53 protein-coding genes, 3 tRNA genes and 1 rRNA gene (2 of these 57 only partly in view) are annotated in these 57,671 nt (G+C 31.6%); 36 read left to right on the plus strand and 21 right to left on the minus strand.

Translation table 11 applies throughout. From position 1 onward, the window contains the following. The 3 genes from GQR92_RS04675 to GQR92_RS04685 form a co-directional block, all read right to left on the minus strand. Window positions 1-656, minus strand: a 16S ribosomal RNA gene (locus tag GQR92_RS04675) (it extends 862 nt beyond the left edge of the window). Window positions 657-2,117: 1,461 nt separating this feature from the next. Next, a complete protein-coding gene (locus tag GQR92_RS04680; RefSeq protein ID WP_158838029.1) occupies window positions 2,118-5,096 on the minus strand; it encodes a DEAD/DEAH box helicase in 2,979 nt (992 codons plus the stop codon). Window positions 5,097-5,278: 182 nt separating this feature from the next. Continuing rightward, window positions 5,279-5,572, minus strand: coding sequence for an Arm DNA-binding domain-containing protein (locus GQR92_RS04685; RefSeq protein ID WP_158838030.1), 294 nt, complete (start codon window positions 5,570-5,572; stop codon window positions 5,279-5,281). 101 nt (window positions 5,573-5,673) lie between these two features. Between GQR92_RS04685 and GQR92_RS04690 the strand changes: the two genes are divergently transcribed. The 9 genes from GQR92_RS04690 to GQR92_RS04725 all read left to right on the plus strand — a co-directional run bounded on the left by GQR92_RS04690 (window position 5,674) and on the right by GQR92_RS04725 (window position 11,003). Further along, a complete protein-coding gene (locus tag GQR92_RS04690) occupies window positions 5,674-6,003 on the plus strand; it encodes a YegP family protein (RefSeq protein WP_158838031.1) in 330 nt (109 codons plus the stop codon). 152 nt (window positions 6,004-6,155) lie between these two features. Further along, complete coding sequence (locus GQR92_RS04695) at window positions 6,156-6,500, plus strand: ISAon1 family transposase N-terminal region protein (protein WP_158838032.1); 345 nt, start codon at window positions 6,156-6,158, stop codon at window positions 6,498-6,500. A 404-nt stretch (window positions 6,501-6,904) separates the two neighbouring features. Next, complete coding sequence (locus GQR92_RS04700) at window positions 6,905-7,255, plus strand: ISAon1 family transposase N-terminal region protein (protein ID WP_158838033.1); 351 nt, start codon at window positions 6,905-6,907, stop codon at window positions 7,253-7,255. Continuing rightward, window positions 7,242-8,156, plus strand: a complete 915-nt coding sequence (locus tag GQR92_RS04705) for an ISAon1 family transposase (RefSeq protein ID WP_441339140.1) — start codon at window positions 7,242-7,244, stop codon at window positions 8,154-8,156. Before GQR92_RS04700 ends, GQR92_RS04705 begins: the two co-directional genes overlap by 14 nt. Before the next feature lie 147 nt (window positions 8,157-8,303). Next, the gene (locus GQR92_RS04710; protein ID WP_158838034.1) at window positions 8,304-8,681 is read left to right on the plus strand and encodes an ISAon1 family transposase N-terminal region protein; all 378 of its coding nucleotides are present in this window, start codon (window positions 8,304-8,306) and stop codon (window positions 8,679-8,681) included. 104 nt (window positions 8,682-8,785) lie between these two features. Next, window positions 8,786-8,947 (plus strand): hypothetical protein, encoded by a 162-nt coding sequence (locus GQR92_RS18145; protein ID WP_368074169.1) that lies wholly within the window; start codon window positions 8,786-8,788, stop codon window positions 8,945-8,947. 35 nt (window positions 8,948-8,982) lie between these two features. Beyond that, complete coding sequence (locus GQR92_RS04715; RefSeq protein WP_368074156.1) at window positions 8,983-9,636, plus strand: ISAon1 family transposase; 654 nt, start codon at window positions 8,983-8,985, stop codon at window positions 9,634-9,636. 40 nt (window positions 9,637-9,676) lie between these two features. Beyond that, window positions 9,677-10,027, plus strand: coding sequence for an ISAon1 family transposase N-terminal region protein (locus GQR92_RS04720; RefSeq protein ID WP_158838035.1), 351 nt, complete (start codon window positions 9,677-9,679; stop codon window positions 10,025-10,027). Continuing rightward, complete coding sequence (locus GQR92_RS04725; RefSeq protein ID WP_158841983.1) at window positions 10,014-11,003, plus strand: ISAon1 family transposase; 990 nt, start codon at window positions 10,014-10,016, stop codon at window positions 11,001-11,003. Before GQR92_RS04720 ends, GQR92_RS04725 begins: the two co-directional genes overlap by 14 nt. A 228-nt stretch (window positions 11,004-11,231) precedes the next feature. On the opposite strand, the gene GQR92_RS04730 is transcribed toward GQR92_RS04725, so the two are convergent. From GQR92_RS04730 to GQR92_RS04745, 4 genes are all read right to left on the minus strand, one after another. Further along, a tRNA-Arg gene (locus GQR92_RS04730) sits at window positions 11,232-11,305 on the minus strand. Window positions 11,306-11,335: 30 nt separating this feature from the next. Then, a tRNA-Pro gene (locus GQR92_RS04735) sits at window positions 11,336-11,410 on the minus strand. A gap of 15 nt (window positions 11,411-11,425) precedes the next feature. Continuing rightward, a tRNA-Ser gene (locus tag GQR92_RS04740) sits at window positions 11,426-11,507 on the minus strand. Between the two features lie 104 nt (window positions 11,508-11,611). Further along, entirely contained in the window at window positions 11,612-13,675 is a 2,064-nt protein-coding gene (locus GQR92_RS04745; RefSeq protein ID WP_158838036.1) for an HD family phosphohydrolase, read from the minus strand. A 134-nt stretch (window positions 13,676-13,809) separates the two neighbouring features. Between GQR92_RS04745 and GQR92_RS04750 the strand changes: the two genes are divergently transcribed. Continuing rightward, window positions 13,810-14,985, plus strand: coding sequence for an acetyl-CoA C-acyltransferase (locus GQR92_RS04750; RefSeq protein ID WP_158838037.1), 1,176 nt, complete (start codon window positions 13,810-13,812; stop codon window positions 14,983-14,985). Between the two features lie 34 nt (window positions 14,986-15,019). Next, window positions 15,020-15,790 carry a C40 family peptidase gene (locus GQR92_RS04755; RefSeq protein ID WP_158838038.1) on the plus strand — a complete coding sequence of 257 codons (771 nt, stop codon included), beginning with the start codon at window positions 15,020-15,022 and terminating at the stop codon, window positions 15,788-15,790. A 77-nt stretch (window positions 15,791-15,867) separates the two neighbouring features. Here the strand turns inward: GQR92_RS04755 and GQR92_RS04760 are convergent, their stop codons facing one another. Both GQR92_RS04760 and gyrA read right to left on the minus strand, forming a co-directional pair. Next, entirely contained in the window at window positions 15,868-17,112 is a 1,245-nt protein-coding gene (locus tag GQR92_RS04760; RefSeq protein WP_158838039.1) for a tetratricopeptide repeat protein, read from the minus strand. A gap of 22 nt (window positions 17,113-17,134) precedes the next feature. Further along, the gene (gene gyrA, locus GQR92_RS04765; protein WP_158838040.1) at window positions 17,135-19,654 is read right to left on the minus strand and encodes a DNA gyrase subunit A; all 2,520 of its coding nucleotides are present in this window, start codon (window positions 19,652-19,654) and stop codon (window positions 17,135-17,137) included. Between the two features lie 274 nt (window positions 19,655-19,928). Here gyrA and GQR92_RS04770 point away from each other — a divergent pair, with 274 nt between their 5' ends. After that, window positions 19,929-22,493: an ATP-dependent Clp protease ATP-binding subunit gene (locus tag GQR92_RS04770; protein WP_158838041.1), complete on the plus strand. Its 2,565-nt coding sequence runs from the start codon at window positions 19,929-19,931 to the stop codon at window positions 22,491-22,493. Between the two features lie 66 nt (window positions 22,494-22,559). On the opposite strand, the gene GQR92_RS04775 is transcribed toward GQR92_RS04770, so the two are convergent. Next, window positions 22,560-22,802, minus strand: a complete 243-nt coding sequence (locus GQR92_RS04775; protein WP_158838042.1) for a hypothetical protein — start codon at window positions 22,800-22,802, stop codon at window positions 22,560-22,562. A 334-nt stretch (window positions 22,803-23,136) separates the two neighbouring features. Here GQR92_RS04775 and GQR92_RS04780 point away from each other — a divergent pair, with 334 nt between their 5' ends. Then, window positions 23,137-23,859: an NYN domain-containing protein gene (locus GQR92_RS04780; RefSeq protein WP_158838043.1), complete on the plus strand. Its 723-nt coding sequence runs from the start codon at window positions 23,137-23,139 to the stop codon at window positions 23,857-23,859. Window positions 23,860-24,056: 197 nt separating this feature from the next. Further along, on the plus strand, window positions 24,057-25,085 hold the full coding sequence (locus tag GQR92_RS04785; protein ID WP_158838044.1) for a TlpA family protein disulfide reductase: 1,029 nt from the start codon (window positions 24,057-24,059) through the stop codon (window positions 25,083-25,085). Between the two features lie 77 nt (window positions 25,086-25,162). On the opposite strand, the gene GQR92_RS04790 is transcribed toward GQR92_RS04785, so the two are convergent. From GQR92_RS04790 to GQR92_RS04820, 7 genes are all read right to left on the minus strand, one after another. Next, window positions 25,163-26,116, minus strand: coding sequence for an acetyl-CoA carboxylase carboxyltransferase subunit alpha (locus tag GQR92_RS04790; protein ID WP_158838045.1), 954 nt, complete (start codon window positions 26,114-26,116; stop codon window positions 25,163-25,165). 74 nt (window positions 26,117-26,190) lie between these two features. Further along, on the minus strand, window positions 26,191-27,105 hold the full coding sequence (locus tag GQR92_RS04795) for a DMT family transporter (RefSeq protein WP_158838046.1): 915 nt from the start codon (window positions 27,103-27,105) through the stop codon (window positions 26,191-26,193). After that, the gene (locus GQR92_RS04800) at window positions 27,092-28,183 is read right to left on the minus strand and encodes an LptF/LptG family permease (protein ID WP_199269181.1); all 1,092 of its coding nucleotides are present in this window, start codon (window positions 28,181-28,183) and stop codon (window positions 27,092-27,094) included. The genes GQR92_RS04795 and GQR92_RS04800 overlap by 14 nt, the downstream gene beginning before the upstream one ends. Window positions 28,184-28,256: 73 nt before the next feature. Further along, window positions 28,257-29,387 carry a tRNA guanosine(34) transglycosylase Tgt gene (tgt, locus tag GQR92_RS04805; protein WP_158838047.1) on the minus strand — a complete coding sequence of 377 codons (1,131 nt, stop codon included), beginning with the start codon at window positions 29,385-29,387 and terminating at the stop codon, window positions 28,257-28,259. A gap of 300 nt (window positions 29,388-29,687) precedes the next feature. Then, a complete protein-coding gene (gene rluF, locus GQR92_RS04810; RefSeq protein WP_158838048.1) occupies window positions 29,688-30,578 on the minus strand; it encodes a 23S rRNA pseudouridine(2604) synthase RluF in 891 nt (296 codons plus the stop codon). 68 nt (window positions 30,579-30,646) lie between these two features. After that, window positions 30,647-31,891: a hypothetical protein gene (locus GQR92_RS04815; protein WP_158838049.1), complete on the minus strand. Its 1,245-nt coding sequence runs from the start codon at window positions 31,889-31,891 to the stop codon at window positions 30,647-30,649. Window position 31,892: 1 nt separating this feature from the next. Further along, window positions 31,893-33,215 (minus strand): DUF4270 family protein, encoded by a 1,323-nt coding sequence (locus tag GQR92_RS04820; protein ID WP_158838050.1) that lies wholly within the window; start codon window positions 33,213-33,215, stop codon window positions 31,893-31,895. A gap of 229 nt (window positions 33,216-33,444) precedes the next feature. Between GQR92_RS04820 and GQR92_RS04825 the strand changes: the two genes are divergently transcribed. From GQR92_RS04825 to GQR92_RS04835, 3 genes are all read left to right on the plus strand, one after another. Next, a complete protein-coding gene (locus GQR92_RS04825; protein ID WP_233270009.1) occupies window positions 33,445-34,473 on the plus strand; it encodes a Kelch repeat-containing protein in 1,029 nt (342 codons plus the stop codon). 163 nt (window positions 34,474-34,636) lie between these two features. Continuing rightward, on the plus strand, window positions 34,637-35,671 hold the full coding sequence (locus GQR92_RS04830) for a sensor histidine kinase (protein WP_158838051.1): 1,035 nt from the start codon (window positions 34,637-34,639) through the stop codon (window positions 35,669-35,671). A gap of 3 nt (window positions 35,672-35,674) precedes the next feature. After that, the gene (locus GQR92_RS04835; protein WP_158838052.1) at window positions 35,675-36,385 is read left to right on the plus strand and encodes a LytR/AlgR family response regulator transcription factor; all 711 of its coding nucleotides are present in this window, start codon (window positions 35,675-35,677) and stop codon (window positions 36,383-36,385) included. Window position 36,386: 1 nt separating this feature from the next. Here the strand turns inward: GQR92_RS04835 and GQR92_RS04840 are convergent, their stop codons facing one another. Continuing rightward, window positions 36,387-36,989, minus strand: coding sequence for an alpha-ketoglutarate-dependent dioxygenase AlkB family protein (locus GQR92_RS04840; protein WP_158838053.1), 603 nt, complete (start codon window positions 36,987-36,989; stop codon window positions 36,387-36,389). Window positions 36,990-37,048: 59 nt separating this feature from the next. On the opposite strand from GQR92_RS04840, the gene GQR92_RS04845 reads away from it, so the two are divergent. The 5 genes from GQR92_RS04845 (at window position 37,049) to GQR92_RS04865 (ending at window position 41,475) form a co-directional block, all read left to right on the plus strand. Next, on the plus strand, window positions 37,049-37,924 hold the full coding sequence (locus GQR92_RS04845) for a sugar phosphate nucleotidyltransferase (protein WP_158838054.1): 876 nt from the start codon (window positions 37,049-37,051) through the stop codon (window positions 37,922-37,924). A 104-nt stretch (window positions 37,925-38,028) separates the two neighbouring features. Beyond that, complete coding sequence (gene uvrB, locus GQR92_RS04850) at window positions 38,029-40,017, plus strand: excinuclease ABC subunit UvrB (protein WP_158838055.1); 1,989 nt, start codon at window positions 38,029-38,031, stop codon at window positions 40,015-40,017. Between the two features lie 165 nt (window positions 40,018-40,182). Next, the gene (locus GQR92_RS04855) at window positions 40,183-40,458 is read left to right on the plus strand and encodes a Bor family protein (RefSeq protein ID WP_233270011.1); all 276 of its coding nucleotides are present in this window, start codon (window positions 40,183-40,185) and stop codon (window positions 40,456-40,458) included. Window positions 40,459-40,516: 58 nt separating this feature from the next. Next, window positions 40,517-40,720, plus strand: a complete 204-nt coding sequence (locus tag GQR92_RS04860; RefSeq protein ID WP_158838056.1) for a hypothetical protein — start codon at window positions 40,517-40,519, stop codon at window positions 40,718-40,720. A gap of 215 nt (window positions 40,721-40,935) precedes the next feature. Beyond that, window positions 40,936-41,475, plus strand: a complete 540-nt coding sequence (locus tag GQR92_RS04865) for a peptide-methionine (S)-S-oxide reductase (protein ID WP_158838057.1) — start codon at window positions 40,936-40,938, stop codon at window positions 41,473-41,475. A 57-nt stretch (window positions 41,476-41,532) separates the two neighbouring features. On the opposite strand, the gene GQR92_RS04870 is transcribed toward GQR92_RS04865, so the two are convergent. Both GQR92_RS04870 and GQR92_RS04875 read right to left on the minus strand, forming a co-directional pair. Continuing rightward, entirely contained in the window at window positions 41,533-42,438 is a 906-nt protein-coding gene (locus GQR92_RS04870; RefSeq protein ID WP_158838058.1) for an EamA family transporter, read from the minus strand. Window positions 42,439-42,470: 32 nt separating this feature from the next. Continuing rightward, complete coding sequence (locus GQR92_RS04875; RefSeq protein WP_158838059.1) at window positions 42,471-42,785, minus strand: winged helix-turn-helix transcriptional regulator; 315 nt, start codon at window positions 42,783-42,785, stop codon at window positions 42,471-42,473. Between the two features lie 141 nt (window positions 42,786-42,926). On the opposite strand from GQR92_RS04875, the gene GQR92_RS04880 reads away from it, so the two are divergent. After that, on the plus strand, window positions 42,927-43,925 hold the full coding sequence (locus GQR92_RS04880) for a YhdH/YhfP family quinone oxidoreductase (protein ID WP_158838060.1): 999 nt from the start codon (window positions 42,927-42,929) through the stop codon (window positions 43,923-43,925). Window positions 43,926-44,042: 117 nt separating this feature from the next. On the opposite strand, the gene GQR92_RS04885 is transcribed toward GQR92_RS04880, so the two are convergent. After that, window positions 44,043-44,906, minus strand: coding sequence for a hypothetical protein (locus GQR92_RS04885; protein WP_158838061.1), 864 nt, complete (start codon window positions 44,904-44,906; stop codon window positions 44,043-44,045). 157 nt (window positions 44,907-45,063) lie between these two features. On the opposite strand from GQR92_RS04885, the gene GQR92_RS04890 reads away from it, so the two are divergent. The 13 genes from GQR92_RS04890 to GQR92_RS04950 form a co-directional block, all read left to right on the plus strand. After that, window positions 45,064-45,396 (plus strand): ArsR/SmtB family transcription factor, encoded by a 333-nt coding sequence (locus GQR92_RS04890; RefSeq protein WP_068449881.1) that lies wholly within the window; start codon window positions 45,064-45,066, stop codon window positions 45,394-45,396. A 50-nt stretch (window positions 45,397-45,446) separates the two neighbouring features. Then, window positions 45,447-45,914 carry a DUF6428 family protein gene (locus GQR92_RS04895; protein WP_158838062.1) on the plus strand — a complete coding sequence of 156 codons (468 nt, stop codon included), beginning with the start codon at window positions 45,447-45,449 and terminating at the stop codon, window positions 45,912-45,914. Between the two features lie 162 nt (window positions 45,915-46,076). Next, entirely contained in the window at window positions 46,077-46,709 is a 633-nt protein-coding gene (locus tag GQR92_RS04900) for an arsenate-mycothiol transferase ArsC (RefSeq protein ID WP_158838063.1), read from the plus strand. Between the two features lie 2 nt (window positions 46,710-46,711). Further along, on the plus strand, window positions 46,712-47,752 hold the full coding sequence (gene arsB, locus GQR92_RS04905) for an ACR3 family arsenite efflux transporter (protein ID WP_158838064.1): 1,041 nt from the start codon (window positions 46,712-46,714) through the stop codon (window positions 47,750-47,752). Between the two features lie 64 nt (window positions 47,753-47,816). Further along, window positions 47,817-49,280, plus strand: a complete 1,464-nt coding sequence (locus GQR92_RS04910) for a potassium/proton antiporter (RefSeq protein WP_158838065.1) — start codon at window positions 47,817-47,819, stop codon at window positions 49,278-49,280. Between the two features lie 450 nt (window positions 49,281-49,730). Beyond that, window positions 49,731-49,973 carry a hypothetical protein gene (locus GQR92_RS04915; protein ID WP_158838066.1) on the plus strand — a complete coding sequence of 81 codons (243 nt, stop codon included), beginning with the start codon at window positions 49,731-49,733 and terminating at the stop codon, window positions 49,971-49,973. Continuing rightward, complete coding sequence (locus GQR92_RS04920; protein ID WP_158838067.1) at window positions 49,964-50,281, plus strand: type II toxin-antitoxin system RelE/ParE family toxin; 318 nt, start codon at window positions 49,964-49,966, stop codon at window positions 50,279-50,281. The genes GQR92_RS04915 and GQR92_RS04920 overlap by 10 nt, the downstream gene beginning before the upstream one ends. Before the next feature lie 185 nt (window positions 50,282-50,466). Continuing rightward, window positions 50,467-50,775, plus strand: coding sequence for a DUF6660 family protein (locus tag GQR92_RS04925; RefSeq protein WP_158838068.1), 309 nt, complete (start codon window positions 50,467-50,469; stop codon window positions 50,773-50,775). A 114-nt stretch (window positions 50,776-50,889) separates the two neighbouring features. After that, window positions 50,890-55,224: a CusA/CzcA family heavy metal efflux RND transporter gene (locus GQR92_RS04930; protein ID WP_158838069.1), complete on the plus strand. Its 4,335-nt coding sequence runs from the start codon at window positions 50,890-50,892 to the stop codon at window positions 55,222-55,224. A 4-nt stretch (window positions 55,225-55,228) separates the two neighbouring features. Beyond that, window positions 55,229-56,428, plus strand: a complete 1,200-nt coding sequence (locus tag GQR92_RS04935; protein ID WP_158838070.1) for an efflux RND transporter periplasmic adaptor subunit — start codon at window positions 55,229-55,231, stop codon at window positions 56,426-56,428. Window positions 56,429-56,430: 2 nt separating this feature from the next. Further along, window positions 56,431-56,847, plus strand: a complete 417-nt coding sequence (locus GQR92_RS04940) for a Fur family transcriptional regulator (protein ID WP_158838071.1) — start codon at window positions 56,431-56,433, stop codon at window positions 56,845-56,847. A 65-nt stretch (window positions 56,848-56,912) separates the two neighbouring features. After that, the gene (locus GQR92_RS04945; protein ID WP_158838072.1) at window positions 56,913-57,281 is read left to right on the plus strand and encodes a DUF3703 domain-containing protein; all 369 of its coding nucleotides are present in this window, start codon (window positions 56,913-56,915) and stop codon (window positions 57,279-57,281) included. A gap of 3 nt (window positions 57,282-57,284) precedes the next feature. Continuing rightward, window positions 57,285-57,671 carry the 5' end (the start) of a heavy metal translocating P-type ATPase gene (locus GQR92_RS04950; RefSeq protein ID WP_158838073.1) on the plus strand. 1,563 nt of this gene lie beyond the right edge of the window, so 387 of the gene's 1,950 nt are visible here — the first part of the coding sequence; its start codon is at window positions 57,285-57,287; its stop codon lies off the right edge, out of view.

The following is a 57,671-nucleotide window of genomic DNA, read 5'->3' on the forward strand; positions in this document are numbered from 1 at the left end:
CCATATGACTCAAGTCAACCAGTATCAAAGGCAGTTCCATAGTTGAGCTATGGGATTTCACCTCTGACTTAATCGACCGCCTGCGGACCCTTTAAACCCAATGATTCCGGATAACGCTCGGACCCTCCGTATTACCGCGGCTGCTGGCACGGAGTTAGCCGGTCCTTATTCTTACAGTACCGTCAAGCTGGTATACATACCAGTGTTTCTTCCTGTATAAAAGCAGTTTACAACCCATAGGGCAGTCTTCCTGCACGCGGCATGGCTGGGTCAGAGTTGCCTCCATTGCCCAATATTCCTCACTGCTGCCTCCCGTAGGAGTCTGGTCCGTGTCTCAGTACCAGTGTGGGGGATCTCCCTCTCAGGACCCCTACCTATCGATGTCATGGTAAGCCGTTACCTTACCATCTAACTAATAGGACGCATAGCCATCTTTTACCAATAAATCTTTAATTACATCTCGATGCCGAGTCGCAATACTATGGAGCATTAATCTTCATTTCTAAAGGCTATTCTCCAGTAAAAGGTAGGTTCTATACGCGTTACGCACCCGTGCGCCGGTCGTCATCTGTGCAAGCACAATGTTACCCCTCGACTTGCATGTGTTAAGCCTGCCGCTAGCGTTCATCCTGAGCCAGGATCAAACTCTTCATTGTATATTTTAAATATTTTAATGAATAAGTTTCAAAAGAATTTACATTAAACTAATAATGTGGTTATTCTACTCTTTAATTACGCTGTCAATTTCAATATTTTCAATGAACTGTGCCGAGTCGGCACCGACAAGTCATAAAACTCAATCTTTACCTTTAACTCAACTTTGTAGAAACGTTAGACTCGAACTAACTGACTTTTTTAAATCATTCCAAATTTTCTCTGATCGTTTTGCTGTATTTCTTAGCGGCTGCAAACATACAAACTATTTCTAATCTGACAATAAAAAATTAAACTTTTTTTTATTTTATTTTAACTGTAAAAAACACTGAACTTTTTGCCGAAATTTTCGGACTGCAAACATACAACGTTTTTTACAAACCAACCTAATAAAAATTAAAGTTTTTTTTTGATAAAATTTTACAACTTTACCTGTTTAACTCCTTAATTTTTAATCGATTTACAAACTCTCAATGAACGTGACTAACAGAACAATATTGCTGTTAGCGGGTGCAAATTTACAACTCATTTTTAATCTAACAACTATTTTTTAACCTTTTTTTTTGTTTATTTTACATACTTCTCCTAATTATTTTGTTTCTAGTAAGTTACAGCAAATATTTTTTTGTTTATTTTTTTAAAGGTATTGGGTTTTATATGGGTTTTGGGGATGATAGCTACTAATGACATTAAAAAGATGGAAGAGTTTGCGCTGAAATTTTAGTCTAAATAGGTTTCTTGTTCTCTAATTTTAGATAAAACGACTGCTACCCTTGTCAACTTTATCTTTGAAATAGCTTTACCGGGATACTTGGATTTGTTTTTTAGCTTTTAAATAAGGTCGGTAAATGATTGTTTTTTTTTTATTTTAATAGAAAGGAAATTGTAAAAAAGGTCCCTTATAGATGAAGTAGAAACTTTGTAAATAGAATTAAATCTAAAAAAAACGGATTATTAGAAGACAAGTATCGTGTAGGTTTCTGTTCAATACATAGGAACATAGAAAGCTTCGATTTACTCAGAACCTGAATTTATTGAAATAAAGGGATTGCTTCGTGCCTCGCAATGACGGATGTTTTTTGAATAGGAGAACAATGGACTAATCTTTTTGATACGATTGCTCTTCGTAAGATTGTTTACCTATAGTTAATTACAATTACAGACTTCGTGTTAGGGATTGAAACGGCATCCTTTTTGCTTTTCGCAAAAAGATATAGAGGAAAGCCCGACCTTTTTTATCCTATAAGTTTATTAGAATTGAATACTTGTCTTTATATATGACGCTAACTTTTTTAATATTTCAAAGAAAAAAGGGAACACCCAGAAGGAAGTTTATACTGATACTTTTTTAAATTACGTCTTTAATTGCTTTTTAAGGGGCTAAAAATACTAAAACAAGTTCTGCACGACAAATGTTATACTTTTAGACGCCCTTCTTCTACTCTATATTACTCAAACTGATTTTAAGTAGGCATTTCAAACATATTTAAATGTTTTTTTAAGATACCGGATGGTGTATTTTTAGTTTCATCAAAGATTCTAGTATCTCCAAATAAGATAAAACTATCTCTAGCTCTTGAAACTGCCACATTTAACATATTAGGTTTATTATCTCTATCGAAAAAAAGTACGCCTTCATCCTCATTACTGTATACGGAACTAAACAATACGATACTGCGTTCTGCTCCTTGAAGTGCGTGTACGGTTCCTAATTTTATGTCGTTAACTTTAAAGCCAGATTCTATTAATGCTTTAGACAATTCTGTTTTTTGACTTGCAAAAGGTGTAATTATACCTAAAATATTTTCTATAGCATCTACATTGTAGGCTTTTTCGATATCGGCTTTATGCATGTTTAGCCATAAAATAATTGCTTTTACTTCATTTAAGTTATGACGACTGTTAAATTTACGTTCGCTATACCCCTCTACATGATAAGCCATCATTGAAGAAAATATTTGATCTTTATGGGCTTTTCCTTTCATTGGTTTTAGAATACCATCGTAAGCGAGTTCGTTACAAAAGCCAATAATTTCATCATTACACCTTCTGTGCTCTAATAACAGTAAGCCATTTTCTTTTTTGGTGACTAATGGTGTTTCGTATTCGCAGGCATTTTGAGCCATTTTCATGATACTACCACTAGAAGCTAAAAAACCAATATTATTTAAATAAGCTATATGAGATGGATCTGCAACTATATTTTGATTGGTTAAATTACCATAATCGATTTTTAAAGGAATAGACCAAATAGGTTCTATTTGCTTTAAATCTCCCACAACAATTGCTTTTTTTGCTAATGAAAAGATAGGAATACTAACTTCTGGAGTTACTTGCCCCGCCTCATCTATAATTAATAAATCTAAAAAATTAAATAAAGGAAGGTATTCGAAAATAGGTCTGCCTTCTTCATTTTCTCCTTGAAACTGACTGTACAAAAAGTGTGTAGGTGCTGTATATAAGGTTGCCACAAAACAAGGTGTAAGCATTGCTCTCCGTTTCCATTTAGCAATAACTGTATTTTCTCCGGTTCCTTTTTCTGTTTCGTTTACTAAAACATCTTCTGTTTCTAAAATCCACCTTGCCTCCCAATAATGAGTTGCTAATAAAAAAGCCTTGTGTCTTAAGCTTAAATCTATTTCATCATAAAAGAAACGGTGGGTTTTATCATTCGATTCCATTTTTTCATATTCAAACTCCCACATTTGTTCTTCTGAAACAAAAGGATATCCTGTAATATCATTTTGACGTTTCCAGTTGTGTAGTTTTAAGTTTGATGACAATGCCAAATTAAGATCGGCAATACAATTTTTGATAAATACAAGCGCTGTTTTATCACTGGAAAGTGTTTCTTTATTAATTCTAAAAAGGTGTTCTGAATTTGAGCTACCCTCTTCTGAATCGGCTTTAAAATAACGTTTTATTTCACTAATAAATTGATCGTCTTTAGCAAGTGCTTTTATATCGACTATAATATCTCTCCACTCTTGTAATTTTGAGATTTGAATTACATTTTTTTTAATGTGATTGTTCTTATCTAGCAATAAATTATTTACTTTTTCTATAGAAATTAAGTAGTTCTGAGAAATTTGTCCTCCCTCTATTATGTTGTCTTCTATTACCGTAATTTCTTCTTGAAGGTGGTTGCAGGCATCTTCTAAGGATTCTGGATGAAACCCTAAATAATCTGAATAACTACTAAAATAGAAGTTTTTGGCATCGTATAAATAATTTTCGTTTTCTAAATCGCACAAAGTACCTTCATTACCAAACATGTTTCCTTTTAGGTAATTAATATTTTTTAAGCTTTTTTCACTTTTTGAATTGGAAGGTAAGTAGGTTGCGTAACCATTAAAACCAGGAATCCAGCGTTGTGCTAAAATCCCCATATCACTTTTAGAGTTTATAAAACTATCTATAATATTGGTTACCGCTTGGTTGTTTGTAGAGCATGCTAAAATAACAGGCGCTTCTTCTCCTTTAATAGCCGCTCTTACCACTTCTGTAGCCACTAAACTTTGCAATAATGTTGTTTTACCTGTACCTGGAGGTCCGTTTACTGCGGTTATGGCATTTTCTTCTGCCGTAAAATAAGACAATAAGGTTTTACGCTGACTTATTGATAATGGAAACTCATTAGACATTTGCCCTAAATGCAAATGATTGTAATCTAAAAAGCCTTTATCTGTAATCGGTTCTCTTCGTTCTCTATTTACGGGATTTATAATTTTTGAAATTAACGGAAGCTCTTCTGTTTCATTTATTAAGTTTTCGTACAAAAAGAGAATGCTTTTTGCTGCCGAAATTTTAGAGCTCCTTGCAAAATAAGTGGCTTTATGATTTGTCTTATACCCAACTGCTCTATAACTATCTATAGCTCTGTCTGTAATTTCAGAAAAAACTACATTGACATATTCCCAGTAAGCTGCCCAAGGGATACTCTCTTCTTCCTCTTCTTTTTCTGGCTGTTCTATTTCTCTTGCTTCTGTAACTGTTTCTATTGATGAAAAAATAAAATCGTTTCCAACTTCTGCAATAGGATCTAAATAATTACGAACAATTAACGGAAATATTTCTCTTGGAGCAGATAATTGCCCTAAGCGATTTACTCTTGCTGTTATCCAAAATGGATAGATTGTTTTTTGTTTAAAATTAGGATCGCTAGAATCGAAATCTAATTGAAAAGGTGCAATGATAATTTCTGCATCAAATACTGTATGATAATTATCACTGTCTTTTTTGGTAATTCCTTTTAATCTATTAATTCTTTTCTCTTCTACATCTAGCATTTCGACAGCATTCTTAGGATTGATGGTTGCCGAACTTAAATCGCAATAATTTTGATGGAATAAGTTTTTGATTCTAGAAATATCTACAGCTAAGTTTTCACTATCAGTTAAACTGTTTTTGTAATAATTTAACCAGTTTTTTACGTTGCTCATGTATTTTTTTTAGAATTCGTAGGTAATGGGGGAGAAAAAATGGAGTGCGAATATATACTTTTAGATGTGTCTTTTTATTAAATTAGACACTGTTGTTCTATAAAAAAAGATATGTTAATTGCTAATTACTGAAAGTTAAGCTGTTAGTCTTCTTTAAATTTATTAACAAATTGTAACCTGTTTTAAATAGTTTCTAAAAACAAAAAAACTTCACATTTCTGTAAAGGTTTAAGTGAGCCCTTATCGACCTGTTGATGAATAAGGCTTAGTTTGTTGTTTAAAATGGTATTTTCTTTGTTCTGTGGGAAAGCTTTTTGTTTCTTACTTAACCAAATATTAGGGTCAATAAATATTCCTATAGAAAACTGTTTTCTTGTTTTCTTATATGTAATTCTACATTTCATAGGACATTGTCCTTTCTGATTTATTTTGACTTTATCTATATAAAATAGAACGTGTAATTTATATGATATCATAGTTTTATCTTTTTGATTGTTAATGAATTGTAAAAAACTTTTAAACAGGTATTTATATATTTTTTATACCTTTAATTTTATTAATCTAAAAATTTATAAGAATGGGAAAATTTGTAATTTCTAAAAGAACCAATGGAGAATTTCAGTTTAAATTAAAAGCTGATAATAGTCAAGTAATATTAACTAGTGAAGGGTATTCTTCAAAAGCAGGTTGTGAAAATGGTATATCATCTGTTAAAACCAACTCTCAAGATGACTCTAAATTTGATAAAAAAACATCATCTAACGGTAAACCATACTTCAATTTGAAAGCAAGTAATGGTCAAATTATTGGTACGAGTGAAATGTATGAAAGCACAAGTGGTAGAGATAATGGTATTGCATCCGTAAAGAATAATGCACCATCAGCCTCTACTGAAGATTTATCATAAAAAATAAATCTGTTTATAATTTTTTGGAGCTCAAAATATGGGCTCCATTTTTTATATATCAAAGTTTTAAAATGGGGTACTTTTGGATCAACACAAAAAGTTGTGGAGTAGTATAAAAACAAGAACTTTGTTTTTTTTAAACTCTTACTATTTTGGATACCTCAATTGCTAAACTATTATTACTAGAAATTCTTGTTGACTATTTTAAACTAACGAAACACGAAGTTAAAAACGGAGAACTTCATTTCCATTTCACAGAATTAAATACAATTCCAGAAGAATTTAAAGCACTTAAATTAAGTTCTAAAGGCTTTTTTCCTGAAGCTACTATTCAAGATTTCCCAATTCGAGGTAAAAACGTTTTTCTACACGTTATTAGACGACGTTGGGTTGAGGAAAATTCTAAAAAAGTGGTTACTAGAGATTGGCAATTAGTAGCAAAAGGCACTAGAATAACTAGTGAATTTGCTGCTTTTTTAAAAGATATCAGTCAGTAATAACGCCACTAGCACTAGTACTGTAGCTAATTTCTACGGGGTAAATCCCAGAAGTTTACAAAGACAGTATAAGGATTATTTAAGTGATTTTAAAGCTTGGGATCAACAGAAGCACGCAACAGACTGGTTATTGTTTGCAAAGAATTTAGGGACTCACTTATCACTTGATGAAACTGCCTTTTCTAACGGTGATTTATATACCATAATAACAAATAAATTAGCTAAAGGAAAGATAAGGAGCAATAGTAGCCATGATCAAAGGAACTAAAGCTGAAGTTGTCATAAAAATACTTCATAAAATTCCTTTAAAACATAGGAAGAAAGTCAGGGAAGTAACGGATCAACACAAAAAGTTGTGGAGTAAATTAAAAAGCATGAACTTTGCTTTCTAATAAACCTCTATTTTGGATACTTCAATTGAATTAACAAAACTATTATTACCAGAAATTCTTGTTGACTACTTTAAACTAACGAAACACGAAGTTAAAAATGGAGAACTTCATTTTCATTTCACAGAATTAAATACAATTCCAGAAGAATTTAAAGCACTTAAATTAAGTTCTAAAGGTTTTTTTCCTGAAGCTACTATTCAAGATTTTCCAATTCGAGGTAAAAACGTTTTTCTACATGTTATTAGACGACGTTGGGTTGAGGAAAATTCTAAAAAAGTGGTTACTAGAGATTGGCAATTAGTAGCAAAAGGCACTAGAATAACTAGTGAATTTGCTGCTTTTTTAAAAGATATCAGTAAGTAATAACGCCACTAGCACTAGTACTGTAGCTAATTTCTACGGGGTAAATCCCAGAAGTTTACAAAGACAGTATAAGGATTATTTAAGTGATTTTAAAGCTTGGGATCAACAGAAGCACGCAACAGACTGGTTATTGTTTGCAAAGAATTTAGGGACTCACTTATCACTTGATGAAACTGCCTTTTCTAACGGTGATTTATATACCATAATAACAAATAAATTAGCTAAAGGAAAGAAAGGAGCAATAGTAGCCATGATCAAAGGAACTAAAGCTGAAGTTGTCATAAAAATACTTCATAAAATTCCTTTAAAACATAGGAAGAAAGTCAGGGAAGTAACCTTGGATATGGCAGGAAATATGGGGCTTATAGTCAAGAAATCCTTTCCAAACGCTGCCTTAGTAATAGATCGTTTTCATGTGCAAAAATTAGCATTAGATGCACTGCAAGAAATAAGAATTAAACATCGGTGGGAAGCGATTGATGTTGAGAATGATGCCATTGAAAACGCCAGAAGTAAATCTTTAAAATACACCCAAAAACTATTACCAAATGGAGATACACTCAAACAACTATTAGCTAGAAGCAGATATCTATTATATAAATCAAGTAGTAAATGGACTAAAAATCAATCTATAAGAGCAGAAATATTGTTTGAAAAATATCCTGATATAGAGAAAGCATACAAGTTATGTCAAAATCTATCTTGGATATTCAATAACACTACAGACAAAACATCAGCACTTATAAGACTTGCTAAATGGGATGAAAAAGTAAGACAGGCACACTTTAAAAGCTTCAACACTATAGCTAGAACGATGTCGATACATTATAAAAACATCTTAAACTATTTTGATAATCGAAGTACGAATGCATCAGCAGAATCATTCAATGCTAAAATTTAAAGCCTTTAGAGTACAGTTTAGAGGCGTCAGAAATGTGGATTTTTTCTTATATAGACTTACTACTATTTTTGCGTAATTCTGGATCAACACAAAAAGTTGTGGAGTAAATTAAAAAGCATGAACTTTACAGTCTAATAAATCTCTATTTTGGATACTTCAATTGAACTAACAAAACTATTATTACCAGAAATTCTTGTTGACTATTTTAAACTAACTAAGCACGAAGTTAAAAATGGAGAACTTCATTTCCATTTCACAGAATTAAATACGATTCCTGAAGAATTCAAAGCACTTAAATTAAATTCTAAAGGTTTTTTTCCTGAAGCTACTATTCAAGATTTTCCAATTCGAGGTAAAAACGTTTTTCTACATGTTATTAGACGACGTTGGGTTGAGGAAAATTCTAAAAAAGTAGTTACAAGAGATTGGCAATTAGTAGCAAAAGGCACTAGAATAACTAGTGAATTTGCTGCTTTTTTTAAAAGATATCAGTCAGTAATAACGCCACTAGCACAAGTACTGTAGCTAATTTCTACGGGGTAAATCCCAGAAGTTTACAAAGACAGTATAAGGATTATTTAAGTGATTTTAAAGCTTGGGATCAACAGAAGCACGCAACAGACTAGTTATTGTTTGCAAAGAATTTAGGGACTCACTTATCACTTGATGAAACTGCCTTTTCTAACGGTGATTTATATACCATAACAAATAAATTAGCTAAAGGAAAGAAAGGCGCAATAGTAGCCATGATCAAAGGAACTAAAGCTGAAGTTGTCATAAAATTCCTTTAAAACACAGGAAGAAAGTCAGGGAAGTAACCTTGGATATGGCGGGAAATATGGGGCTTATAGTCAAGAAATCCTTTCCAAACGCTGCCTTAGTAATAGATCGTTTTCACGTGCAAAAATTAGCATTAGATGCACTGCAAGAAATAAGAATTAAACATAGATGGGAAGCGATTGATGCTGAGAATGATGCCATTGAAAACACCAGAAATAAATCTTTAAAATACACCCCAAAACTATTACCTAATGGAGATACTCTCAAACAACTATTAGCTAGAAGCAGATATCTATTATATAAATCAAGTAGTAAATGGACTAAAAATCAAGCCATAAGAGCAGAAATACTGTTTGAAAAATATCCGGATATAGAGAAAGCATACAAGTTATGTCAAAATCTATCTTGGATATTCAATAACACTACAGACAAAACATCAGCACTTATAAGACTTGCTAAATGGGATGAAAAAGTAAGACAGGCACACTTTAAAAGCTTCAACACTATAGCTAGAACGATGTCGATACATTATAAAAACATCTTAAACTATTTTGATAATCGAAGTACGAATGCATCAGCAGAATCATTCAATGCTAAAATTAAAGCCTTTAGAGCACAGTTTAGAGGCGTCAGAAATGTGGATTTTTTCTTATATAGACTTACTACTATTTTTGGATCAACACAAAAAGTTGTGGAGTAAATTAAAAAGCATGAACTTTACAGTCTAATAAATCTCTATTTTGGACACTTCAATTGAATTAACAAAACTATTATTACCAGAAATTCTTGTTGACTACTTTAAACTAACGAAACACGAAGTTAAAAATGGAGAACTTCATTTTCATTTCACAGAATTAAATACGATTCCTGAAGAATTCAAAGCACTTAAATTAAATTCTAAAGGTTTCTTTCCTGAAGCTACTGTTCAAGATTTCCCAATTCGAGGTAAAAACGTTTTTCTACACGTTATTAGACGACGTTGGGTTGAGGAAAATTCTAAAAAAGTGGTTACTAGAGATTGGCAATTAGTAGCAAAAGGCACTAGAATAACTAGTGAATTTGCTGCTTTTTTAAAAGATATCAGTAAGTAATAACGCCACTAGCACTAGTACTGTAGCTAATTTCTACGGAGTAAATCCCAGAAGTTTACAAAGACAGTATAAGGATTATTTAAGTGATTTTAAAGCTTGGGATCAACAGAAGCACGCAACAGACTGGTTATTGTTCACAAAGAATTTAGGTACTCACTTATCACTTGATGAAACTGCCTTTTCTAACGGTGATTTATATACCATAATAACAAATAAATTAGCTAAAGGAAAGAAAGGCGCAATAGTAGCCATGATCAAAGGAACTAAAGCTGAAGTTGTCATAAAAATACTTCATAAAATTCCTTTAAAACATAGGAAGAAAGTCATGGAAGTAACCTTGGATATGGCAGGAAATATGGGGCTTATAGTCAAGAAATCCTTTCCAAATGCTGCCTTAGTAATAGACCGTTTTCATGTGCAAAAATTAGCATTAGATGCACTGCAAGAAATAAGAATTAAACACAGATGGGAAGCGATTGATGCTGAGAATGATGCTATTGAAAACACCAGAAATAAATCTTTAAAATACACCCCAAAACTATTACCTAATGGAGATACTCTCAAACAACTATTAGCTAGAAGCAGATATCTATTATATAAATCAAGTAATAAATGGACTAAAAATCAAGCCATAAGAGCAGAAATACTGTTTGAAAAATATCCTGATATAGAGAAAGCATACAAGTTATGTCAAAATCTATCTTGGATATTCAATAACACTACAGACAAAACATCAGCACTTATAAGACTTGCTAAATGGGATGAAAAAGTAAGACAGGCACACTTTAAAAGCTTCAACACTATAGCTAGAACGATGTCGATACATTATAAAAACATCTTAAACTATTTTGATAATCGAAGTACGAATGCATCAGCAGAATCATTCAATGCTAAAATTAAAGCCTTTAGAGCACAGTTTAGAGGCGTCAGAAATGTGGATTTTTTCTTATATAGACTTACTACTATTTTTGCGTAATTCTTAAATCCCACAACTTTTTGACTTGATCCGTAATTCTTAAATCCCACAACTTTTTGACTTGATCCCTACTATTTTTGCGTAATTCTTAAATCCCACAACTTTTTGACTTGATCCCTATTTTTGCGTAATTCTTAAATCCCACAACTTTTTGACTTGATCCAGTTTTAGCTTGTTTTAAATAGTTTCTAAAAACAAAAAACCTTACTATTTCTAGTAAGGTTTAAGTGAGCCCTGAAGGATTCGAACCTTCGACCGCCTCCTTAGAAGGGAGGTGCTCTATCCAGCTGAGCTAAGAGCCCGTAATTTTTAAGTTGTTACGACCAACTGTGTCGGGGTGGCAGGATTCGAACCTGCGACCTCCTCGTCCCAAACGAGGCGCGATGACCGGGCTACGCTACACCCCGAGTGCAATTTCTTAGCGGAGAGACAGGGACTCGAACCCTGGCGACCCTAAGGTCGACAGATTAGCAATCTGCTGCATTACCACTCTGCCATCTCTCCTTTCGGCGTTACGTTAAAAACATAACCTTGAAATTGCGAGTGCAAATTTAAGACTTAAAAAGGATTACACAAGCATTTTTTGATTTTTTTTTAATTATTTTTTTTTATTCTGGATATTCTACCCTTAAATGGTAAATATTCATCAGCTTTTTCTTGATCACTTTTTTAATAATTTCTATTTCTCTAAAGGTAATATCTGAATTTAAAAACTGATTATCAGCCATTTGTTTATCCATAATTTTATCAATTAGATTACTAATAGACATTGCTGTTGGTTTTGTTAAACTTTTAGACGCAGCTTCCGAAGCATCACACATCATTAAAATAGCTGTCTCTTTAGAAAACGGAATTGGACCTTGGTATTGAAAGTTTTTAATATCAACCTCTGCATCTGGGTTTAATTCTTTTTCTTTCATATAAAAATAGTACGTAGAACTGGTACCGTGATGCGTTCTTATAAAATCTATAATTCTATCTGGCAAATTGTACTTCTTAGCTAACTCTACTCCTTTTATAACATGGTCTGTAATTATTTTAGAACTATCTCTTGGAGATAAATCATTATGAGGATTAACACCCGTAGATTGATTTTCTGTAAAATACATTGGATTTAACATTTTACCAATATCATGATACAAAGCCCCTGTTCTAACCAACATCGAATTGGCTCCTATTTCATTTGCTGCTGCTTCAGCTAAATTAGCCACTTGCATGGAGTGTTGAAATGTTCCTGGGGCTTTCTCGTTTAATTCTCTTAAAAGCTTTGCATTAGTGTTAGAAAGCTCTAACAAGGTAACATCAGATACCAAACCAAATACTTTTTCATACATATAAATTAATATGATGGATAAAAACGATAACAACCCATTTGCAGCAAAAAGCATAAAATAGTTCCAGTTTATCTGCGATGCATTTCCTTCTTTAATTATAGAAAACGCAAAATAGGTAAGCATATAAATTAATGTAATTTGAGCAACTGAAATAAATAAATTTGCCCTCTTATACAATTCGGAAACGGTTAAAATTGTTACAATACCTGCAATAATATGTAAGTATATAAATTCGAAACTATTAGGTACAATATACCCTAACAGCAATACTGTTAAAACATGTGCAAACAAACCTAAACGTGCATCAAAAAAAGCTTTTAAAACTATTGGAAGCACACTTAAGGGAACAACATATAAATAATCTGAATTGTATTTTATAACCAATGTTTGTATAAAAATCATTGAAAAAACATTGAAAAATATAAAAGTAACTTTGTTATTGTTATCAAATATTTCTACTCTATATTTATGCAAGAATAATAATAGCATTAACAAAGCTAGGGCCACTAAAATAGTATACCCTAAGATAATCCAATTATAATTAGAATCTGTCCAAACTTTAGACTCAGACTCACTTTTTAAAGAATTTAAGATGGCAAGTTTTTTACCTTCTACAATATCTCCTTTTAAAATAATTAACTTACCAGACTCCACCTTTCCTTTTGTATAAGAAATGTTTTTTATCTCGTTATCTATTACTTTTTCACTATAAATGGCATCAAAATATACATTGGGTTTAATTATTTCTGTTAATAGATCTAATAACAGTTTTTTACCATAAAAAGTTTTTTCTTCTTCTAAATTACTTCTAATTATTTCTAAAACTTCTTTAGTGGTTAAAAGGTTTTTAAATATAACATCTTCCACTTCATTCCCCTTTCTAACAGCTACTATTTCGTTTTTATCAGAAACTCTATCTTGACTTGCAACTTCTAAAAATCCTTTTTTGTAAATATTATCTATAACTCCTTGACCTATTTCTGATAATTTTCTAACACCATCTATACTTAAAGAATCTGTTTTTTTTACAAGACCAACTCTTTTTATGTAATTTGATTTTACGATATTTTCAATATCAAAATCATAGGTAAAATATAATTTTGAGTTTACAGTAATCTCTTTTTTTTCTATGGCAATTTCTTCTGCCGTTTTTTGAATAGCAAAATCAAAAGGCGCATATAGATTATCGTATTTCCAGAGCTGTCCGTTGTTAAAATCATATTTAAATTGCCCTCCTTTTGGAAACAAATAAACAATTGCAATTGTGGTTACTAAAAACAAAATCACCTTATAAATAATGGCGTTGTTTTGGTACAATTTATTAACTATATTACTCATAGATTCTATCTTCTTACAACAAACTTACCATAAAAAAGTCAAGCTCAAAAATTCAAGTTGAATAATAAAACTTAAATTGATTAAAAATAGTTAATTTAGCACACAAATCTTATTCAAAATAAACACTCTATTTTATGAAAGAAGTCGTAATTGTATCCGTAGCCAGAACTCCTATTGGAAGTTTTATGGGAAGTTTATCAACAATTTCTGCACCAAAATTAGGAGCTATTGCTATAAAAGGAGCTTTAGAAAAAATCAATTTAAACCCAAATTTGGTTGAAGAAGTTTTTATGGGAAATGTAGTTTCTGCAGGCTTAGGGCAAGCACCTGCAAGACAAGCATCTATTTTTGCAGGCATTCCAAATACAGTACCTTGTACAATGGTAAATAAAGTATGTGCTTCTGGTATGAAAGCAATTATGTTAGCTGCCCAAACAATTGCTTTAGGTGATGCTGATATTGTTGTTGCAGGTGGTATGGAAAACATGAGTTCTATTCCGCACTATCAACATGCTAGAAAAGGATCTAAATTTGGACCAATAACTATGGAAGATGGTCTACAAAAAGATGGTTTGGTAGATGCTTATGATAATATTCCGATGGGGGTTTGTGCTGATACTTGTGCAAGTGAATATAATTTTTCTAGAGAAGATCAAGATGCTTTTGCAATACAATCTTATAATAGATCTGCCAAGGCTTGGAGTGAAGGAAAATATACTGATGAAATTGTTCCCGTTGAGATTCCTCAAAGACGTGGTGAACCAATTATTTTTTCTGAAGATGAAGAATACAAAAATGTAAGAATGGATAAAATTCCAGCGTTAAGAGCAGCTTTTACAAAAGACGGAACCGTTACCGCAGCAAATGCTTCTACCATTAATGATGGTGGTGCAGCATTGGTTTTAATGTCTGCTGATAAAGCTAATGAATTAAACATTACGCCTATTGCAAAAATAAGAAGCTATGCAGATGCCGCTCACGAACCAGAATGGTTTACAACGGCTCCAGCAAAAGCAATACCAAAAGCATTAGCAAAGGCAAACTTATCTATTGATGATGTAGATTATTTTGAATTAAATGAAGCATTTTCTATTGTTGGTTTAGCTAATATGCAGATTTTAGGTATTACTGATGATAAAGTAAATGTAAATGGTGGTGCTGTTTCTTTAGGACATCCTTTAGGTGTTTCTGGAGCAAGAATTGTAATTGCTTTAACATCTATTTTAAAACAGAATAACGCTAAAATTGGAGCTGCAGCAATTTGTAATGGTGGTGGTGGTGCTAGTGCATTTATTATAGAAAGAATTTAATAAAAGAATTAACTTAAAACTCAAAACTCATAACTTGTTATACGGCATTTGTAATTTAAGCATGGTTCCTTTAAGAGCTGAAGAATCAAACCAATCAGAAATGACTAGTCAGGTTTTATTTGGTGAAGCTTTTGAGGTTATAGAAAGACAAAAAAATTGGAGTAAAATTCGCTTGACTTTTGATAACTACGAAGGATATATAGATAACAAACAATACATAGAAATTACCCCAGATTTCTTTTCTAATTTAAAAACTAAAAAACAGCATTTTTCAGGTGAAATGATAGATTTCATTACCAATAGTAAAAATGAATTAACCACAATTCCTTTAGGTGCGAACTTACCTTTTTACAAGGAAGGAAAACTGCAGATAAACAAAGAATCATATATTTATGAAGGTGCTGTTTTATCTGAGCAAAAATCTAAAAGTGAAATTGCACAAACTGCTTTTAATTACTTAAATACGCCTTTTTTATGGGGAGGAAAAACACCTTTTGGTATTGATTGTTCTGGTTTTACACAAATGGTTTATAAACTTTGTGGACACCAACTTTTAAGAGATGCAAAACAACAAGCAACTCAAGGAGAGGTATTGAGTTTTATTGAAGAAAGTGAAGCCGGTGATTTAGCTTTTTTTGATAATGAAGATGGAGAGATTATACATGTGGGTATTATTTTAAGTGATTATCATATTATACACGCTCATGGTAAAGTAAGAATTGACACCTTAGATCATAGCGGAATTTTTAATGCAGAACTTCAAAAACATACACACAAACTAAGAATTATTAAAAATATAATTTAATAATTTTTAATAATGATATAAAAAAAACCGAAACTAAAATTAGTTTCGGTTTTTTTTTATCTTAAAGAAAGCCTTAATTATTGACCTCTCATTTCTTTATAAATAGGTCTTAAAACATCTGCTTCAGCAGTCATTTCTAAAGTATCATAGATATTTAAAAGTGTACTTACGGTTCCTTCTGTTCTAGAAATTTCATCTGCCTTAACTATATAAGGTAATGCATCTTTACAAATACCTTTTAACTTACCTTCTAACTCAGTATATTTTTTATCATTCGATAAATTTTCATTCATCTCATTAATAACAGCAATTCTTTTATTTAAAACAGTAACACCTAAGTTTAAATATGCATCTCCGTATTCTGGATCTAATTCTATAGCTTTTTTATAAAAACCAATCGCTTCTTCATTTTTATTTTCACCAGCATTCACAACTCCTAAGTTAAAGAACAAAGTAGGGTTTGTTGGGTCTAACTTTACAGCCTCTTTCATTAACTCACCAAACTTATCCATTTGCTCAAGCTTAATGTACATTTGAGCTTGATTTAACAATAAATTGATATCTTTTGGACTCGCTTTTCTAGCTTCCTCTAAAGCTGCAACTGCTAATTCTGGTTTTCCTTGGTTTACATATATATAACCAATGTTTTTAATAATTTCAGCCTGCTTAGATTCTGTCGTTCTAACACCAGGAGTAATATATTGTCCTGCCTTAACCATTAGGTCTCTATTTACTTTGGTACCCATATTTTCTTCTTTACCAGTTTCTTTGTTGACAGCAACATATTCAGTAGTAATACCCGTATATTTAATCTCCTGTAATTCTTTATAGTATTTTAAAGCGCTATCGTAATCTTTACCTAAAGAAGAACTTAAAGCTGCATTATATAAAAAAGAAGTATCAGTAGGACTTAATTTATACGTTAAATAGAAATTGTTTGTAGCCTTTTTATAGTCCTTATTATTATATGAGTCAATTGCCTTTTTAGAAACAAATTGTGTTAATTCATTTAATTTAGGCTTCGCCTCTTTTGTATACTTCTGCTTTCCTGTTTCTTTCTCGTAAGAAATTAACTGATTATACGCTGCTGCTGCTTTTTCAACGTTAGATTTTCCATAAGCAGACCCTTTAAAAAAGTAATACTTTGCCTTGTATTTTGAATCCATTGAACCTTCTGTACCTTCTAAACTTGCAATTGCTGCTTTAGCTTCTTTAAAATCTCCTTTTTTAATTGCTTTTTCGGCAGTTTTAAGTTCATTTTTCTGCGCAAAAGATGCTATTGATAAAAAGCCAACTGTTAACGCTAATATTTGATTTTTCATTTTACTAATTATTAATTTATTGTTATTCTTGATTTTCATTTGAATCATTTTCAATTTCCGTGCCATTTTCTGTTTCGCCTTCAATCACCTCACCTTCAACCTCTTCTTCGTGAGCTACTTTTGCTACTGCCGCGATACTATCTGAATCTTTAATGTTAATTAAACGAACTCCTTGTGTTGCACGTCCCATAACTCTTAAATCTTCTACTGCCATTCTAATAGTAAGACCAGATTTATTAATAATCATTAAATCGTTAGAATCATCTACGTTTTTAATAGCTACTAAATTTCCGGTTTTTTCAGAAATATTTAAAGTTTTTACACCTTTACCACCACGGTTTGTAACACGATAATCTTCTAATTTAGAACGTTTACCATATCCTTTTTCAGAAACAACAAGAATATTACTTTCCATGTCATTTACAGCAACCATACCAATTACCTCATCATTATCATGTTGTAAAGTAATTCCTCTAACACCAGAAGCAGTTCTTCCCATTGGTCTAGTTTTTGCTTCTTCGAAACGGATAGACTTTCCAGACGCTAACGCTAACATTACCTGACTGTCTCCTGTTGTTAATTTTGCTTCTAGTAATTCATCTCCGTCCTTAATAGTAATAGCATTAATACCATTTGTTCTTGGTCTAGAATATTGCTCTAAAGAAGTCTTTTTAACCTGACCTTTTTTAGTTGCCATAATTACATAATGGCTATTAATATAGTCTTCGTCTTTTAAATCTTGTGTTACTAAAAATGCTTTTACTTTATCATCTTGTTCTATGTTGATTAAGTTTTGCATTGCTCTACCTTTGGTGTTTTTACCACCTTCAGGAATTTCATACACACGCATCCAGAATACTTTACCTTTTTGAGTAAAGAACATCATATATTGATGGTTTGTACCTACAAATAAGTGCTCTAAGAAATCTTCATTTCTAGTAGTTGCTCCTTTCTGTCCTCTTCCTCCTCTATTCTGAACTTTATATTCTTCTAAATTTGTACGTTTTAAGTATCCTGCGTTAGAGATTGTTACCACAACTTTAGTATCTGGTATCATATCTTCTATGCGCATATCTCCACCAGCATATTCTATTACAGATCTACGATCATCACCATATTTATCTTTAATATGTAATAACTCATCTTTAATAATTTGGTAACGTCTTGGTTCGTTTGCTAAAATATCTTTTAAATCAGTTATGGTTAACATAATTTCATCGAACTCTGCACGTAACTTATCTTGCTCTAACCCTGTTAATTGACGCAAACGCATTTCTACAATTGCTTTTGCTTGAATTTCTGTTAATTCAAAACGTTCAATTAAACTTTCTCTAGCTTCATCTGCATTATTAGAAGCTCTAATAATTTTTATAACTTCATCAATATTATCCGAAGCAATAATCAACCCTTCTAAAATATGCGCTCTTGCTTCTGCTTTTTTAAGTAAATACTCTGTTCTTCGAACAATAACTTCGTGCCTATGTTCTACGAAATAATGAATTAATTCCTTTAAATTTAATTGCTCTGGTCTTCCTTTTACCAATGCAATATTATTTACACTAAAAGAAGTTTGTAATTGTGTGTATTTAAATAATTTATTTAAAATGATATTAGGTATTGCATCACGTTTTAAGATATATACAATACGCATTCCGTTTCTATCAGATTCATCACGAATATTCGCAATTCCTTCCAATTTTTTTTCATTTACAAGATCAGCAGTTTTTTTAATCATTTCTGCTTTATTAACTTGGTAAGGAATCTCTGTAACAATAATACACTCACGTCCCTTAACCTCTTCAATAACCGCTTTAGCACGCATTACAATACGTCCACGACCTGTATGAAAAGCATCTCTTACACCATCGTACCCATAAATAATTCCTCCTGTAGGAAAATCTGGAGCAGTTATGTGCTGCATTAATTCATCAATTTCAATATCTCTATTTTCAATATACGCAACGGTACCGTTTATAACTTCTGTAATATTATGTGGCGCCATATTTGTTGCCATCCCTACTGCAATACCAGAAGCTCCATTGACTAATAAATTAGGAATACGAGTTGGTAAAACGGTTGGTTCTTGCAACGTATCATCAAAATTTAAACGATGGTCTACTGTATCTTTTTCAATATCAGCCAACATATCTTCTGATATTTTTTGCATTCTAACCTCAGTATAACGCATTGCTGCCGGACTATCTCCATCTACAGAACCAAAATTCCCTTGCCCATCAACCATCATGTAACGCACACTCCAACTTTGTGCCATACGTACCATAGAATCATATACAGAAGTATCTCCGTGTGGGTGATACTTACCTAAAACTTCTCCAACAATTCTTGCCGACTTTTTATACGAACCTGTTGCTTTAATTCCCAACTCATGCATACCAAATAAAACCCTTCTATGAACGGGCTTTAAACCATCTCTTACATCTGGTAATGCTCTAGAAACAATTACTGACATCGAATAATCGATGTACGCAGCTTTCATCTGTTCTTCAATGTTAATCGGAATTAACTTTTCTCCGTCTGCCATAAATATATTTTAATTAATATTACTTCATTTTTTTAAAACAAGGCAAGATACTATTTTTCCTTGTTTTTACAAAGGTTTTATCACTTGTTATTAAGTAGAGTTATCAACATTTTTTTAGTTTTTTTAACAATATTTTATTTGCCTGATTTACAAGAGTTTTCTACCTTGGTATCATAGTCAAACTGTCAGTATTTAACCATTGGCATCTTTTTTGTAATTATCTATAAAAAAAAGGACTAAATTTACAACACACCAATTATAGACAGAAAGAAATATGGACGATAATTTTTCACCAAAGGTCAGAGATGTAATTACTTTCAGTAAAGAAGAAGCGCTACGTTTAGGGCAAGAATTTATTGGAACAGAACATCTTTTACTTGGATTAATAAGAAAAGGCGAAGGAAAAGCAATAGAAATACTAACAGCATTTGATGTTGATTTGGTTTTATTGCGTAAAAAATTAGAACAACTAAATCCTGCAAATCCTACTTTTATAGAAAGTACAGACAAGCCTAGTTTACGATTAACAAGACAAGCTGAGAAAGCTTTAAAAACAACTTTTTTAGAAGCAAAACTATATCAAAGCGAATCTATAGATACCGCACATTTATTGCTATGTATCTTAAGAAATGAAAACGACCCAACCACAAAGTTGATTCATAAACACCATGTAAATTATGATGAAGCAAAAGCGCTTTACAAACAACTACATGTAGATGATTTAGAGGCAGATTTACCGATAAATCCTATTGCAGAAACTCCTTCTGATGATGAATATGCATCAGAAAAATCGAATCCTTTTGATCAACCTCAAAAAGGAAAAACTGTAAAAAAATCGAAGACTCCGGTATTAGATAATTTTGGTAGAGATTTAACAGATTTAGCAGAAAAAGGGAAATTAGACCCGGTTGTTGGTAGACAAAAAGAAATTGAAAGAGTTTCTCAAATTTTAAGTAGAAGAAAGAAAAACAATCCAATGTTAATTGGAGAACCTGGTGTTGGTAAATCTGCCATTGCAGAAGGTTTAGCATTGCGAATTATTGAAAGAAAAGTTTCGAGAATTTTATTTGACAAACGTATTGTTTCTTTAGACTTAGCAAGCTTAGTTGCTGGCACAAAATATCGTGGCCAGTTTGAAGAACGCATGAAAGCATTAATGAATGAGCTAGAAAAAAATGATGATATCATTCTTTTTATTGATGAAATTCACACTATTGTTGGTGCTGGTGGTGCAACTGGTTCTTTAGATGCTTCTAACATGTTAAAACCTGCTTTAGCAAGAGGAGAAATACAATGTATTGGCGCAACTACGTTGGATGAATTTAGAACAAATATTGAAAAAGATGGCGCTTTAGAACGTCGTTTTCAAAAAGTAATTGTAGACCCAACTTCTGTTGATGAAACCATACAGATTTTACAAAACATCAAAAATAAATACGAAGAACACCACCATGTAAATTACACAGATAACGCTATTGAAGCTTGTGTAAAATTAACCAATAGATACATGACAGATAGATACCTACCAGACAAAGCTATTGACGCTTTAGATGAAGCAGGTTCTAGAATTCATATTACAAACATTGTGGTTCCGCAACAAGTTTTAGAACTTGAATCTCAATTAGAAATTATTAGAGACCAAAAAACAAAAGCTGTAAACGGACAAAAATACGAGGAAGCTGCTAGGTTGCGTGATGATGAAAAAAACATGGAAGCTGCTTTAAATTCTGCCCAAAACCAATGGGAAGAAGACTCTAAATTAAATAGAGAAATTGTAACTGAAGATAATGTTGCCGAAGTAGTTTCTATGATGACAGGCATTCCTGTAAACAGAGTTGCAGAAGCAGAAACTAGCAGATTACACGAATTACCTGCCTTAATTAAAGGAAAAGTAATAGGGCAAGATGAAGCAGTTACCAAAGTTGTAAAAGCAATTCAACGAAATAGAGTTGGATTAAAGGATCCGAACAAACCAATTGGTTCTTTTATTTTCTTAGGACAAACTGGTGTTGGTAAAACGCAATTAGCTAAAGTTTTAGCACGTGAATTATTCGATTCTGACGATTCTTTAATTAGAATTGACATGAGTGAATACATGGAGAAATTTGCAATTTCTCGCTTAATAGGAGCGCCCCCAGGCTATGTTGGTTACGAAGAAGGTGGTCAGTTAACAGAAAAAGTTAGAAGAAAACCTTACTCTGTAATCTTATTAGATGAGATCGAAAAAGCGCATCCAGATGTATTTAATATGTTGTTACAAATTTTAGATGATGGTCATATTACAGATAGTTTAGGTAGAAAAATTGATTTTAGAAACACCATAATTATTATGACTTCTAATATTGGCGCAAGACAATTAAAAGACTTTGGGGGCGGTGTTGGTTTTGGTACATCTTCTAAAACAGCGCAAGCAGACGAACACGCAAAATCTGTGCTAGAAGGAGCTTTAAAGAAATCTTTTGCTCCAGAGTTTTTAAATAGAATAGATGATGTAATTGTCTTTAACGCTTTAGAAAGAGATGATATCCATTTAATTATAGATATTGAGTTAGATAAATTATTACACAGAATAGCTGATTTAGGCTACACTTTAAAACTAAGCGAAAAAGCAAAAGATTACATAGCAGATAAAGGTTTTGATAAAAAATATGGTGCAAGACCACTTAAAAGAGCTATACAGAAATATATTGAAGATGCTTTGGCAGAAGAAATTGTAAATTCTAAACTCTATGAAGGCGATACTATTTCAATGGATTTGGATGAGAAAGAAAACAAACTCACCATTAAAATTGAAAAAGGCGAAAAGAAACCTGAAACAAGAACAGAAACAGAGTCTTAAAAATAGTAAAAATCCCAAACGCAAGTTTGGGATTTTTTTATATACATTAAAAACAAATTTATTTCTTTAAAAAAGACTAAAAGCCAACTGAACTCTTGCATACTTTAAAGATGGATTCCACAACACAGTAGTTGAAACAGGTAAACTATAATTACCCAACATTACTGTTTTAGAAACTGTAAGCCCCACATTTACTAAATCAAAATTTTCTTGACCATCACCATACAAATACGTATCACCGTTTAAAGAAAATCCCGCTCCCACAAATCCATCTAAATTAACTTTAGCTCCGCAAATAAAAGGATACAATAGATAATAACTATAAAAATAAATTAATAAAACTAGGCATAAACGTTTTAGTTGTAGATGGACCCATAATTAAAACCGATTAAACAACACACACATATATAAATCTCAAACTTTGTTTGGGATTTATATTTTAAAACAAGCATTTATACTTGTTGATAAAATAATTACCAAAAAAAAAATAAACAAGACAACATACTCTCAAAAACAACTATCATTCTTATTGATTTTTTAAAACCAAAAAACTAACTTTACTTTTTTACTGATTACAAACAATAAAACACGATACAAATACATGATACTTTTGTAGCGCTAACTATTAAATAAAACAAATAATATGAATATAGCAGTTCTTATAGACGGAGATAACATACCTTCTGCTCACGTAAAAGAAATGATGGAGGAAATTGCAAAATACGGAAACCCTACTATTAAAAGAATTTATGGAGATTGGACGAGCCCGCATTTATCTAAATGGAAAAACTTATTATTGCAAAATGCCATTACTCCAATTCAGCAATACGCCTATACTACTGGTAAAAACGCCACAGATTCAGCAATGATTATCGATGCAATGGATATTCTTTATTCTGAAAAAGTAAATGGATTTTGCTTGGTTTCTAGTGATAGCGATTTTACAAAATTAGCTACTAGACTAAGAGAAGCCGGCCAACAAGTAATTGGTATTGGAGAGAAAAAGACTCCAAATCCTTTTATTGTTGCTTGTGATAAATTTATTTATATAGAAATTATTAGAAAACAAACCGAAAAGAAAGAAAACACACATCAAAAAGACAGTGAAAAAGATAGTGTAGATAAAATAACATCTAAAGTAATTAAACTAATTTCTTCTACTATTTCTGATTTATCTGACGAAGATGGTTGGGCATTTCTGGGTGATGTAGGAAGTTTACTTCAAAAAAAACAACCCAATTTTGATTCACGAAATTATGGTTTTGACAAATTAACACCTCTAATTAAATCTATAGGTAAGTTTGAACTAGAACAAAGAGAAAACACAAAGAGCAGACATAAATTAATTTTTGTAAAAAATAAATAAAGCGCTCATTAAAACATCTAATTTTTATCCAAAGAAATAAACTTGTAGATACACACAATAATCAGTGAACTTACATTAAAAAGCAATCCAAACATAAATCTAACTACGTTTATAAATAGCAGCTTCGATTACATATTTTAACTATTTTTATCTACATAGAAATGATATCTTTGCTTTTAAACTTAAGAATAAAACAAATGAAAAAAATAAGTCTTGCACTTTTTACAATGCTAGTAATTGCTTCTTGTACAAAAGAACATTCTAAAGAATACATTTCTTTATCAGGAAAATTAGAAAACAACAAAGATTCTATAATTACAATTTCTGGTAGAACAGGTGTAGTTAAAACAATTACTATTAAAGAAGATGGTTCTTTTAATGATACATTAAAAGTTCCTAAAATAGATATCTACACTTTTCAAACAAGTAAAGAAAAAAGAGCGCCAATTTATTTAAAAAATGGATTTGATATTTCTATTAAAGGAGATGCTGATAAATTTATGACAAGCTTTACGTATTCTGGAAATGGATCTTCTAACACAAACTTTATAGTTGCTCAGTTAGAAAAAAGCCAGAGTATAGGAAACCCTGCTGATATTTTTGCGCTAGATAAAGATGCTTTTGACACAAAAGTAAGTTTATTAAAAAAAGAATTTGACAGTATTTTAACTTCTTACAATGATTTAGATAGCTCTTTAGTTGACATGGCATCTAAACAAAATATACAAATGTTTGAGTATTTTGAAAAAACCTATGAGTCCAATAAAAAAATGGCAAAAGGAAATGCTTCTCCTAAATTTGAGGACTATAAAGACGCAAAAGGTGGTGAAAAATCTTTAGACTCTTTTAAAGGAAAATACGTGTATATAGATGTTTGGGCAACTTGGTGCGGACCTTGTATTAGAGAAATACCTTCTTTAAAAAACATTGAAAAAGAATTTCATAATAAAAACATTGAATTTGTAAGTATTTCTACAGATGAATCTAGAAGAAGTGGTGGTACTTGGGAAGCTGCAGAAAAAAAATGGAGAGATTTTGTAAAAGAAAATCAATTAGGTGGAGTTCAACTTTGGGCAGGACAAGATTTTAGCTTTCAACAAGCATATCAAATATCTGGTATTCCAAGATTTATCTTAATTGACCCACAAGGAAACATTGTAGAAGCAAATGCACCAAGACCTTCTGATCCTAGATTAAAATCTTTATTAGAATCTTTAGACATCTAAAATTCACAATAAGACATAAAAAAAGCGAAATCTAAATTTAGATTTCGCTTTTTTTATGTCTTATTTATTCACTTGAATTATTCTTTATAAACCCCCATTGCAGCATATTTATCCATTCTTTGCATAACTAAATCTACGTCATTTAAATCTTTTAACTCATCAAAGGCAGTTAAAATCTGTTCTTGTACAGCCTTAAAAGCTCCTTCTCTATCTGTATGCGCACCACCTATTGGTTCTTGAATAATTCCGTCAATTAGTTTCATTCTCTTCATATCCGCCCCTGTTAACTTTAATGCGGCAGCAGCCTGTTCTTTATACTCCCAACTTCTCCATAAAATAGACGAACAAGATTCTGGAGAAATAACCGTATACCAAGTATTTTCCATCATATACACTCTATCACCAACACCAATACCAACAGCTCCACCAGACGCTCCTTCACCAATAACAATTGTTATAATTGGTGTTTTTAAACGCGTCATTTCTAAAATATTTCTAGCAATAGCTTCTCCTTGTCCACGCTCTTCTGCTTCTAAACCAGGATATGCACCAGGTGTATCTAATAAAGTAACCACAGGAATACCAAACTTCTCTGCCATTTTCATTAAACGCAACGCTTTTCTGTAACCTTCAGGGTTTGCCATCCCAAAGTTTCTATACTGACGCGTTTTTGTATTGTACCCTTTTTGTTGACCAATAAACATAAAAGATTGATCTCCTATTTTACCAAGCCCACCAATCATGGCTTTGTCATCCTTTACGTTTCTGTCACCATGAAGCTCCATAAAAGTATTACCACAAATAGCCTTAATATAATCTAAAGTATAAGGTCTATTAGGATGCCTAGATAATTGAACTCTTTGCCAAGGCGTTAAGTTTTTATAAATATCTTTCTTAGCTTTTTCTAATTTTTTATCGATCTTTTTACAAGTAGCGCTTACATCTACATCACTTTCTTTACCAATTAATTGGCACTTATCTAGTTGATCTAAAAGCTCTTTAATTGGCATTTCAAAATCTAAATACTCCATATTGTAATTATTTGATTTTAGTTATTTGGATAGACAAACATACTATAAAATTAGTTGTTTTTTAAAAAAAGAAGCTATTTTTTTCTAACAGTTTTCTCTTTCAGTTTATTTCTGATTACCGTTTTATTTTTTATAATTCCGTTTAATAAAACGACAAACAATACTATAAATGCTCCAAAATAAAACTCTGGATTCATTTTTTCTTTATCACCAAAAATAAAAAGCGCTAAGATGATTGCATAAATAGGCTCTAGATTAACGGTTAACATTACTGTATAGGGCGATATATATTTCATCACTTTAACTGACACAATAAATGCATACGCTGTACAAATACTACTTAACAGAAAAAGATACATCCAGTCTGATGTTGGAATAACAAAAAAGGATACCGAAAACTTATTTGTAATTAAAAGATATATCGTTATAACAAGAACTCCAAAAAACAGTTGATACAAAGAAATGATTTCTGCAGTATATTTTTGAATAAAAAGACCATTTAAAACAGCAAATAATGCACTTAAAAATGAAGCAATTAACGCATAAAAAATACCTAGTTGATACTGACTTTCAAAATTAAAAATAATGTAAAGTCCTAAAATAACGACTAAACCCAACACTATTTCTAAAAGCTTAATCCTTCTTTTAAAGAAAACAGGTTCTATTAAAGCGCCAAAAAAAGCACCTGTACTCATGGTTACCAACGCAACAGAAACATTAGAAACCTTAATCGCTTTAAAGAAAAAGACCCAATGCAAAGCAATGATAACACCTGTTACAAAAAACTTAACAAGTCCTTTTTTATCAACCTTAAAAGATTTTTTTTTGAAAACAAAATACAGTACAATAAAAATAACTGCTAAAGACATTCTGTACCAAACTAAAGGTATGGCATCTAAGCTAATTAAAGCTCCTAAAATTGCTGTAAAACCCCAAATAAAAATAATAAGGTGCAGCAGTAAATAATTTTTTAATTTACTTTCTTGCATTTAAATAAAGATAAATGGCCAAACAGCCAAAAACTATATTAGGTAACCAAACGTAAAGTAGCGAATTTACTCCTGCTACAGCGCCTAAAACCTCAGCTATTTTCATTAAAAAAACATATAGAAACATAATACCAATACCCAATGCTAAATTAACACCAGTACCACCTCTTCGTTTTCTAAATGCTAAAGCTACTGCAATAATTGTTAAGATATAAGAAGCTATTGGCAAACTTGTTCTTTTATGAAACTCTACCAAATAAGCATTTAAATTTTTAACACCTCTCTTTTTAGAAATGCCAATAAATTTAAGCAATTCATTAGAAGGCATTTCTTGTGCTAATGCAGATTTATAAATTAAATCTTTAGGTGTAAAGTTAAAAACAGTATCAATCTTAACTCCTGAAAAAATACTATCTCTATCTTTAAAAATCTTACGCATTTTCCAGTTAGACAAGGTAAAAGAAGAATCTTTATCACTATAATTTATTCTATTTGCAACTAATTTAGATTTCAATTCTATACCATTATAAACTTCTGATGTAAAATCATAACCAGAATTAGATTCCGTATCAAAACTTCGTATAAAAATGTACGTACTATCTGTTAGTTGTAAACTAAACTCTTTTACGTATTTTAACTCGTGTTTCTGTCTGTTATTCTGAATGTACTCTTTTTCGAATTTCTTTCTTTCTTTACTACTACTAGGTACTACAAAATGATTCATTGCTAAAGAAACAATGGTAATTAAAGTAGCTCCAACAAAATAAGGATACAAAAAACGTGTAAAAGAAACCTTTGCATTAGTAATGGCAATAATTTCTGTATTGTTTGATAATTTAGAAGTAAATAAAATTACCGCAATAAACAATGCCAAAGGCATAAACGTGTTTGCATAATAGATGATAAAATTTTTATAATACTCATCTACAATTTGGTAAAACCCTAAATCTGTATGTTCTAAAAAATTATCAATCTTTTCTGATATATCTATCGCAATTGCAATAGGAATCAAGATTAATAAGGTAAACACAAAAGTTACCAAAAATCGTTTTAATATGTACCAATCTATTATCTTCAAAATTATTTTTGTTGTTGGTTTGTGGTTTATCGTTTGTGGTTGCAACTAAAAACTAACAACCATAAACCATTAACTATAATCGCTTATCCATTTGTTTTACCATCATATCTTTCCACTCTCTAAAATCTCCTGCTAAAATATGTTTTCTTGCTTCACGAGTTAACCAAACATAAAAACCTAAATTATGAATAGAAGCTATTTGTTTTCCTAACATTTCTTTTGCAGCAAAAAGATGACGTAAATAAGCTTTTGAGTACATAGTGTCTACCCAAGTAATATCCATATCATCTATTGGAGAAAAATCTTCTGCCCACTTTTTATTTTTGATGTTGATAGAACCATGTGCCGTAAACAACATTCCGTTTCTTGCGTTTCTTGTTGGCATAACACAATCGAACATATCGATACCCAAAGCAATGTTTTCTAAAATGTTAATTGGCGTACCAACTCCCATTAAATAACGTGGCTTGTCTTCTGGTAAAATTTCTGTAACCACTTCTGTCATTGCATACATTTCTTCTGCAGGTTCACCTACAGAAAGACCTCCAATTGCATTTGCTTGTTGTCCTGAATTTGCAATATATTCGGCAGATTGTCTACGCAAATCTTTATACGTACTTCCTTGTACTATTGGCATAAAGGTTTGCTCAAAACCATATTTAAATGGTAATTTATCTAAATGATTGATACATCTATCTAACCACCTATGCGTCATATGCATAGATCTTTTTGCGTAATTATAATCGCAAGGATACGGTGTACATTCATCAAACGCCATAATTATATCAGCTCCAATGGTACGCTGCGTTTCCATTACGTTTTCTGGTGTAAAAAAGTGCATAGAACCATCTATATGACTTTTAAACTTCACCCCTTCTTCGTTAATTTTTCTTCTTCCAGAAAGAGAATATACTTGGTAACCTCCAGAATCTGTTAAGATGTTACGATCCCAATTCATAAACTTATGCAAACCACCTGCTTTTTCTAAAATATCCATTCCTGGACGTAAGTATAAGTGATAGGTGTTTCCTAAAATAATATCGGGATTTATTTCGTTTTTAAGTTCTGTTTGATGGACTCCTTTTACGGTTCCAACAGTACCCACAGGCATAAATATTGGCGTTTCAATTTCTCCATGATCAGTAGTTATTACTCCTGCTCTTGCCTTACTTTTTGGGTCGGTTATTTTTAAGTCGAATTTCAATCGTATAAATTTTGATGATTCTTGTGATTAAAATTAATCACAAAATTAAGAACGTGTATAATTACTTTGTTCTCTAATTTATTTATTCTAAAAACAAATAAACTTTATTTTCATTGCTGGCAAAGATACTATTATTTAAGAATTGATAAATAAAATGAAGTGTTATAAAAAACGAAAAGTTACAGCCCTACTTTTGTTGGCAAAAATGCGCGTTAAGGATTGCAACGGAAATCCTTTTTTATTTTTTTAAATAAAAAAGATTGCAGAGCAAAGCCTGACCTAAAAAGGAACTCCCAAAAACTACCAGCGTTTCTTTTTAGCAGAAAAACCGCCACTATTTCTTTTACTTTTTGGTGATGACTTTCTAAAAGAGGCACTTTTTTTATTAAAATCGTTTTTAGTTGGCGCTTCTCTTTTCTTAGAAGTTTGCTTTTTTGGTTTTTCTTTAACAGCAGATGCTTCTTCTGTTTTAGAAGAGGTAGAAATCATTTTATTAATTTCACTCATTTCTTGTTCGGTTAATTCTCGCCAATCTCCTGCTTGCAAATATCCAAGCTCTACATTCATAATTCTTGTACGTTTTAACTTGGTTACTTCATAACCTAAGTGCTCGCACATTCTACGAATTTGACGATTTAAACCTTGTGTTAAAATGATTTTAAAAATTTTACCACTTATTTTTTCTACCAAACATTTTTTGGTCATGGTACCTAAAATAGGAATTCCGCTTCCCATTGCTTGGATAAACTCATCTGTAATAGGCTTGTCTACAGAAACAAAGTATTCTTTCTCGTGATTGTTGCCTGCTCGTAAAATTTTATTTACAATATCACCATCGTTTGTAAGAAAAATTAATCCTTCAGACGGTTTATCTAAACGCCCAATCGGGAATAATCGTTCTGGGTAATTTACATGCTTTACAATATTATTTGGCTCTCTCTCATCTGTTGTAGAAACAATACCAACCGGCTTGTTTAAAGCGATATATAGAATTTCGTCTTTGGGTTTTACTAACCTTCCATCGAATTTTACAACGTCCTTTTCTCCTACTCTGTTTCCTAATTGAGTGGCTCTTCCGTTAATTGTAATTCTGCCTTCTTTTATATATTTTTCTGCTTCTCTACGAGAGCAAATACCAGAAGAACTTATATATTTATTAAGGTTTGTAGATTTTTTATTTGTATTGTCCAAAGAAAATAATTTTATGCAAAAGTAAGTATAAGATTATAATTTTATGTGTCTAAAATTGTTATTCTTATCTAATCTATCTTTCTTTGATCAAACCATTTACCCACAAAATTTAAGTTTAAAGTAATTTTATGAAAATTCTCTTTAATTAATTTGTTTTCTAAAGTACCTTCTCTCCCATACGAATAAGAGATATTAAAGTAATCATTGCTATATTTTTTCATAGGTAAACCTACTCCTAAAGACACAAAATAACTATCTATCTGTTCATTGGATATTTTTAAAAACCCCGTGTTGTAATTTACTCCTGCTCTGTATTTTACATTAGACCAATAACTGTATTTTTCTTTTGCAGATACAAACTGTACACCAAAAGCATAAATAGATTGGTTTGCATAACTCTCGTTATTTTGTTGCTGATTGGTATCACTCCAAAGTAATTTACGATAATCCAAACTGGTGGTAATTTTTTTGTTGATGACCAATGTAATTCCCACTCCGTAAGTAAGCGGAAGTTCAAAATTATCTAAATCATTTTCAACCTCACTTTCTATAGCTATTGATGTTCCGCTAGAAGTTGTTTTATAAGATGTTCTTGTTTGCGTTCCGCTTAAAGAGCTTGGTAATTCTAAAGTACCACCAAGTATTGTTTCGACTCCTTTAATAGTTGGTAATTTGTATTGCAAACCTGTTTTTAGCTTTACACCTCCATAATAATTTTGATCGCTAATAGAAACTAAAGAGCCTGCATAGGCTAAACTTTCTTGATTGATAGATCCAAAGAGAAAAGAAACATCTACACCAAAAGATAGGTTTTTAATCACCTTAAAACCGGTGGATAAATAAAATTTATTCAAGCCCCCTTCTCCTGTTACCCTTGTAATATAAGTATCCGTAGCTCCTTCAATGGCATTTTCTACATCTATATTATAACCTGTTTTTGTATACGGAAGCAAGCCAATACCCACACCCCAATCTTTTTTTATTGGAAATGCGATGGCAATGTGTGAGATATTTCCGTTCGTAGAAGTTTCACTAACACTATTTGTTTTTAATGTAGAATAGGTACCATTTAAACCAAACTCGTACAAGAACGATTTTGGTAAAACACCACTTAAACTCGCTGGGTTAAATAAATTTATTTCAAATGGGTTTGCTTGTGCAATACCGGTATTTCCTAAACCTGTTAAACCTCCGGTTGCTGTTTTATTTTCTACCCCTAAACCAAACAAAGAATAGGGTGTATTTGTATTTACTTGTCCTAACAAAACATTTACAGATCCAATTAACACTATTAATAGTAGGTTCTTTTTCATCTTAATAGTTTAAAAATTTTACTGATAATTTTACTTCGTTATTGGTACTTGGGTTATTTTCTATAACCAATTTATCCACTTCTTTTGTGTAATCTTCATACTGAATCATTAATGCATAATTTAAATCTTCTTCTGTAAAAAGAATACTTTCTACAAAGCCACTTAAATCGATAGTGTAATACGTGTTTTCATCAAACTCATCATTATTTTCAACTAAAATAGCAGACGCAACATTGCCATCTATACCTGTAAGCTGTTCTATAATTCTATTTTTATGATCTACCACAAAAACCGATAAAGATTCTGGCAAGGGGTTGTCTTCATTATAACTACCTAACAGCGGATTAAAGGTTAATGTTGCACTTAAAGTGGTTGCATTTTCATACAATTCAGTGAGTCTTTTTATAGAGGGAATTTCTATTCTCGGTGTAACACCAATGCCTCCTTGTGCAAATAGTAAATTATCTGTTTCTGTACTTATTTTAATTTCTTCTCCATCTTCAAAATTCCCCACAGTGGAATTAGAGAAGTTTCCCTCAATTTGATTAAACTGTTTGGCGGCACTAGAAATTGTAAAGTCCATATAATAGCTATTATCTTCACTATCATCATCTTTTACCGAATAATACAAGCGCATACCAGAGTTACCAACGGTACTTTGCCCCACTTGTGCATTAAAACCTAGAATATGGCTATTTACTGTTGTATTTGGTACAATCGCTAATCCTTTAAAATATTGTAAAAAATCATCTGTAGTATTAATATCATTATCTACAATTTTATCAAAAATTTCTTCCCCTAAAACGTTATCCATTTTAATAAATAATGAATCCGTAGCTCTATTGGGCCTTGGTGTAAATGAAATTTGACCTAAAATATTGGCGTCATATTTTAAGGAAGAAGTATTGTATAAACTATTATTATCTTCTGTTTCTACCGTTTCTGTAATTCTGTGTAAAGTATAGGTTTGTATTTTAGTTGTATCACCATAATAGTAATTATCATAATTTAAAATAAACCCAATAGAATCATATTCTGCATTGGTATCAATAGAAAAATTAGAGTTTATTAACTGTAGATATGATTTTGCAGACAAACTACCTAAATTTTCATCCACCACATTACCTACTAAAATTCTATTTGTACTTTCAGTAACAATAGAATCTCGTTTAAAAGTTCCTGCTTTTACCGTAAACGTATCTATAACCCTAACCTGAATATTGTTTTCTATAAAATCACTACCAACTTCATAAACAGTAGTATCATCTGTTGCACAGGATATCAGAAAAACAAAACTTAAAACACCAATAATTAAATACCTCATTTTACTTTTTTAGCAAAAGTATTAGGGTCGTTTTCATCAAAAATCACAAAATATATAAACGCTATTTTTTTATAGACTTACCACTAAAAAACACCTCTAAACTCAATTATTAACACCTTTTAAGAAAATTAACATTTGATTTACATGTTTATCTGTAAAATACCCCTGTTTGTCTATTTTGTACTATTTTAAATTAAATAGCTTTTACGTTTGCCAAATAATTAAGCAAATGAATAAATTAAATCTAATGAGAAAAACAAATTTAATACAAAAGAGTTCTAAACTCTTTTTAGCAACATTGCTAATGTCTCTATTTTTTATAGGATGTAGTAGTGATGATGATGATGACGATGAGTACGGAAACTGGGTAGAAAGTTCTACTTTTGATGGAAATTCTAGAGCAAACTCAGTAAGCTTTACCATTGGTACAAAGGGATATTTAGTTACCGGCCATGATGGTGATGATTATTTAGCTGATACTTGGGAATACAATTCTGACAATGATTATTGGGTAAAAAAAGCCAATTTTCCGGGAGTTGCAAGAAGTGGTGCTGTTGGTTTTTCTATTAACGGAAAAGGATATTTAGGTACAGGGTATGACGGAGAGAGTAGGCTAAATGATTTTTGGGAATATGATCCATCATCAGATGCTTGGACACAAAAAGCAGATTTTGCAGGAACCGCAAGATATGGAGCAATCGCTTTTACTATTGGTAACGATGGTTATATTGGTACTGGTTACGATGGCAGCGAACAAAAAGATTTTTGGAAATACAATGTAGCCGCAAATACTTGGGAGCAATCAGTTGGTTTTGGTGGAGAAAAGCGTCAAAATGCGTCTGTTTTTACCATTAATGATGTAGCTTATATTGGTTTAGGAATTCATAATGGTGCATACGAAAAAGATTTTTATGCATTTAATGGTACTACTTGGACAAGGCTAACTGACTTAGACGATGATGACGACGACGACGATGATTATGAAATTCTATTAAGCAGTGGAGCCGCTTTTTCATTAAATGGAAAAGGATATGTAACTACCGGTATTTCTGGTTCTATTACCACAGAAACTTGGGAATATGACCCAAGTACAGATACTTGGGATGAGTTACCTGTATTTGAAGGTACTGCAAGACAAGATGCCTCTGCCTTTACTTTCGATTCTAAAGCTTTTGTTTTAATGGGTAGAAGTGGTAGTTATTATTTTGATGATGTTTGGGAATTTAGACCCGATGAATTAGAAAATGAAGACGATTAAGTTTTAGTAAACTTATTTTTCTAAAAATATAGAAGATTAAAAATGAAGATACTATAAATCAGTTTCTTCATTTTTAATCTTTTTTGTGATAAAAACAACAATTCATTGGGAGACTTTTTAGAAACATCCTTCATAATTTTGCACCTATTAAATAATGGATAGCTTGAATACAACATTAAAAAAACTGAATACAAAAATACTGATTCATAGTCTTATATGGATTTTTTTTCTGGCTATTACCGCCATTCAGTCTTATGCTCGCTTTAGCACCATTCCTAATCAGTTTTACATTTTAAACTTCATTTTTATTGCTGCTTTTTATCTAAATTATTTAGTACTAATTCCTAAATTTTTACTGAATAAAAAAATTATTCTATATGTTGTTCTTTCTTTAGTAATTATATTTTCTGTAATTTATGTAATAGAATCTTTTCTAAAAATTTCACTAAAACCCCCTTTTCTTAATAATGGATTCGATCACAACTTTTCAAGACGTCGTCAAAATAACATAAACTTAAGACCGCCTATTTTATTGCTCTTATTTTTTGCTTTAAGTACTTGTATAAAACTAGTTTCTGAATGGTATAAATCAGAAAAAGAAAGAACTTTAATTGCTTCTCAAAAAGTAAATTCTGAATTATCTTTTTTAAAAGCACAGTTAAATCCTCATTTTTTATTCAACTCTTTAAACAGCATTTATTCTTTAGCTAATAAAAAGTCCGACGATACAACTGTGGCCATTGTTACACTTTCTGAACTCATGCGGTATATGATTTATGAAGCCAATGAAGAGTTAATTTCCTTAGAAAAAGAAATAGATTATATAAAAAACTACATCTCTTTACAGTTGTTACGTTTAAAAGATTCTAGTGGTGTAAAAATAAATATTCATGGAGATTTAAACTACAAAATAGAGCCTTTACTGCTCATCTCTTTTATAGAAAACGCCTTTAAATACGGAACAGATTATAAAGGAAAAACAGACATTAACATAAAGATTTCTACCATTAACGATCAATTACACCTAGCCGTTTACAATCTATGCTCTTTACAAAACACCATCAATAAAGATTCTGGCATTGGTTTAGAAAACATACAAAATAGGTTGAACTTATTGTACCCAAAAACACATACTTTAGAGATTACAAACACAAAGAAATCATTTGAAATTCATTTAAAAATCGAATTAAAAAAATAAAATATGAAGTGTATAATTATTGATGATGAACCGCTTGCACTTGAATTATTAGAAGATTTTATTTCTAAAATTCCGTTTTTAGAATTAGTCGCATCTTGCTCTAACGGTTTTGAAGCTACAAGCTTTTTACAAGAACAAACAATCGATTTAGTTTTTACAGACATAGAAATGCCTGATTTTTCTGGAATCGATTTTATAAAATCTCTAGAAACAAAACCCATGTTTATTTTCACTACCGCTTATTCTCATTATGCAGTAGAGGGTTTTAATTTAAACGCCATCGATTACCTTGTAAAACCCATCCCGTTTCATCGATTTTTAAAAGCAGCCACAAGAGCTCAAAATTTATTAAAATCAAAAGAAGAAGAAGAAGAAACACCGGTTGCAAACCAAGAAATAAATCCTGATTTTATTTTTGTAAAATCTGAATACGAAAATTTAAAAATAAATTTGTGCGATATTAAATATATCGAATCTTTAAAAGATTATATTAAAATTCATACCCATAAAGAAAAACCTATTTTAACGCTCAGCAGCCTCAAAAGCTTTGAAGAAAAATTAGGAAAAACAAACTTTATACGTGTACATAAATCCTTTATTGTTTCTTTAAAACACATTTATTCAGTACAAAGAAATAGAATTATTATTGATGATAATTGGATACCGATTGGTTTAAATTACCGTGAAGAATTTATCAAAAAAATTGATCATTAATTTACAATTCTATGGTCCTAAAAGTCAGGTTAATTCTTGGCGAGTTTACTTTTTTAGTAGGTGGTAATCGATGAAGCCAATGGGTTTGAGTACCTTCTCTCATCACTAATAAACTTCCTTTTTCTAAAACAATATCTACTCTCTGTTTGTTCTTTTTATGCTTAAAAGAAAACTTACGGTCGGCTCCTAAAGATAACGAAGCAATAGCGCCATTTTCTCGTAACATTTTTTCTCCATCAGAATGATATGCCATTCCTTCTGCTCCTGTAGGGTATAAGTTTAACAGACAAGAATTATAGGTTGCTCCACTTTCTCGTTCTACGATTTCTTTCAAAGCTAACAACTCTTCAGTAAAAATATTTGCCCTTTTTGTTATTTTAGAATAGGTATAAGAATATTCAGATTCGCCATACCAAGCCACCTTTCTTTTGGTGATGATTTTTTTACCAAAAATAATTGCTTCATCATTTTTAAATTGAATGGTTTCCATCAATTTTTGATAATAAAATTCACATTGTTTTTTATCTAAAACAAGTCCGTGGTAATTGGTAACCCCATCAAAAGGTAAAATATTTTTGATGCTTTCTGTCGAGAATAAATCCATAAAATAAAAATACTAATTAAACTTGAAATGATTACTTTTAAAGGATAAAATAAGAGTTTATGCACAATAATTTAATCATATTAGCAGGTGGCGCATCTTCTAGAATGAAAAAACCTGCGACTTCTAAAACTATAAATTCAGATGAAACTACACAAGCCAACAACAGAAGTAAAAGTTTAATTAGTTTAGATAATTCTGGTAGACCTGTGTTAGATTATCTTTTGTATAACGCTAAAAAGGCGGGTTATAAAAATATCTATATTGTAATTAATGAAAAAGGTGGTTTGTTTAAGGAATTTTACGGTAGCAAAGATAAAAACAATAATTTTAACGAGTTAAATATTTCTTTCCCCATTCAATATATTCCTGCAAATAAAGAAAAACCTTTCGGAACCGCAGATGCACTTTTACAAGCGGTAGAGCAGTTTCCCGAATTGAACAATCAATTTTATACGGTCTGTAATAGTGATAATTTATATTCTACAAAAGCGTTAAATTTATTGAGAGAAACAGAGCATAAAAATGCATTTATCTCATATAACAGAGATACTTTAGAGTTTCCTTTAGAGCGAATTTCTAAGTTTGCTCTCACCAAATTAAACGAGCATAATGAACTGGTACATATTCTTGAAAAACCATCAGAACAAGATGTTCCTAATTTTTACGATAGAGAACAAAAGTTAAGAGTCAGCATGAATATTTTTAAGTTTGAAGGAAAAGAATTCTATCCTTTTTTAAAGAATTGCCCCGTGCATCCTAGAAGAAATGAAAAAGAAATGCAAACTGCCTTGTTAAATTATATTACAGAAACCGATAATAAAGTGGTCGGAATTCCGCTTTCGGAACATGTTCCAGATTTGTCTTCTAAAGATGATATCGCAATTGTAAAAGCATATCTAAAAAAGAATTACACTACTTTAGATTGGAATGCGTAATAAAAAGAACCTAGCTTCCCCAAAATTTTAAAAAGCGATTACAACACTTTTTAAAACTTAAAAAATACGGATATTTTGTATAAAAGTATCCGTATTTTTACAGCATGGAATTTAAATTGGTATCAGAGTTTTCTCCTACCGGAGATCAACCGCAAGCAATAAAAGAACTTACAAAAAACATTAAAGGTGGCGAAAAATATCAAACACTTTTAGGGGTAACGGGTTCTGGTAAAACGTTTACCGTTGCCAATGTGGTAAAACAAGTAGACAAACCCACCTTAGTTTTGGCACATAACAAAACATTGGCAGCTCAATTGTATTCTGAATTTAAACAATTTTTTCCTGAAAATGCTGTAGAGTATTTTGTTTCTTACTACGATTATTATCAACCAGAAGCCTACATTCCGGTAACGGGAACTTTTATAGAAAAAGATTTATCTATTAATGATGATATCGAACGTTTGCGTTTAAGCACCACTTCTTCCCTACTTTCTGGTAGACGAGATGTGTTGGTCGTTGCTTCGGTTTCTTGTTTGTATGGTATTGGAAACCCTGTAGAATTTAAGAAAAACGTAATTCCTATTCATGTTGATCAACAAATTGCAAGAACCAAATTTTTACATCAATTAGTACAAAGTTTATATTCTAGAACAGAACACGAAATAAAAAGTGGAACCTTTAAAGTAAAAGGTGATGTGGTTACCATTTATCCGTCTTACGGAGACAATGGCTATAGAGTCCATTTTTTTGGTGATGAAATTGAAGAAATAGAATCGTTCGATTTAGAAAACAATATCGTTTTAGAAAGCTTTAGTGAACTCACCATTTATCCTGCAAACTTGTTTGTAACATCACCAGACATTTTACAAAATGCCATTCATCAAATTCAAGAAGATATGATGAAACAAGTGGAATATTTTAAAGAAATAGGAAAACATTTAGAAGCAAAACGTTTAAAAGAACGAACTGAGTTTGACTTAGAAATGATTCGTGAATTGGGTTATTGTTCTGGTATTGAAAACTATTCTCGTTATTTAGACGGACGAGAACCTGGAACACGACCTTTCTGTTTGTTAGATTATTTTCCGGATGATTATTTAATGGTGATTGATGAAAGCCATGTGACCATTCCGCAAACGCACGCCATGTATGGTGGCGATAGAAGTAGAAAAGAAAATTTGGTTGAATATGGTTTTAGATTACCTGCTGCAATGGACAATCGTCCGTTAAAGTTTGATGAATTTGAAGGTGTACAGAACCAAGTAATTTATGTTTCTGCAACGCCTGCAGATTACGAACTAGAAAAAACTGAAGGTGTTTTTGTAGAGCAAATTATTCGCCCTACGGGTTTATTAGATCCTGTTATTGAAATTCGCCCAAGTTTAAACCAAATTGATGATTTAATTGAAGAAATTCAGGTTCGTGTAGAAAAAGACGAACGTACTTTGGTAACTACATTAACCAAAAGAATGGCAGAAGAACTGACCAAATATCTAACAAGAGTAAACATTCGTTGTCGTTATATTCATTCTGACGTAGATACTTTAGAGCGTGTAGAAATTATGCAAGATTTGCGTAAAGGTATTTTTGATGTTTTAATTGGAGTTAACCTTTTGCGTGAAGGTTTAGATTTACCTGAAGTTTCTTTAGTCGCAATTTTAGATGCCGATAAAGAAGGTTTTTTAAGAAGTCATAGATCTATAACACAAACCGTTGGTAGAGCCGCAAGAAATGTAAACGGTTTGGCTATTTTATATGCTGATAAAATGACCAACAGCATGCAAAAAACCATTGATGAAACCGAACGCAGACGAGAAAAACAAATTGCCTACAACACCAAACATGGGATTACTCCGACTCAAATCAACAAAAAAATTGACGATACTTTGTCTAAATCTGCTGTTTCTAGTTACCATTATGACAACGCAAAACAAGTAGCCGCAGAACAAGATTTACAATATTTACCAAAAGAGGAAATAGAAAAACGTATTAGAGATAAACGCAAACAGATGGAAGCTGCCGCCAAAGGTTTAGATTTTATTGTTGCCGCTAAACTACGTGATGAAATTGCTGTTTTGAGGGAGAAATTATAATTCTATTTAGTTTGCTTTTTATTTAATAAAAATATAAATTCGCTGTCCTTAAAATTAAGTATCCTTATTAAAGGTTTATGATGATAAGGTATTTTAAACCAGACTCAAAGAGAGTATTATAAATAAATATTTAAATTAAAAAAAATGATTAAAAATTCAATGAAAATGATGACAGTAGTATTTGCTTCATCAATGTTATTAACTTCTTGCTACTCATATACTAGTGTTGTTGGAGAAGGTGCTAAAGGAAACTCTCAAACAACTCAATGGAATCATTATGTTGTTTATGGATTAGCTCCAGTTGGAGTTTCTGATTCTAAGCAAATGGCAGGTGGTGCAAAAGATTATACAGTAACAACTAGACAATCATTTGTTAACGGATTAGTATCTGCTTTAACATTTGGAATATATACTCCATCAACTACTACAGTAACTAAATAGTTAATGAATTTAAGAAGAAAGGTAATTTATAATTACCTTTCTTTTGAAAAAAAGAAAAATGAAAAAAGTAATATTTTACGTTTCAATCATAATTTCTCTAATAATATTAGTTAACATAATACAAATACTAACTACAGATTTAGAACGATTAACAGAATATGGTTATGGATATTTAGCTGGAAAAATCATTCTTTTTGGAATATTTTTGACACTTACCCTTTTTACTAAAAAGTATGTTCTGAAAAATAAAAAAACAGCATAAAATCACTTTTATACTGCCAAACTCCTCCTAAATAGAATTATCACAAATACATAAGATATTCATAATAAAATTTTAGATTTTCTTATAGCCACTAAACTGCGTGATGAAATTGCTGTTTTTAACAGAAAGCTTATATGTATATTCTAATAAATAAAAAAAGAATGTTTCTACTCTTTATTTCTTGGCTTAAAAAAGTAACTTAGCTAACAATAAAAATGACAAAAAAGGAACAAATAGCATCAAAGGAAACGATATATATTGCGGGCGGTTGTCTTTGGGGGGTACAAGAGTTCTTAAAACACCTACCTGGTGTACTTGAAACTCAAGCTGGCAGAGCTAATGGCGCTACCAAATCTACTAAAACAACCTATGATAGTTATGCAGAATGTGTAAAAACTACCTTTGACCCTCAGCTTGTTTCAATTGAAGATTTAATTCATCATTTTTTAGAAATTATTGACCCTTATAGCATCAACCAACAAGGAAACGATATCGGAGAGAAATATCGCACAGGCATCTATAGTGATAATCAAAATCACCTGTTAAAGGCAAAAAAATACATTCAAAAAGTAGAACAGACACTAAATCATCAAAATAAAACCATAAAAAAAATAGCTATTGAAGTGCTTCCTTTAACAAATTTTATACTAAGTGACGCAGAACATCAAGATAGATTAACCTTGCATCCGAATGATCATTCTTATTGTCACATTCCTTTAGAGATACTGCATAAGTATAAAAAAAGTAACAACTAATAGTTAGCTATAACTCTGTTAAGACTGTAATTTAAACCAAGCATAAAAAAGCAAATCTTAATTAGCCTCTATACTCTTAATGAACAATGACTTATCTATTTCTTTATTTCTTTTATTGAGGTATTCATTAAGCGCAAGGGAAGCGAAAATAAGACTTCCACCAATTAAAATCTTTTGAATATCTGCCTCTTTATTCCATATAACAAGGTTAACAATTAAACCTATTGGAACTAACGCATTATTCATAATCGCTAACGAGCCTGTATTTACCATAACAACACCTTTGTTCCAAAAAAAATAACCTAGACCAGAAGCCACAGCGCCTAAGTATATGATTACTCCCCACTGAACTGATGTGGTTGGTAACTTTTCTGTTGCCCCAAAAATGAAAAAAGCAATTAGAGCTACTAAAAACGCTCCAATAAAAAACAATCCAAAAATAGTATGCTTTGGTGTGCTTTCTAATTCAGGTGTAGATTTTAATACATACTTGTAAGCAATTTGACCAACAGCAAAACAAAGATTGGCACCTTGGGTAATCATAAAACCTAAAAACACATTTTCGTTAATACTTGAGTACTGAATATAAGCAGCTCCTAAAACAGCTATTAAAGCAGTAAGTAAATGTCTTTTATGAAATCGCTTACTTAAAATGTCGTTTAATAAAGTAATGTAAATCGGTGTAAGTACACTAAAAAGTAACACTTCTGGAACCGTGAGAAATAAAAACGACTGAAAATAAAAACAATACATCAAACCTAATTGGACAGAACCAATTGCGATAAGTTTTAAAATTGTTGCTGCTTTAATTTCTTTCAGCCTTAAAAAAGGCAAAAATATGATGGTAGCAATACCAATACGCATCAAGACAGAAAACCATGCATCTACATACCCAGAAAGATATACTCCAATTAAGCTAAACGAAAAAGCCCAAATCATAGTAACGCCAAATAAGTATTTCATAAACAATAAATTAATTAGACATCACTTTACAACTATTCAAGACTTTGTTCAAACAACAAACCACCTTTATACATTCCTTTTAAAACAGGGCGAATGTCTATTCCTAATTGCGTTAAACTATACTCTACTCTTGGTGGCACTTCCGGAAAAACCGTTCTAATAAGTAAACCATCATTTTCTAACTCTTTTAGTTGCTTAGACATCATGCGTTCGCTAATATCCGGCATAAGCCGAACCAATTCACTATACCTTTTATCACCTTGAAAAAGATGCAAAATAATGGTGCCTTTTCTTTTTCCTTTAATGGTATTTATAAAAGTATCTATAGGACAGTAACTTTTTTTCATTTTTTTTTTAGGCTTACAAGCATTATAAACAGACAAAACAGCACAAAATGTTCGTAAGGGTACTATTCGTAAGCTCTTGTGTATCAAAATATTTTAATCGAACTTTGATGTAAAAGTAAGGAAAACAGCTAAAATAACAATATGGAAAATCAATCGAATTACAAAGCTTTTAGAGTAGAAGAAAAAGATGGAAACTATATTTCTTCTGTTAAAAAAACACCCTTTACAGCGTTAAAAAAAGGCGAAATATTAATAAAAGTACACTATAGTTCTCTAAACTATAAAGACGCCTTGTCTAGTAGAGGAAATAAAGGTGTAACCAGAAATTACCCACACACACCAGGCATTGATGCTGCAGGAACCATTGTTTCTTCTGAATCTGAAAAATTTAAAATTTCTGATGAAGTTATTGTTACAAGTTACGATTTAGGAATGAATACAGACGGAGGCTTTGCAGAATATGTTAAAGTACCAGAAGATTGGGTTGTAAAGTTGCCCAAAAATCTTTCTATGAAAGAAGCTATGACAATTGGTACAGCAGGCTTAACCGCTGGTATGTCGGTTTTAAGATTAAGTGAAATGGTAAAACCAGAAGACGGCACTATCGTAGTTTCTGGTGCTACAGGTGGCGTTGGATCTACAAGTATTGCCATCTTAAAAAAGTTAGGCTATAAAGTAGCTGCAATTACAGGGAAAGAAACTGAAATTGAATTTTTACAAAAACTTGGAGCAGATGAAATTATCCTACGAAAAGATTTTGAAGAAATGGCAAAAAAACCGCTTTTAAAACCTCTTTTTGCAGGAGGAATTGACACTGTAGGTGGTGTAATTCTAGAAAACATTATAAAAGCGACACATCCGATGGGAGTTGTAACTTGTTGCGGAAATGTAGCTTCTCCAAAACTTGAGTTAACCGTGTTTCCTTTTATTTTAAGAGGAGTTACTTTAATTGGTATCGATTCTCAAAACTACCCAATGATCTACAGAGAAAAAGTATGGAATAAACTAGCTAACGAGTGGAAAAATGAACAAATAACAGAAGCTTCTTCTGAAATATCTTTAGATGAATTAAATACAAAAATAGATGTAATGCTACAGGGAAAATTAAAAGGGCGAACCTTGGTTGCATTAGAACAATAAATAATATAGTTCCCCCGATTCCCCAAAAAAAAATTGCTGATTTTTTAATAAACTAAAATGCCTCTACATTAGAGGCATTTTAGTTTAATTATACTTTAAATGTGAAACAACTTGTTATTAATTTAGAACGTATCTTTCCCAAAATTTAGAATTACTATCCGCTGCTTCACCAATATTAAAAATCCACCAAATCTCTACACTGTCTGAATAATCTACACCATCATAATGAATATAAGACCATTTATGAGGAAATTTATTTGGAAATTTTTTTGCAATAATAGCATCGGCTTCTATCCAAAGTTTTCGTACTTTTTTATTTGTTGCAGTTTTAGCCAAGGTTATCCATTTAATATCTTTACCTCTATACTCCGGAGTCGAATATGATCCTCGATCTCCCTTTTTACCATCTTTAGGATGATTCCCATCATCCAACGCAAAATAAGTAGTTTTACTTTTTACATATTGCAAATCTAACGCAGCTGTTTTTTTTTCGTTCCAACTACTATGTTGTACTACAATTACATTCGATTTTACAACATCCTTAGAAACTGTTTTAAGAACCTCTGCAACCCAATCTGCTGTAATATTAGATTGTCCTGCTTCTTGCACCCAAACTTTTCCTCCTTTTTTTAAAACAGCTACCACTTTTTTAGTAATTCTTTTTACAGAACCATCCCAATCTGTGTGAGCATTTGTCCATTTTCTACCAAATGCCATCTTAAATAATCTATCTGAAGCTATAAATTTTCCATTCTGACTACCTATAGCGCCAGCAACAGCATAATAGTGAACTCCTTTAAAATCTTTATGTGCTAATAGGCTACCCAAAGCTGCTTGTGCATGAATATCATCAGGATCTGGTTTGCTATCAAACTGAGCAATTAAAAGATCTTTCTTTTTATCAAAAAAAGGACGTTCTGTAGCGGTAATCAAGTTAGAAAATACTATAAATAGGATAAATAATACGTTTTTAAAATTCATAATACTTGTTATATCAATAAGATGTTTATTTTTTTATCAATAAAGATACTTGTAAGCACTTGATAAACCAAATTCTACCACTTAAAAAAAAATCAAAATATTTATCAGTAAATAAAATATTAATCGTAATATTGCAATGAATGAATAAAACAAGTATATGGGATTAGCAAAAACCGAAATGTTTACCGATCAACAAAATGAAATAGCATTATTTGCTAAAGTTTTTGGACATCCGGCAAGAGTAACTATTTTACAACATTTGTTTAAAATTGATTCTTGTGTGTGTGGTGATTTAGTAAACGAAATAGGATTGGCACAACCCACCATTTCTCAGCATTTAAAAGAATTAAAACATTTAGGTTTGATAAAAGGAAGTGTAGAAGGCACAAGTGTTTGTTACTGTATTCATAAAGAAAACTGGACCGCAATGAAAACGGTTATGTCTGAGTTTTTAAATCAAGATTTATCTCAAAAAACAGATTGCTGTTAAAAAAATTTATATTCATTAATCGTAAAATTGCAATAAACAAATATATTATTATGAAATTATCAGAAGTAAAAGTAGCTCTAAAAGCCTTAAAAACAATTGGTTTTCAATTACCAAACGGAGAATTAGTAGCAAGCCATTTTCATGTTACAGAGGTTGGTAAAATCACCAAACATTTTATTGATTGTGGCGGAACCGTAAGAAATGAGGAAGTGGTAAACTTTCAACTTTGGAATGCAGATGATTATGATCACAGATTGCATCCAGAAAAATTATTAAATATTATAGAGCTTTCTGAAAAGGTTTTAAATATTGAAGATTTAGAAATTGAAGTAGAATACCAAGCAGAAACCATTGGTAAATTCGGACTTGATTTTGATGGAACAAACTTCTTACTAACCTCTAAACAAACCGATTGTTTAGCCAAAGACCAATGTGGAATTCCAGAAGAAAAACCAAAATTACAATTTTCAGAATTAGCTACAGGAAACACTTGTACACCTGGAGGCGGATGTTGTTAAAATAAAACCTATAGATTCAGTATTTAATATACCCGTAAAAAAAATGTGAACAACTGTGTAATCAGCGAGTAATAATTTTAAAATATTCCAAAATTAACTCACAGATTTTACGGATTCACACAGCGTAAATAAAAGAAATACAAATAATCAACTTTTAAAAAAATGATCACAACACAAACAACACTATTTTCTGAAATAGAAAACGTAATTAAAGGTTTAAACTTTGCAGCCATAACAGAAGAACGTAAAACCGTTTTACAACCTTTGGCAGATTATATTCAAACCAAAGTTTCTAATCAACAAGAAATTAGAATCAACTTTATTTGTACGCACAATTCTAGAAGAAGCCATTTATCACAAGTTTGGGCACAAGCAATGGCTAGCTATTTTAACGTTAAAAATGTATTTTGTTATTCAGGAGGAACAGAAGCTACTGCTCTTTTCCCGATGGCTGCAGAAACGTTGAAAAAGGCTGGTTTTCAAATTAAAACAATTGCAGATGGTAAAAACCCTGTTTATAGTATAAAATACGGAGAGAATGAACATCCGATTATTGGGTTTTCTAAAAAATTAGATGATGATTTTAATCCAAAATCTAAGTTTGCAGCAATTATGACTTGCTCGCAAGCAGATGGCGGTTGTCCGTTTATTGCAGGTGCAGAAAAACGCATTCCGATTACTTTTGATGATCCAAAGGCATTTGACAATACACCTCAACAAGCTGAAAAATACCAAGAAAGAAGTCTGCAAATTGCAACAGAATTATTTTATGTTTTCTCTCAAGTAAATTTATAAAAATGGCTTCAAAAAAATTAAGTTTTCTAGACAGTTACCTAACCTTATGGATATTTGTTGCCATGGCAATTGGAGTAAGTTTAGGGTATTTTATTCCTACTTTTCCAAACATTATAAATTCCTTTAGCAGCGGAACTACAAATATTCCTATTGCAATTGGCTTAATATTAATGATGTATCCGCCTTTGGCGAAAGTCAACTACGCACTATTACCTAAGGTTTTTAAAAACACAAAAATCTTATCCATTTCACTAATTTTAAACTGGATTATTGGTCCTGTTTTAATGTTTATTTTGGCAATTACATTTTTACGTGACTATCCAGAATACATGGTCGGACTTATTTTAATTGGTTTGGCTCGTTGTATTGCAATGGTTTTGGTGTGGAATGATTTAGCAGAAGGAAGCGCTGAATACGGAGCTGGACTAGTGGCTTTAAACAGTATATTTCAAGTTTTTGCATATAGTTTTTATGCATGGCTTTTTATAACTGTACTTCCTCCCTATTTTGGGTTTGAAGGTGCAATTGTAGATATTTCCGTAGCTACTATTGCAGAGAGTGTTGCTATTTACTTAGGTGTCCCGTTTCTATTAGGTATTTTAAGTAGATTAATTTTAGTGAAATTAAAAGGAGAAGAATGGTACACAAATAAATTTATCCCTACAATTTCTCCATTAACCTTAATTGCATTGTTATTCACCATTGTAGTGATGTTTTCTTTAAAAGGAGAATTAATTGTAGAAATACCTATGGATGTATTAATCATCGCTGTTCCTTTATTAATTTACTTTACATTGATGTTTATTATTGGATTTTTCTTTACCAAAGCATCAGGGGCAGAATATGATAAAACTGCAGCCGTGGCATTTACAGCTGCAGGTAATAATTTTGAATTAGCAATAGCAGTTGCCATTGCTGTTTTCGGTTTAAACTCCGGACAGGCTTTTGCAGGTGTAATAGGTCCTTTAGTAGAAGTACCTGCTTTAATTTTATTAGTACGTGTTTCTTTTGGGTTGAAGAAAAAATATTACAATAAAGCCTAATTTTATAAACATTTTACTATATAATGAGTTAAATTTGTGTAAACCATCTTAAGAAATTGCACAAATGAATTTAACCATTGAAAACATACTATTAGTAGGATCTATACTCCTTTTTATAAGTATTATTGTTGGTAAAACCTCCTATAAATTTGGAGTACCAACTTTAATACTTTTTTTAGCTATCGGAATGATGGCTGGTTCTGAAGGTATTGGAGGTATCCGTTTCGACGATCCTAAAATGGCACAATTTATAGGTATTGTTTCGCTTAACTTTATTTTGTTTTCTGGTGGTTTAGACACCAATTTTAAAGCCATAAAACCAATCCTTAAAGAAGGGCTTGTTTTATCCACCGTAGGTGTTTTACTCACAGCACTTTCCTTAGGTACTTTTGTTTGGTATGTAACAGATTTCACAATTTATGAAAGTTTGCTATTAGGTTCTATTGTATCTTCTACAGACGCAGCCGCCGTATTTTCTATTCTACGATCTAAAAACTTAGCATTAAAAAATAATTTAAGACAAACATTAGAGCTAGAAAGTGGTAGTAATGACCCAATGGCTTATGTATTAACATTGGCTTTTTTAACTTTAGTAATCAATCAAGATTTAAGTATTGCTTCTATAATACCCATGTTTTTACAACAAATGATCTTTGGCGGAATTGCTGGTTTTGGTTTTGGTAAATTAAGTAAGGTTATCATCAATAAAATTAAACTAGATTTTGAAGGTTTGTATCCTGTTTTAGTAATTGCACTTATGTTTATTACTTTTTCTGCCACAGATGCTGTTGGTGGAAACGGGTTTTTAGCCATTTATATTTGTGCTGTCTATTTAGGAAATCAAGATCTCATCCATAAAACAACTATTTTAAAAATGTTTGATGGTATGGCTTGGCTTATGCAAATTGTTTTATTCCTTACACTAGGTTTACTTGTTTTTCCATCAGAAATAACCCCATATATGGGTGTTGGAATCTTAATTTCTGTATTTTTAATTCTAGTTGCGAGACCAATAGGCGTTTTTATCAGTTTAATGTTCTTTAAAATGAAACTTCGTAGACGACTGTATATTTCTTGGGTTGGCTTGCGTGGTGCTGTACCAATTGTGTTTGCTACATATCCGCTTTTAGCGGGAATAGACAAAGCCAATATCATTTTTAATATTGTGTTTTTTATATCGGTAACCTCTATTTTAATTCAAGGTACTACATTGTCTCTTTTTTCTAAATGGCTAAATGTTGCCTTGCCAGAAGAAACCAAACCGATTGCAGAAAACGAGCGATATATTTTAAATCTACCAAAATCTGCGATGAAAGAAATAGATATTCTTGCAGATAGTGATGCCGTTGATAAACGTATTATCGATTTACATTTTCCAAAATCGGCATTTATCAGTATGATAAAAAGAAACGGAAAATTTGTGCGTCCTGGAGGTACAACTGTTATACAAGCGAACGATACACTTGTGGTTTTATTAGATAATGAAGAAAGTCTAAAAGATGTTTACGAAGTTCTTAATAGAAAATAGTGAGTTTAAGATTGATAAAATTAGTAAATAAATAGACTTAAAACATGTTGACAACTACAGAACTAAAATTAAACTTTTTCTTTTGAATCTGTCGATTACATAAAAACTGGATATAGACGCTGTGTTTGTGGTTCTGATAATATTTATTACAAAATAAATGAAAATAGTGTAGAAATTATGGCAATAATTGGGAAACAAGATTTGAAAAAAATTCTATAATTTAATAATTACAATTGTAAACACCGCATAATAAAAATTACTAACTAGTGCTTTATCAAAAAAAAGTTGTTTATCTGAAAATACCTATTTCTTGCGGAAAATAGGCGTGCACTTTAAACGTAACTTTTCCATTAAAAATAACGTTGCCAACGAGTAATAAAAATCCGCTAATTATAAAATATTGAATATAAAAATGATAATTTTTGTATCTTTGATAAAATGCTTAATGATATGGATATTCAAACACGTAAAATAGAGTTCATACAAGATTTTCTTAAAATACAAAGTGAGGAGTTAATTTCTCGACTTGAAACTTTATTAAGAAAAGAAGATTCCCCATCAAATACAAATGAATTTGAACCAATGACTATTGAGGAATTCAAGAATAGAATTGACAAGTCTATGGAAGACTCTAAAAATGGAAAACTAATAAGCTCAAGTGACCTGAAAGCTAAAATCAATAAATGGAATTAACTGTTTTTTGGACTGAATTTAGCGAAAAGGAATTAGAAAGTATTTTTAAATATTATAAGGAAAAAGCAAACGTTACTGTTGCCAAAGAAATTATTTATGGAATTTACGAAGAAACTCTAAAACTAAAACAACAACCAAGAATTGGACAAGTTGAAGAATTTCTTAAACAACGAAAACAAGAATTTAGATATTTAGTTTATAAAAATTACAAAATAATTTATTGGATAAATAACAGTGAAAATCGAATTGAAATTAATGACGTTTTTGACACGAGACAAAATCCACCAAAATTAAAACGAACAAAATAAAACCAGTTGCCAACACCTTTTATATAAAATTTCTTCACAATCAAAATTAGTTACTTTTCTATAAACTTCTATTCCCTACAAACAACAACTTAGAAACAGTTTACTACAAAACCTAAATCAATATATAAAAAGCAATAGTCTCTTTTGCAATACCATTGCAACAATAAAGACTTATATTTGTGCCAATGAAAATTTTAACCTTCATACTAGCTTTCTATATTTTTGCACTCAACTTAACACCTTGTGCAGATTTTGTGGTGCCTAATGATATGGTTAAAACTGAAGTTTCACAAATTAATGACGACCATCAGCATCAAGACTTAGACTTATGTTCTCCTTTTTGCATTTGTCAATGTTGTCATGTAAACGCTTCTGATCTAGAAGTAGCTATCTTTAACATTAAATCTTCTAACATTTCTACACAAGATTTTTTCTATCGAAATGGCTCGGAAAAAGACTTTACTGCTTCAATTTTACAACCTCCAATAGGATAATTCAGTTTTTTAAGAGGATACTTATATCCAAACTTGAGTACTACACACTCATTTAATTTCGAATGATTCTAACTGGATTATATCGAGAAACCTCACTGAATTAAACCTTTTTTTATGATTAATAAAATCATTGATTTTTCAATCAATAACAAATTTATTGTTGGTTTGCTCACACTTACCATTATTGCAGCTGGTATTTGGAGCATGACCAAAATACCCATTGACGCTGTGCCAGATATTACCAACAACCAAGTACAAGTAATTACCCAAGCACCTAATTTAGGTACCGAAGATATTGAACAAATAATAACCTATCCGGTTGAAGTTGCCATGAGTAACTTACCAAATGTACAAGAAATTCGTTCTATTTCTCGCTTTGGCTTGTCTGTTGTTACCGTTGTTTTTGATGACGATATGGGCACGTATTTACCTCGTCAATTAGTAGCAGAAAAACTAAACGACATTAAAGCTCAAATTCCCGAAGGATTTGGAGAACCATCTATGGGCCCCATCTCTTCTGGTTTAGGAGAAATTTATCAATATACATTAAAAGTACAACCAGAATTTAAAGACAAATACTCTCTTACCGAGTTAAGAACCATGCAAGATTGGATTGTACAACGTCAAATGGCCATGGTAAAAGGTGTTGTAGAAGTAAACGCCATTGGCGGAAAAATAAAACAATATGAAGTTGCCGTAGACCCGAACGAGTTAAATGCAATTGGTTTAACCATTACCGATGTTTTTGAAGCATTGGAAGCGAATAATCAAAATACAGGAGGCGCTTATATCGAAAAAAATCATCAAGCAAATTTTATTCGTGGAGAAGGATTGGCAAGAAGTTTAGATGATATTAGACAGATTGTTATTAAAAACACCAATAACATTCCAATTACCATTGGCGATATTGCAACCGTTCAATATGGTGCTGCCATTCGTTATGGTGCACTAACCCAAGATGGAGAAGGCGAAGTTGTTGGCGGTTTGGTAATGATGCTTAAAGGCGCAAACTCGAACGAAGTTATAGAAAACGTAAAGTTAAGAATGGCTGAAATAGAAAAGTCGTTACCAGAAGGCGTTGTTATAGAACCTTTGTTAGATAGAAGTAAATTAATAAATGAAACTATCTCTACCGTTTCTAGCAACCTTGTGGAAGGCGCATTAATTGTTATTTTTGTGTTGATTTTCTTATTAGGTAATTGGCGAGGTGGTTTAATTGTAGCCTCTACAATTCCGTTGTCTTTGTTGTTTGCATTTATATTAATGAACGCTTTTGGCGTTTGGGCAAACCTTATGAGTTTGGGAGCCATCGATTTCGGAATTATTGTTGATGGTGCCGTAATTATTGTAGAAAGCACTGTTTTCTTAATTACATCACAAGTATTAAAAAAGAAAAGTTTATCATCAAAAGAACGTGATAAAATTGCATCTAAATCTTCTAAAAAAATGATGAATACTGCCTTTTTTGGTCAGTTGATTATTCTAATTGTTTTTCTACCAATTCTAGCCCTAGAAGGTATTGAAGGCAAAATGTTTAAACCAATGGCATTGACTTTTATTTTTGCCATGATTGGTGCCATGTTATTATGTTTAACCTATGTACCAATGATGTCTGCCTTAATTTTAAGAGCGCCAAAATCTGATGAAAAATCGTATGGAGACCGGTTTGTGCATTGGGCAGAACGCACTTATCAACCTTTATTAGAAAAAGCCTTAAAAAAAGGAAAATTGATTATTGGAGCATCAGTGGTTTTATTCGGAATTACAGTTTTTATGTTTTCTAAAATGGGTGGCGAATTTATACCGCAACTAGATGAAGGTGATATAGCTTTTCATGCTATTTTAAAACCCGGAAGTTCTTTATCAGAAACCATTGAAACCACCACTAAAATTGAGCAAATTGTAAAAGCAGAATTCCCAGAGGTTAAAAAAATTGTAAGTCGTATTGGTGTTGCCGAAATTCCAACTGATCCAATGCCAATGGATATTGCAGATGTTTTTGTAATTCTAAAACCTAAAGAAGAATGGACAACCGCAACCTCTAAAGATGAGTTAATTGATAAAATGAAAGAAGCTGTTGAAATGATTCCTGGTGTAAATTACGAATTTACACAACCTATGGAAATGCGTTTTAACGAATTACTAGAAGGTGTTAGAGAAGATATTGCTATAAAAATTTATGGTGAAGACCTCGATATTCTTTCTCAAAAAGCAGCAGAAATATCTAAAATTATTGCGGGTACAGAAGGCATTGGAGATATGAAAGCAGAGGCAACAACCGGATTGCCACAAATAACTATTACCTATAACAGAAATAAATTAGCACAATACGGATTGCAAATAAACATGTTAAACCAAATTGTACAATCTGCTTTTGCAGGAGGAACTGCAGGTATTATTTTTGAAGGTGAAAAACGCTTCGATTTAGTAGTAAGATTAAATACTGAAAACAGAAAAGATATTTCAGACGTGCAAAACTTGTTTATCAACTTGCCTTCTGGAGTGCAAATTCCTTTGCGTGAAGTTGCCGATGTGAGTTATAAATCGGGTCCGATGCAAATTAGTAGAGACAACACCAATAGAAGAACCTATGTTGGTATTAATGTTAGAGGTAGGGATGTAAAATCTTTGGTAGAAGAAATCAAAGTAAAACTAGACGCAAAGTTAACATTGCCCGCAGGTTATTTTATCCGCTATGGCGGTGCTTTTGAGAATTTAGAACGTGCCAGTAATCGTTTGCAAACTGTTGTTCCGCTTGCGCTCTTACTTATTTTTGTATTGATTTATTTTGCGTTAAAATCACTACCACAAACGTTAATGATTTACTTCGCAATACCAATGGCAACGATTGGTGGTGTTTTTGCTTTATGGTTTAGAGACATGCCGTTTAGTATTTCTGCAGGTGTTGGTTTTATTGTACTCTTTGGGGTTGCCGTTTTAAACGGACTGGTAATGATTAGCGGCCTAAATGAACTAAAAGAAGAAGGCGTTACCAATTTAAAAGACCGAATTATTGAAGGCACAAAAAGACGAATCAGACCAATTATGTTAACCGCTTTTACAGATGTTTTAGGTTTTTTACCAATGGCAATTTCAGCATCTGCAGGCGCAGAAGTGCAAAGACCTTTAGCAACCGTTGTTATTGGTGGTTTATTGACCGCTACCCTATTAACTTTATTTGTTTTACCTATTTTATATCATTGGGTAGAAAATAAAACTTTTAATTTTAAGATGAAAAAAAAACTCATTATAACTCCGGCTATTTTAATTTTTATGTTCCAATTGCCAATTGTTGGTAATGCACAAGAACCTGCAGATAAATTACCTGTTATTTCTATTCAGGATGCGGTTATGTTATCAAAAGAAAACTACCCGAGTTTAAAACAACGTCAGTTAGAAATAGAGAAACAACAACTTTTAAAAAGTACTGCTTATGATTTTGGCACCACTCAGATTTACACAAGTGGAGAAGAAATAAAGAGTGGTTCTGGTGTGTATACAACTATCGGTTTAGGACAATCTAATATTGATGTATTTGGAATTTCATCAAAATTAAAGTTACAAAAACAACGGATTCAATTGGCAGAAAAAGCATTTCAGCTTTCTGAACTAGATTTAGAATTAGAAGTTAAAAAAGCTTGGTCTAACGTTTTTAAAACCAAAAGGAATTATAGTCTATACAAAGAATTGGATTCTATTTATGATAATTTTGAAAAATCTGTCGCTTTAAATTATGAAGTAGAGGCTATTTCTAAATTAGAATATTTAGCCGCTAAAAACCAACGTTTACAAATTCAGAATAAAAAAACACAAGCGTATAGTGCGTATGTTATAGCCTTGCAACAATTTAATTTATGGTTTGTTTCTGATGATTTCTTTACGGTTCCAAATAAATTCGAAGATCTCAATACCATAGATATCAATACATTTAATACTGCATCTCATCCTTTATATGGCTTATCTAAATTGCAAGTTGCAGAAGCAGAAGCTAATTATAAAGTTGCAAAAGCAGAAAGTTTACCAAAATTCAACCTTCAAGGTGGTTTGCAAAAAGTAGGTAACAGTTCTGGTTTTTATACCTATCAAGCAGGTGTTACCATTCCTTTTTTATCAGGAAATACCAAAGCACAAATTAAAACAGCCAAAATAGATAAAGAGATTGCAGAAGCTAATGTAGAATTTCAGAAAAAAGAAGTACAGTCTAAATTGTTTCAAGCAAAAGAAAACTATCTAAAATGGAAAACTTCGTGGTTGTTTTACAAAGAGGAAGTTTTACCGCTAACATCAGTACAAAAAACAGGCGCATTATTTGCTTACAAAGAAGGAGAAATTGATTATACCACTTTTACGCAACTTATAAAAGAGGCAATTCAATCGGAATTAGAAGCACAAGACTCATTTATCAATTATCTAGAAAGTACTTTCGAATTACAATATTTTAAAAATTAAGAAAATGAAAAATACCATATATAACATCATAACAATAGTCGTATTCGCTACTTTTTTAACATCATGCAGACATAAAGAAGGCGATGGACATGCTCACTATAAAGAAGTTAAAACAGCCGTAAAACAAGAGGAGCAAGCTAAAAAAATTGAAGAAGCAATGCTTTCTACACAACAGTACGAAGCTTTAAAAATGGAAGTAGCCACTATCACCAAAAGACAAATGAGTGGTTATGTGGAAGCGAACGGAACCTTAGAAGTTCCGCCACAAAACGAAGCAGCAATTACTTCGGTTGTTGGTGCTAATGTGGTTTCTATAGAAGTGATTGAAGGAGATAAGGTAAAGAAAGGTCAGGTGGTGGCTTACTTATCACACCCGAATATCATAAGCATGCAAACTGAATATTTAAATGCTTACAGTAATCGTAATTTCTTGCAAAAAGGATTTGAACGTCAACAAAAATTATACAAAGCTGGCGTTGGTTCTGGAGCTAATTTTCAAAAAGCAGCAGCGGTATACGAAGCTTCAAAAGCATTCGTAAACGGATTGGGAGCGCAATTAAAATTATTGAATATTAATACCTCGTTGGTAAAAAATGGAACCATTTTTCAACGAATTGCATTGCGAACTCCTATTGAAGGTTTTGTACAAAACGTGAACGTAAAAATGGGACAATATGTCGATCCACAAACAGCATTGTTCGAAATTGTAGACACGCATCACGTGCATGCAGATTTAATGGTTTTTGAAAAAGATGTGTACAAAGTAAAAAAAGGTCAAAAAATAACGTTTGATGTTCAGTCGATTCCGAATCAAGAATTAACGGCAGAAATTTATTCGGTAAGTAAAACTTTTGAAGAAAACCCAAAGGCAGTTCACGTTCATGCAGAGATAGAAAACAAAGCTGGTAATTTAATTCCAGGAATGTATATTAAAGGAAGAATTCAGGTTGACAATATACAAACAACTGCATTTCCAGAAAGTGCAATTATAAAAGAAGGTGATCGTTTTTATATCTTTACAACAGAAAAAGAAAATGATGCTTGGAGCTTTAAACCGGTAGAAGTTATTCCTGGTGAAAAAGATGGAAAATGGATTGCCGTAACATTTCTAACAGAAATAGACCCAACCACAAAATTTGCTTATAACAATGCGTATTACCTTATAGCAGAAATGAAAAAAGGAGATGCAGAACACTCACATTAACCATGCAAACCATAGAACAATTTTTAGAATTAAACAATATACGTGTTACTGCAATGCGCTTGCTTATTTACAAATTTCTTACTAAAAAACAAGTTGCTGTTACCTTAACAGATATTGAAAATGCTTTCGAAAAAGCAGATAGAACCACTTTATACAGAACAATTAAAACGTTTGAAGAAAAAGCAATTGTGCATCAAATTGATGATGGAACTGGTACTATAAAATATGCCCTTTGTGAACAAGGGTGTACTTGTGAAATTGGCACTGATTTGCACTTACATTTTCATTGTAACCACTGTAATGAAACCGTTTGCTTAACAGATCTTAAAATTCCACAAATAAAAGTGCCCGATGGTTTTATTTCGGAAAATATCAACCTAGTTGTAAAAGGTATTTGCGACAAATGTAGCGGACAATAAATGCACTTCCGTTGCATTCAGTTTTAAGGTAAATTTGAAGTCTATAATCATAAATACATAATGTTATGACTTTTAATTTTAAAATAACCAAATACTTAAAATCAGTTTATGAAATTGAGTATCTATTGTATAAAAAGGCCATGAATGACCAAAGTCTAGAATTGGCTTGGAATCATTTAGAAAGGTTACATATTATTGGACAGTCTTATCCTTTTGAACACACGTATTCTCATTGGTTAATGTTGAATTTTGGGTTTCGTCAGAAAAACGTAAAAGAGGTTTTGGGTCAGATTATTCGATTATTAGGAGGTGGATGGAAATCTTTTATCAATCACATTCCTAAAGGTAACACAGGTGGAGCAAATGTACATCCGCTAAAAGTAATGGAACTACCAGAAGACCTTAAAATAATATTGAAGTCCGATAAAAAGTAACTTATGAAAAAGAAGCTAAATTTAAGAGATATAAAATCAAGTTTTAAAAAAGAGCATCATCATGATGATGGCCATAATCACGATGGAGAGTCGGGTGGATTTAAAGCCTACATTCCGGCAATTGTAAGTTTTACAATGCTGATGATTGGTATTGCCTTCGATTTTTTTGATATTTCTTTTTTTAAAGATTGGCTACGTATTATTTGGTACGGAATTGCTTATCTACCTGTTGGGCTACCTGTAATTAAAGAAGGTTCTCAAAGCATTAAAAAAGGTGCCATTTTTACTGAGTTTTTCTTAATGTCTATTGCTACTGTTGGCGCTTTTGTTATTGGCGAATATCCGGAAGGTGTTGCGGTAATGTTATTTTATGCTGTTGGTGAATTGTTT

Source organism: Polaribacter sp. L3A8, from assembly GCF_009796785.1.
Lineage (GTDB): Bacteria > Bacteroidota > Bacteroidia > Flavobacteriales > Flavobacteriaceae > Polaribacter.

What these genes read in the sequence shown, in the direction of transcription:
- arsB (WP_158838064.1), top strand. Translation starts at nt 46,712, where the DNA reads ATGGCTTCAAAAAAATTAAGTTTTCTAGACAGTTACCTAACCTTATGG.
- GQR92_RS04895 (WP_158838062.1), top strand. Translation starts at nt 45,447, where the DNA reads ATGAAATTATCAGAAGTAAAAGTAGCTCTAAAAGCCTTAAAAACAATT.
- GQR92_RS04865 (WP_158838057.1), top strand. Translation starts at nt 40,936, where the DNA reads ATGACAAAAAAGGAACAAATAGCATCAAAGGAAACGATATATATTGCG.
- GQR92_RS04925 (WP_158838068.1), top strand. Translation starts at nt 50,467, where the DNA reads ATGAAAATTTTAACCTTCATACTAGCTTTCTATATTTTTGCACTCAAC.
- GQR92_RS04890 (WP_068449881.1), top strand. Translation starts at nt 45,064, where the DNA reads ATGGGATTAGCAAAAACCGAAATGTTTACCGATCAACAAAATGAAATA.
- GQR92_RS04910 (WP_158838065.1), top strand. Translation starts at nt 47,817, where the DNA reads ATGAATTTAACCATTGAAAACATACTATTAGTAGGATCTATACTCCTT.
- GQR92_RS04680 (WP_158838029.1), bottom strand. Translation starts at nt 5,096, where the DNA reads ATGAGCAACGTAAAAAACTGGTTAAATTATTACAAAAACAGTTTAACT.
- GQR92_RS04935 (WP_158838070.1), top strand. Translation starts at nt 55,229, where the DNA reads ATGAAAAATACCATATATAACATCATAACAATAGTCGTATTCGCTACT.
- GQR92_RS04855 (WP_233270011.1), top strand. Translation starts at nt 40,183, where the DNA reads ATGATGACAGTAGTATTTGCTTCATCAATGTTATTAACTTCTTGCTAC.
- GQR92_RS04840 (WP_158838053.1), bottom strand. Translation starts at nt 36,989, where the DNA reads ATGGATTTATTCTCGACAGAAAGCATCAAAAATATTTTACCTTTTGAT.
- GQR92_RS04930 (WP_158838069.1), top strand. Translation starts at nt 50,890, where the DNA reads ATGATTAATAAAATCATTGATTTTTCAATCAATAACAAATTTATTGTT.
- GQR92_RS04825 (WP_233270009.1), top strand. Translation starts at nt 33,445, where the DNA reads ATGAATAAATTAAATCTAATGAGAAAAACAAATTTAATACAAAAGAGT.
- gyrA (WP_158838040.1), bottom strand. Translation starts at nt 19,654, where the DNA reads ATGGCAGACGGAGAAAAGTTAATTCCGATTAACATTGAAGAACAGATG.
- GQR92_RS04770 (WP_158838041.1), top strand. Translation starts at nt 19,929, where the DNA reads ATGGACGATAATTTTTCACCAAAGGTCAGAGATGTAATTACTTTCAGT.
- GQR92_RS04760 (WP_158838039.1), bottom strand. Translation starts at nt 17,112, where the DNA reads ATGAAAAATCAAATATTAGCGTTAACAGTTGGCTTTTTATCAATAGCA.
- GQR92_RS04835 (WP_158838052.1), top strand. Translation starts at nt 35,675, where the DNA reads ATGAAGTGTATAATTATTGATGATGAACCGCTTGCACTTGAATTATTA.
- GQR92_RS04790 (WP_158838045.1), bottom strand. Translation starts at nt 26,116, where the DNA reads ATGGAGTATTTAGATTTTGAAATGCCAATTAAAGAGCTTTTAGATCAA.
- GQR92_RS04745 (WP_158838036.1), bottom strand. Translation starts at nt 13,675, where the DNA reads ATGAGTAATATAGTTAATAAATTGTACCAAAACAACGCCATTATTTAT.
- GQR92_RS04945 (WP_158838072.1), top strand. Translation starts at nt 56,913, where the DNA reads ATGACTTTTAATTTTAAAATAACCAAATACTTAAAATCAGTTTATGAA.
- GQR92_RS04780 (WP_158838043.1), top strand. Translation starts at nt 23,137, where the DNA reads ATGAATATAGCAGTTCTTATAGACGGAGATAACATACCTTCTGCTCAC.
- GQR92_RS04715 (WP_368074156.1), top strand. Translation starts at nt 8,983, where the DNA reads ATGGCGGGAAATATGGGGCTTATAGTCAAGAAATCCTTTCCAAACGCT.
- GQR92_RS04940 (WP_158838071.1), top strand. Translation starts at nt 56,431, where the DNA reads ATGCAAACCATAGAACAATTTTTAGAATTAAACAATATACGTGTTACT.
- GQR92_RS04920 (WP_158838067.1), top strand. Translation starts at nt 49,964, where the DNA reads ATGGAATTAACTGTTTTTTGGACTGAATTTAGCGAAAAGGAATTAGAA.
- GQR92_RS04815 (WP_158838049.1), bottom strand. Translation starts at nt 31,891, where the DNA reads ATGAAAAAGAACCTACTATTAATAGTGTTAATTGGATCTGTAAATGTT.
- GQR92_RS04860 (WP_158838056.1), top strand. Translation starts at nt 40,517, where the DNA reads ATGAAAAAAGTAATATTTTACGTTTCAATCATAATTTCTCTAATAATA.
- GQR92_RS04885 (WP_158838061.1), bottom strand. Translation starts at nt 44,906, where the DNA reads ATGAATTTTAAAAACGTATTATTTATCCTATTTATAGTATTTTCTAAC.
- GQR92_RS04845 (WP_158838054.1), top strand. Translation starts at nt 37,049, where the DNA reads ATGCACAATAATTTAATCATATTAGCAGGTGGCGCATCTTCTAGAATG.
- GQR92_RS04875 (WP_158838059.1), bottom strand. Translation starts at nt 42,785, where the DNA reads ATGAAAAAAAGTTACTGTCCTATAGATACTTTTATAAATACCATTAAA.
- uvrB (WP_158838055.1), top strand. Translation starts at nt 38,029, where the DNA reads ATGGAATTTAAATTGGTATCAGAGTTTTCTCCTACCGGAGATCAACCG.
- GQR92_RS04795 (WP_158838046.1), bottom strand. Translation starts at nt 27,105, where the DNA reads ATGCAAGAAAGTAAATTAAAAAATTATTTACTGCTGCACCTTATTATT.
- GQR92_RS04750 (WP_158838037.1), top strand. Translation starts at nt 13,810, where the DNA reads ATGAAAGAAGTCGTAATTGTATCCGTAGCCAGAACTCCTATTGGAAGT.
- GQR92_RS04915 (WP_158838066.1), top strand. Translation starts at nt 49,731, where the DNA reads ATGGATATTCAAACACGTAAAATAGAGTTCATACAAGATTTTCTTAAA.
- GQR92_RS04785 (WP_158838044.1), top strand. Translation starts at nt 24,057, where the DNA reads ATGAAAAAAATAAGTCTTGCACTTTTTACAATGCTAGTAATTGCTTCT.
- GQR92_RS04870 (WP_158838058.1), bottom strand. Translation starts at nt 42,438, where the DNA reads ATGAAATACTTATTTGGCGTTACTATGATTTGGGCTTTTTCGTTTAGC.
- GQR92_RS04880 (WP_158838060.1), top strand. Translation starts at nt 42,927, where the DNA reads ATGGAAAATCAATCGAATTACAAAGCTTTTAGAGTAGAAGAAAAAGAT.
- GQR92_RS04685 (WP_158838030.1), bottom strand. Translation starts at nt 5,572, where the DNA reads ATGATATCATATAAATTACACGTTCTATTTTATATAGATAAAGTCAAA.
- GQR92_RS04690 (WP_158838031.1), top strand. Translation starts at nt 5,674, where the DNA reads ATGGGAAAATTTGTAATTTCTAAAAGAACCAATGGAGAATTTCAGTTT.
- GQR92_RS04820 (WP_158838050.1), bottom strand. Translation starts at nt 33,215, where the DNA reads ATGAGGTATTTAATTATTGGTGTTTTAAGTTTTGTTTTTCTGATATCC.
- GQR92_RS04900 (WP_158838063.1), top strand. Translation starts at nt 46,077, where the DNA reads ATGATCACAACACAAACAACACTATTTTCTGAAATAGAAAACGTAATT.